General features: G+C 68.6%; 41 protein-coding genes, 3 pseudogenes and 1 CRISPR repeat array. Of the genes and pseudogenes, 33 read left to right on the forward strand and 11 right to left on the reverse strand.

Going from position 1 to position 51,892, the window contains the following annotated elements; all coding sequences use genetic code 11:
* Positions 1-129: 129 nt before the first annotated feature.
* The 5 genes and pseudogenes from JMF97_RS29840 to JMF97_RS29860 all read left to right on the forward strand — a co-directional run.
* Positions 130-423, forward strand: a pseudogene (locus tag JMF97_RS29840) (P-loop nucleotide/nucleoside kinase family protein); the annotation flags it as partial.
* Positions 424-548: 125 nt separating this feature from the next.
* Positions 549-1,331 carry a transposase family protein gene (locus JMF97_RS29845; RefSeq protein ID WP_203224599.1) on the forward strand — a complete coding sequence of 261 codons (783 nt, stop codon included), beginning with the start codon at positions 549-551 and terminating at the stop codon, positions 1,329-1,331.
* Positions 1,332-1,350: 19 nt separating this feature from the next.
* Positions 1,351-1,629, forward strand: a complete 279-nt coding sequence (locus JMF97_RS29850) for a hypothetical protein (RefSeq protein ID WP_203224570.1) — start codon at positions 1,351-1,353, stop codon at positions 1,627-1,629.
* 107 nt (positions 1,630-1,736) lie between these two features.
* Positions 1,737-2,540, forward strand: a complete 804-nt coding sequence (locus JMF97_RS29855; RefSeq protein ID WP_203224571.1) for an RHS repeat-associated core domain-containing protein — start codon at positions 1,737-1,739, stop codon at positions 2,538-2,540.
* Positions 2,541-2,622: 82 nt separating this feature from the next.
* A complete protein-coding gene (locus JMF97_RS29860) occupies positions 2,623-3,438 on the forward strand; it encodes a hypothetical protein (protein WP_203224572.1) in 816 nt (271 codons plus the stop codon).
* Between the two features lie 386 nt (positions 3,439-3,824).
* Here JMF97_RS29860 and JMF97_RS29865 read toward each other — a convergent pair whose 3' ends face one another.
* The 3 genes from JMF97_RS29865 to JMF97_RS29875 all read right to left on the reverse strand — a co-directional run bounded on the left by JMF97_RS29865 (position 3,825) and on the right by JMF97_RS29875 (position 5,906).
* Positions 3,825-4,532: an SDR family oxidoreductase gene (locus JMF97_RS29865; RefSeq protein ID WP_203224573.1), complete on the reverse strand. Its 708-nt coding sequence runs from the start codon at positions 4,530-4,532 to the stop codon at positions 3,825-3,827.
* On the reverse strand, positions 4,529-5,221 hold the full coding sequence (locus JMF97_RS29870) for an NsdA family TPR-like regulatory protein (protein ID WP_498043318.1): 693 nt from the start codon (positions 5,219-5,221) through the stop codon (positions 4,529-4,531). The genes JMF97_RS29865 and JMF97_RS29870 overlap by 4 nt, the downstream gene beginning before the upstream one ends.
* A protein-coding gene (locus JMF97_RS29875) for an IS5 family transposase (protein ID WP_203224600.1) occupies positions 5,107-5,906 on the reverse strand; the annotation gives its coding sequence in 2 pieces (ribosomal slippage) (positions 5,107-5,570 and positions 5,570-5,906; 801 coding nt in all). The genes JMF97_RS29870 and JMF97_RS29875 overlap by 115 nt, the downstream gene beginning before the upstream one ends.
* 453 nt (positions 5,907-6,359) lie before the next feature.
* Here JMF97_RS29875 and JMF97_RS29880 point away from each other — a divergent pair.
* A pseudogene (locus JMF97_RS29880) lies at positions 6,360-7,154 on the forward strand (IS110 family transposase); the annotation flags it as partial.
* A 32-nt stretch (positions 7,155-7,186) separates the two neighbouring features.
* Here JMF97_RS29880 and JMF97_RS32135 read toward each other — a convergent pair.
* Entirely contained in the window at positions 7,187-7,543 is a 357-nt protein-coding gene (locus JMF97_RS32135; protein ID WP_203224575.1) for an IS110 family transposase, read from the reverse strand.
* Between the two features lie 477 nt (positions 7,544-8,020).
* Here JMF97_RS32135 and JMF97_RS29890 point away from each other — a divergent pair, with 477 nt between their 5' ends.
* The 3 genes from JMF97_RS29890 (at position 8,021) to JMF97_RS29900 (ending at position 10,468) form a co-directional block, all read left to right on the forward strand.
* Positions 8,021-8,887 carry an NAD(P)H-binding protein gene (locus tag JMF97_RS29890; RefSeq protein ID WP_203224576.1) on the forward strand — a complete coding sequence of 289 codons (867 nt, stop codon included), beginning with the start codon at positions 8,021-8,023 and terminating at the stop codon, positions 8,885-8,887.
* Between the two features lie 382 nt (positions 8,888-9,269).
* Positions 9,270-9,572 (forward strand): transposase, encoded by a 303-nt coding sequence (locus JMF97_RS29895; RefSeq protein WP_158244936.1) that lies wholly within the window; start codon positions 9,270-9,272, stop codon positions 9,570-9,572.
* Complete coding sequence (locus JMF97_RS29900) at positions 9,569-10,468, forward strand: IS3 family transposase (RefSeq protein WP_203220148.1); 900 nt, start codon at positions 9,569-9,571, stop codon at positions 10,466-10,468. The genes JMF97_RS29895 and JMF97_RS29900 overlap by 4 nt, the downstream gene beginning before the upstream one ends.
* A 137-nt stretch (positions 10,469-10,605) precedes the next feature.
* Here the strand turns inward: JMF97_RS29900 and JMF97_RS29905 are convergent, their stop codons facing one another.
* Positions 10,606-10,740: an FxLD family lanthipeptide gene (locus JMF97_RS29905; RefSeq protein WP_102660018.1), complete on the reverse strand. Its 135-nt coding sequence runs from the start codon at positions 10,738-10,740 to the stop codon at positions 10,606-10,608.
* A 458-nt stretch (positions 10,741-11,198) separates the two neighbouring features.
* Between JMF97_RS29905 and JMF97_RS29910 the strand changes: the two genes are divergently transcribed.
* From JMF97_RS29910 to JMF97_RS29920, 3 genes are all read left to right on the forward strand, one after another.
* Positions 11,199-12,347, forward strand: a complete 1,149-nt coding sequence (locus tag JMF97_RS29910) for an NsdA family TPR-like regulatory protein (protein WP_203224577.1) — start codon at positions 11,199-11,201, stop codon at positions 12,345-12,347.
* Positions 12,347-13,231 (forward strand): bifunctional diaminohydroxyphosphoribosylaminopyrimidine deaminase/5-amino-6-(5-phosphoribosylamino)uracil reductase RibD, encoded by an 885-nt coding sequence (gene ribD, locus JMF97_RS29915; protein ID WP_203224578.1) that lies wholly within the window; start codon positions 12,347-12,349, stop codon positions 13,229-13,231. The genes JMF97_RS29910 and ribD overlap by 1 nt, the downstream gene beginning before the upstream one ends.
* Positions 13,232-13,396: 165 nt before the next feature.
* Positions 13,397-14,266 carry a phosphotransferase enzyme family protein gene (locus tag JMF97_RS29920; RefSeq protein WP_203224579.1) on the forward strand — a complete coding sequence of 290 codons (870 nt, stop codon included), beginning with the start codon at positions 13,397-13,399 and terminating at the stop codon, positions 14,264-14,266.
* Here the strand turns inward: JMF97_RS29920 and JMF97_RS29925 are convergent.
* Together JMF97_RS29925 and JMF97_RS31595 are read right to left on the reverse strand one after the other, a co-directional pair.
* Positions 14,263-15,639 (reverse strand): NsdA family TPR-like regulatory protein, encoded by a 1,377-nt coding sequence (locus JMF97_RS29925; protein WP_203224580.1) that lies wholly within the window; start codon positions 15,637-15,639, stop codon positions 14,263-14,265. The two genes, JMF97_RS29920 and JMF97_RS29925, sit on opposite strands and share 4 nt — an antisense overlap.
* Positions 15,640-15,865: 226 nt before the next feature.
* Positions 15,866-17,698 (reverse strand): S9 family peptidase, encoded by a 1,833-nt coding sequence (locus JMF97_RS31595; RefSeq protein WP_307817140.1) that lies wholly within the window; start codon positions 17,696-17,698, stop codon positions 15,866-15,868.
* A gap of 475 nt (positions 17,699-18,173) precedes the next feature.
* On the opposite strand from JMF97_RS31595, the pseudogene JMF97_RS29935 reads away from it, so the two are divergent.
* Positions 18,174-18,893, forward strand: a pseudogene (locus JMF97_RS29935) (transposase).
* Here JMF97_RS29935 and JMF97_RS29940 read toward each other — a convergent pair.
* Positions 18,859-19,758 (reverse strand): ribokinase, encoded by a 900-nt coding sequence (locus JMF97_RS29940; protein ID WP_203224581.1) that lies wholly within the window; start codon positions 19,756-19,758, stop codon positions 18,859-18,861. The pseudogene JMF97_RS29935 and the gene JMF97_RS29940 overlap by 35 nt on opposite strands.
* Positions 19,755-21,398 (reverse strand): NsdA family TPR-like regulatory protein, encoded by a 1,644-nt coding sequence (locus JMF97_RS29945; RefSeq protein ID WP_203224582.1) that lies wholly within the window; start codon positions 21,396-21,398, stop codon positions 19,755-19,757. Before JMF97_RS29945 ends, JMF97_RS29940 begins: the two co-directional genes overlap by 4 nt.
* Positions 21,399-21,961: 563 nt before the next feature.
* On the opposite strand from JMF97_RS29945, the gene JMF97_RS29950 reads away from it, so the two are divergent.
* The 11 genes from JMF97_RS29950 to JMF97_RS30000 all read left to right on the forward strand — a co-directional run bounded on the left by JMF97_RS29950 (position 21,962) and on the right by JMF97_RS30000 (position 32,563).
* Positions 21,962-23,158: an FAD-binding oxidoreductase gene (locus JMF97_RS29950; protein WP_203224583.1), complete on the forward strand. Its 1,197-nt coding sequence runs from the start codon at positions 21,962-21,964 to the stop codon at positions 23,156-23,158.
* Position 23,159: 1 nt separating this feature from the next.
* Entirely contained in the window at positions 23,160-23,873 is a 714-nt protein-coding gene (locus JMF97_RS29955; RefSeq protein WP_238360427.1) for an N-acetyltransferase, read from the forward strand.
* Between the two features lie 95 nt (positions 23,874-23,968).
* A complete protein-coding gene (locus JMF97_RS29960) occupies positions 23,969-24,355 on the forward strand; it encodes a hypothetical protein (RefSeq protein ID WP_203224584.1) in 387 nt (128 codons plus the stop codon).
* Positions 24,352-25,806 (forward strand): APC family permease, encoded by a 1,455-nt coding sequence (locus JMF97_RS29965; RefSeq protein WP_203224585.1) that lies wholly within the window; start codon positions 24,352-24,354, stop codon positions 25,804-25,806. Before JMF97_RS29960 ends, JMF97_RS29965 begins: the two co-directional genes overlap by 4 nt.
* Before the next feature lie 464 nt (positions 25,807-26,270).
* Positions 26,271-26,870, forward strand: coding sequence for a hypothetical protein (locus JMF97_RS29970; protein WP_238360428.1), 600 nt, complete (start codon positions 26,271-26,273; stop codon positions 26,868-26,870).
* Entirely contained in the window at positions 26,867-28,051 is a 1,185-nt protein-coding gene (locus JMF97_RS29975) for a histidine decarboxylase (RefSeq protein WP_307817141.1), read from the forward strand. Before JMF97_RS29970 ends, JMF97_RS29975 begins: the two co-directional genes overlap by 4 nt.
* A 4-nt stretch (positions 28,052-28,055) precedes the next feature.
* Positions 28,056-29,192: a class II histone deacetylase gene (locus JMF97_RS29980; protein WP_203224586.1), complete on the forward strand. Its 1,137-nt coding sequence runs from the start codon at positions 28,056-28,058 to the stop codon at positions 29,190-29,192.
* A gap of 70 nt (positions 29,193-29,262) precedes the next feature.
* Complete coding sequence (locus JMF97_RS29985) at positions 29,263-30,012, forward strand: class I SAM-dependent methyltransferase (protein WP_203224587.1); 750 nt, start codon at positions 29,263-29,265, stop codon at positions 30,010-30,012.
* Positions 30,013-30,041: 29 nt separating this feature from the next.
* Complete coding sequence (locus JMF97_RS29990; RefSeq protein ID WP_203224605.1) at positions 30,042-30,623, forward strand: lanthionine synthetase LanC family protein; 582 nt, start codon at positions 30,042-30,044, stop codon at positions 30,621-30,623.
* Positions 30,624-30,638: 15 nt separating this feature from the next.
* Complete coding sequence (locus JMF97_RS29995) at positions 30,639-31,490, forward strand: thiopeptide-type bacteriocin biosynthesis protein (protein WP_203224588.1); 852 nt, start codon at positions 30,639-30,641, stop codon at positions 31,488-31,490.
* An 89-nt stretch (positions 31,491-31,579) separates the two neighbouring features.
* Positions 31,580-32,563, forward strand: a complete 984-nt coding sequence (locus tag JMF97_RS30000) for a hypothetical protein (protein ID WP_203224589.1) — start codon at positions 31,580-31,582, stop codon at positions 32,561-32,563.
* Positions 32,564-32,641: 78 nt separating this feature from the next.
* Positions 32,642-36,639: a CRISPR direct-repeat array (repeat unit 29 nt; unit sequence GGGATCACCCCCGCGTGCGCGGGGAGCAG).
* 239 nt (positions 36,640-36,878) lie between these two features.
* On the opposite strand, the gene JMF97_RS30005 is transcribed toward JMF97_RS30000, so the two are convergent.
* Positions 36,879-38,969 (reverse strand): HsdM family class I SAM-dependent methyltransferase, encoded by a 2,091-nt coding sequence (locus tag JMF97_RS30005; protein ID WP_203224590.1) that lies wholly within the window; start codon positions 38,967-38,969, stop codon positions 36,879-36,881.
* Positions 38,970-39,282: 313 nt separating this feature from the next.
* Here JMF97_RS30005 and JMF97_RS30010 point away from each other — a divergent pair, with 313 nt between their 5' ends.
* Positions 39,283-39,993, forward strand: coding sequence for a hypothetical protein (locus JMF97_RS30010; protein ID WP_233196960.1), 711 nt, complete (start codon positions 39,283-39,285; stop codon positions 39,991-39,993).
* Here JMF97_RS30010 and JMF97_RS30015 read toward each other — a convergent pair.
* A complete protein-coding gene (locus JMF97_RS30015) occupies positions 39,929-41,224 on the reverse strand; it encodes a serine/threonine-protein kinase (protein WP_307817142.1) in 1,296 nt (431 codons plus the stop codon). The genes JMF97_RS30010 and JMF97_RS30015 overlap by 65 nt on opposite strands.
* Before the next feature lie 911 nt (positions 41,225-42,135).
* Between JMF97_RS30015 and JMF97_RS30020 the strand changes: the two genes are divergently transcribed.
* The 8 genes from JMF97_RS30020 to cas1e form a co-directional block, all read left to right on the forward strand.
* Complete coding sequence (locus tag JMF97_RS30020) at positions 42,136-43,581, forward strand: UvrD-helicase domain-containing protein (protein WP_203224591.1); 1,446 nt, start codon at positions 42,136-42,138, stop codon at positions 43,579-43,581.
* Positions 43,578-46,421, forward strand: coding sequence for a CRISPR-associated endonuclease Cas3'' (locus JMF97_RS30025; RefSeq protein WP_203224592.1), 2,844 nt, complete (start codon positions 43,578-43,580; stop codon positions 46,419-46,421). The genes JMF97_RS30020 and JMF97_RS30025 overlap by 4 nt, the downstream gene beginning before the upstream one ends.
* A gap of 31 nt (positions 46,422-46,452) precedes the next feature.
* Positions 46,453-48,114: a type I-E CRISPR-associated protein Cse1/CasA gene (gene casA, locus JMF97_RS30030; protein WP_203224593.1), complete on the forward strand. Its 1,662-nt coding sequence runs from the start codon at positions 46,453-46,455 to the stop codon at positions 48,112-48,114.
* Positions 48,111-48,785 (forward strand): type I-E CRISPR-associated protein Cse2/CasB, encoded by a 675-nt coding sequence (gene casB / locus JMF97_RS30035; RefSeq protein WP_203224594.1) that lies wholly within the window; start codon positions 48,111-48,113, stop codon positions 48,783-48,785. The genes casA and casB overlap by 4 nt, the downstream gene beginning before the upstream one ends.
* The gene (gene cas7e, locus JMF97_RS30040) at positions 48,782-49,906 is read left to right on the forward strand and encodes a type I-E CRISPR-associated protein Cas7/Cse4/CasC (RefSeq protein WP_203224595.1); all 1,125 of its coding nucleotides are present in this window, start codon (positions 48,782-48,784) and stop codon (positions 49,904-49,906) included. Before casB ends, cas7e begins: the two co-directional genes overlap by 4 nt.
* On the forward strand, positions 49,903-50,604 hold the full coding sequence (gene cas5e / locus JMF97_RS30045; RefSeq protein WP_203224596.1) for a type I-E CRISPR-associated protein Cas5/CasD: 702 nt from the start codon (positions 49,903-49,905) through the stop codon (positions 50,602-50,604). The genes cas7e and cas5e overlap by 4 nt, the downstream gene beginning before the upstream one ends.
* A gap of 2 nt (positions 50,605-50,606) precedes the next feature.
* Complete coding sequence (gene cas6e / locus JMF97_RS30050; RefSeq protein ID WP_203224597.1) at positions 50,607-51,284, forward strand: type I-E CRISPR-associated protein Cas6/Cse3/CasE; 678 nt, start codon at positions 50,607-50,609, stop codon at positions 51,282-51,284.
* The coding region (cas1e, locus tag JMF97_RS30055) for a type I-E CRISPR-associated endonuclease Cas1e (protein ID WP_203224598.1) at positions 51,281-51,892 on the forward strand (612 nt) is incomplete at its 3' end. The genes cas6e and cas1e, both read left to right, overlap by 4 nt.

Here is a 51,892-nt window from a genome sequence, read left to right on the forward strand (position 1 = left end):
GTGTTGGTGGCCAGTTGAGATTCCCCAGTGGCGGCCACTTGGCGGGGAGGTATCTGGCCGTAGGTGACTACTCAGAGCTGATCCCTACCCGACGCCGCGCGGTGGGCCCCGCCGAGCTATAACGACGTGATGGGAACAATCCCGACCCTTGTCATCGTCAGCGGACCGTCGGGGGCTGGAAAAACGACACTCGCGCACCTGCTCGCCCGGAGGATCGGCTGCCCAGCGATCTGCCGGGACGAGATCAAGGAGGGGATGGTCCACGCGGCCGGCGACTTCGTTGCCGCACCGAGCGACGAGCTGACCCTTCGGACCCTGCCCACGTTCTTCAAGGTGCTGCAGCTGCTCCTGACCGCAGGCGTCACCACGGTCGCCGAGGCAGCCTTCCAAGACCGCCTCTGGCGCCCCGGCCTGCAGCCATTGAGCCTTTTCCAACCTGATTTTGCAGGTCAGCGCGGGTAGGCCGGGGCCGCGGATCGATGAGGGCGAGGCTCCAGGTAAGACAGCAAATCGACCAAAACCCGATGCCCCAACCGGGAGCCTCGCCTGTGCTGTCTTACCCGTCCACGATCGCGTTGTCCAACCGGACCCTGAACTACCTCGCCGACCGCATCCGCAGCTACCGTAACCAGCGCCGATCCCGCTGGCGGCGCCTCAACCCGGGACGTCAGGCACTGCTCGCCCTGGCCCACCTGCGCAACGGCGACACCTACACCCGTCTTGCCGCCGGATTCGAGATCGGCGTCAGCACCGCCTGGCGGTACGTGCAGGAAGCAATGACCCTGCTCGCGGCAGCAGCCGACGACCTGGCCACCGCCATGCACCGGATCCGCAGGCTGGCGTACGCGATCCTGGACGGCACGCTGATCCCGATCGACCGAGTCGCCGACCAACGGCCCTACTACTCGGGCAAACATAAGCGGCATGGGGTGAATGTGCAGGTCATCGCCGATGCGGCTGGCCGGCTCGTCTGGGTTGCACCCGCGCTGCCGGGCGCGGTGCACGACCTGACCGCAGCCCGGGCCCACGGCATCATCGACGCGCTTACCAGCGCGGACGTGATGACCTTCGCCGACAAGGGCTATCAAGGTGCCCACGGCAGCGTGCGCACTCCGTTCAAGCGGCGCCGCTTCCGGCCGAAGCTGTCACGCCGGCAAAAGACGGTGAACCGGGCCCACGCGAAGATCCGCGCCCGCGGCGAACGCGCGATCGCCACCCTCAAGACCTGGAAGATCCTCGCCAAGCTGCGTTGTTGCCCGCGCCGGGCTACCACGATCGTGCAGGCCATCCTCGTGCTGCACCACGTCGAAGCCAACCGCTACACAGGATGAAAAAGGCTGATTGATCGGGATGGCCGACATTCGGGTCGTGCATTGCCAGGTCACCGCACAGACAGCCTTTGATCGCATCCAGCGACGGCAGGACGAGAACTCGATCCGGCGTGCCCACGCCGACGCATACCTCGGCGACCATCAGATCCATGCCGTCGGCCACCACGGCTTCCAGCTTGTCCGGCTCGGCGTGCCCGAGATCGAGGTAAACACCAGCGACGGCTATCGCCCTGGACTCGACGAGATCGTCGCCTTCGTGAACGCCGGACGATCAGCAACCCGTGGTTACCTTCCGTAGCTTCGGAACTGGCCGTCCACGGGGAAATCCGGCTGGCCGCCGACATTCCAGCATGGACACAGGTGGGGGCAAACGACTTCACGCGTCCGATAACCACCCTGAGTGGCATGTCCACAATCTGGAGCAGCGCCGACTCCACGCTCAACTGGCAGATCGCCAACCTGCACGGCGATATCGTCGCAACGATACACGGGAACGATTCGGGTCTGACCACCGTACGCGGATATGACGAGTATGGGGTGCCACATACGAGCACGGCCGGCGACGAGGGCTACGCATGGCTTGGCTCAACTGGGCGAGCAACCGATCCGTCCGCAGGCATGGTGCTGATGGGCGTGCGCCTCTACAACCCGACAACAGGGCGATTCCTTCAGGCTGACCGAATTTTTGGAGGAAACGCAAATGCGTACACCTACCCAGCTGATCCGATCAACAGTCTTGACATCGATGGCCAAGTAGCTATCGCCATCCCGGCTGCCGTCCTTGGAGGCGGCGCCATCGCGGCGGCCGCCGCAGTCATAGCATTCATGGCCGCATTCATCACGGTGTGCGCTGTCGTTGGCTGCACCGTAACCGTGCCGACGACCAAGGTTAAAGTTCCATGGCCCAGCAGTAATTCGAAGACCGCGAAGAAGAACAGGAACACCAAGTACAAGGTTTACAAGATATTCAACCTGCGAACAGGTTCGATCTGGAAGTACGGTATCACGAAGAACGGTGCGGGCAGGCCCAAGGAGCAGCTCGACAAATGTAGCAAGTATTACTCATCATACAGTGCGTGCGGCTACACTTGGGTCAAGGAAAATGTCAAGGGATACTTCCAGGATCGACTATGGGAAGCGGCGTTTGTTACCTTATACGTCTACAAACACAAGCATTGCCCGCCTGTTCAGCTCAAGAGCTGCAGCTAGATTGTAACGAAACGCCATGTGCTGCGGTGTCGGTGCCCATTCCAATGGCCCGGCACCGCAGCACGTATGGAAAGGATCTCTGATGGACCACAGCTCAACGAACCAGCCCGAGGTGGGCGGGGACCCCGCTGAGGTCTCGCTTCCCGGCAAGGCCGATCATCGAATCGAACTTGCGCGGGACGCCGCCACCAGCCAGGAAGCCATCAGGCTCCTCGCCGATGACAAGAACCCGAAAGTCAGGTGTGCCGTGGCTGGCCGACCCGATCTTCCGGAACATCTGCTTCACCGCCTTGCGGCTGATCCGAACAGCAAAGTCCGTCAAGCCCTAGCGGAAAACCCGAATTGTCCACCACCAGTCCTTGCCAGCCTAGTGGACGACCCAAGCTTCGACGTCCGCTACGCGGTCCTCACAAACCCAAGCGCTGACCGTTATGTACATGAGGCGATCTGTCGATCAAGCGACGAAGACATCCGCCGCCTCCTCGCCGAGTCCCAGTCAATCGACCAGGACCTTAAGAGCATTCTCGTCAGGGACCCCTCCGCCGCAGTCCGCGGTGGCATGGCAGAAACGACAGCTGACCCACATATCCTAGCCACTCTGGTAGAGGACCCTGATCCTAAAGTGCGTGCAAGAGCCGCAGTGAACCCATCAACCACCCAGCAACAACGACGACAGCTTGCTCGTGACAAGTCAGCTCCTGTCCGGTGGGCACTCGTGCAGACCGTGAGCCTCGAAGATGACACCCTCGAAGAGCTTGTGCGCGACCGATCCATAAACGTTCGATGGTGGCTAGCCACCGCACCTCAAACCCCACACCGATTCCTCCGGACCCTGGCAGAAGATAAAAACCCAGAGGTGAGGACGCAAGCGCGAATGAGGCTCGGCCTCAAGGAATAACCTTCCAATTTCTTTGGGTGACCGTCGAGCTGCATCACCAGGGTGTGCGGGTCAAGCGCAAACGCATCGAGCGGATCATGGGAGCAGCGGGAGATCGTGGGCCCGCACCTACGCCGCCGTAAACGCACCACCATCCCGGATCCGGCCACCCCGCCGGCACCCGACCTCATCGGCCGCGACTTCACCGCCACCGCCCCTGACCAGCGGTGGTGCGGTGACATCCCTACCTACGCGTCGGCGGCGGCAGGCTCTACCTGGCCACCGTCATCGACTGGATCTGGCCACGAACGCCAGCAGTCATCGGCGTACCTGGAGCGGCCTCCGAACCAGTACCACGACACGGGATCGCGCTGCTCGATGAACTGCCGCTACGTGCGGTGCCGGAACTACCAGTCGAGGGACCGTCGCTGGAAAAAGAGTCTCCCCGTGGGGCCGTCTGAGGGGAGCGTGGCAAGCCACACGAACGTGTCCGCAGCTTCCTCCGGCGTGGAGTTCGCCTTTCCGTAGGCCAGGCGAGTGTCGACCTTTCCGGGCGAAGCGGCGTTCACCAGGATGCCGTCGTCCTTGAGTTCAGCCGCAAGAATGCAGGTCAGAGCATTCACTCCGACTTTGGATACCCGGTAGGAGACACTGCCCGGTCCCAGTTCGCCGAAGGTGCCCATGTGGCTGGAGACGTTCACGATCCTGCCGTACTTGTTCTTCCTCATCTCGTGGATGGCTGCGGTGCAGCAACGCCAGGTTCCCATGATGTTGGTGTCCAGGGTGGCGCGTACCTTCTCCAGGTCGGCGCTGGCTGCCGCCTGGCCACGGTCGATGGCGATGCCGGCGTTGTTGACGAGGATGTCCAGGCGGCCGTACTGGTAGCCAACGTCGGCCATGGCGCGAGCGACGCTGGCTGGATCGGCGATGTCGAGTTGATGGCTGGATGCGGACAGCCCTTCCGCGCATAGCTCGTCGGCGGTCCGCACGGCGGCGTCCTCAGCCCGAGCCGTGACGACCACGTGAGCACCCGTCCGTGCTATGCCCCGAGCAATGGCCTTCCCGAGCCCACGGTTGGAGCCGGTGACGACAGCGACGCGCTTGGCCTCACTCATGCGAGCAGACTACGCACGCGCTCGTCCAGAGCATTGACGGCGGGGTGTCGATGGGCCATCAGGCGACCGTGGATGTCCAGTAGCCGGCGATGGTTGCGCACCGAATGCGTGCCGGCGACGTCAGGGGCGGCCTCGGCGACGAGGGCGCATGCATGGTCGACATCTCCGAGGTTCAGCACGGCGTCGGCGCGCCAGATCAGATAGGTTGCGCGATCTCGGCTGCGCTCGGCGGGTTGGAGAGCGAGCGTCTGCTGAAGCCATCTGTCGCTTGCCTGGTGACGTTCCAGGAGGAGGTAACAGGCGGCGACCTGGGCGGAGTACTCCGCGTGATCGAAGTAGCTGGCCCAGGCCGGGCTTGGTTCGTCGTCAGCGCGCGACATCTCGGTGTCGGCTTCTGCGAGCCGTCGTTCGCACGCGACCGCCTCACCGAGCACCGCGTGGGTACGAGCCAGGCGCGTGGTTAACATCGCGCGTACCCGTGCGGGCGCATCTTTCGCGCCAGCCCGCGCAGATTCGGCGAGGCGAAGCGCCTCGGTGGGCCGTTCTGTGTCGACTCGTTGCAGGCTAAGAACTCCTAACTCTTTGAGCGTTGGAGTCGGCGCCAGCAGATGATGGCGCAGGCGAGGGTGAGGAATGCTTCGTGGATGTCGTCTCGGATCTCCCAGCGGATCCGTAGGCGGCGGAACCAGTGCAGCAGGGCGATGGTCTGTTCCACGACCCAGCGTCGGGTGCCGAGTCCGGAGCCGTGTGGGACACCGCGTCGGGCGATGACGGAGGTGATGCCCTTGGCTCTCAGGTCTCGGCGGTAGCAGTCGTAGTCGTAGCCGCGGTCGGCGTAGATGCGGTCGGGTCGTTGCCGTGGTCTGCCTCGGATGCCCTTGATCCGGGGGATCTTGTCGACTAGGGGCAGTAGTTGGGTGACGTCGTGGCGGTTGCCGCCGGTCAGCGCCGTGGCGAGGGGGATGCCGGCCGCGTCGGTGATGACGTGGTGTTTCGAGCCTGGCTTGCGGCGGTCGACCGGGCTCGGACCGGTTTTGGGCCGCCCTTGAGCGCCCGGACGTGGGAGCCGTCGATCACCGCCCGCGACATGTCCAACTGCCCGGCGGCCCGGAGTCTGCCCAGCAGCACCTCATGCAGTTGTTGCCACACGCCGGCGTCGTTCCAGTCCCGCAACCGGCGCCAGCACGTCATTCCCGACCCGAACCCGAGTTCCTGGGGTAGGTACTCCCACGGGATCGCGGTGTAGAGCACGAACAAGATCCCGCACAACACCTTGCGATCATCGAGAGGCTTACGGCCCGGGAACCGACGACGCCGGGGCGGACGGGGCGGCAGCAGCGGCGCGATCTCGGCCCAGAGTTCGTCCGAGACGATCCACGGCGGCTGCTCACCCCTCCTCACGCTCAGACAGAACGATCCTCACGTCCCAAGGACACGCCCAACATCATTTCGTTAGGAGCTCTAAGTGATCTACGTGAGGTGGCGCTGTCACGTGGGTTCAGGGACGGTGATGGGTTGACCGGATACGGCGGCCGACTGGTGGGGCCGTGAACGTACCGGCAACGGTCAACGGTGCCCCCGTTTACCCCGTTACCTTTTTGATCGTCCCCAGTCGGGGACTGCTCGGTCGCCCGGCTCGGTATGACTTACTGCCCCTGTCGTACAGATGATCCGGGGGGTGTTGTCGCCGGGCCGGGTGGCGTCGGCGGACCGCTGATAGGGACCCGGCCGCCCCTGCTGGGGGTAGGTCTCTTCGTAACGTGGATGCCGGCAGTCCGGCGCCCGACCTGCGACCGAGCCACGAGGATCGCCGTGGGGAGGCAGGGCGTGCACGACGGGTTCGGCGTCTTTGTAGGACTCGACGTCGGTAAGGAAGGGCATCACGCGGTCGCGTTGAGCCGCGAGGGTAAGCGGCTGCATGACGCCACGCTGCCCAACACCGAGGCGGGGTTGCGCAGGCTGTTCGACAAGCTCGGCCGGCACGGCCTGATCCTGGTCGTGGTTGACCAGCCCGCCTCGATCGGCGCGCTGCCCGTGGCCGTGGCCCGTGGGTGCGGGCATCAGGTGGCCTACCTGCCGGGTCTGGTCATGCGTCGACTGGCTGACCTGCATCCGGGCACGGCCAAGACCGACGCCCGGGATGCGTACGTGATCGCGGATGCTGCCCGGACCCTGCCGCACACGCTGCGCCGGGTCGACACCGGCGACGAGGCCCTCGCTGAGCTGGAAGTCCTGGTCGGCTACGACGACGACCTCGCCGGCGAGGTCACCCGGGTCTCGAACCGGGTTCGTGGTCTGCTCACCCAGATCCACCCACCCCTGGAGCGGGTCCTGGGCCCGAACCTGCAGCATCCTGCTGTGCTGGAACTGCTGTCGCGGTGCGGCGGACCAGCTGGGCTGCGCAAAGCCGGCCGCGTGAAACTCCTCGAGATCGTCAAGACCCGCGCGCCACGCATGGGCGTCCGCCTGGTCGAGCAGATCCTCACCGCGCTCGACGCGCAGACCGTCGTCGTGCCCGGAACGACTGCGGCCGAGACCGTCCTGCCCCGACTGGCCAACAGCCTGCGTGACCTGCTGGACCAGCGTGACCAGGTCGCCGACCAGGTTGAGGGGATGATTGATGTGTCAATCCCCTGGAATCGTGGAGGGCTCCGTTATGCGTCCTGGGCCTCCAGGGCGCGGGTCTCTGATCGTTCGTAGTCGATGGGCGAGCGTCCGTCGCAGACGGAGTGGCAGCGGCGCCGGTTGTAGAAGTCGGTGATCCAGTTGGCGATCTTCAGCCGGGCTTCGGTACGGGTGCGGAAATGGTGACGGTGGACGTACTCGACCTTGATGGCCTTTGCCATAGCTGCCGGTGCCTCGACAACGACCAGGCGGACGTCACCATGGCTGCGCAGCCATTTCAGCAGGGCCCGGTAGCCGGCCCGAGTCGTCGAGAACGACCCGGTGTCCAACACTTGCCCGCTGGTGTCGATCACCGCGGCGATGTGCAGATCTTTGTGGGTGTCCACGCCGCCGATGACGACACGTGTCGGCGTACGGGTTCTGGTGCAGAGCCATGTACGCCAAACGTGCAGAGGCCTGGGCGAGTGGCGCTGGGGGACCTTGCGGCGCCGGTCGCCTCGGCGACGCACATAAGTTGCTCACGTTTAGTAACCGATGGGCGTGGGCTGGCGCCCGCGTCGCGGTATGAGCGCCTTTCGATCATGCTTACCGGCGCCGGCACGGCATCAGGCTCTGCGCGTTCGCGCACACCGCACTCGCTCGGGTGGCGGTGTGAAATGTGTCACATCTCAGCCCTGTTCGTGCATGTCGTTTGACCAGGTCACAGCGCAGACATGAACAAGGCACTCGGGTTTGCGCTGAGCCTGCGGTGTCGCGCGACGATGGCGCGGTCCCGCAAGCGCGGTGCCATAGCGTCGGGCATGCCGCAGTCCAGGCTTCCGACGATCGCCCGCCGTATCCAGCCGAGACAGAAGGAGAAGCAGATGACGATCCTGGTGACCGGCGCGACCGGCTCGGTGGGCCGGCTCGTGGTCGAACGGCTCGTCGCCGCCGGTGTACGGGTGCGGGCGTTGACACGTAGCCCGGACGCGGCGCGGCTGCCGGACGGCGTCGAGGTCGTCGCGGGCGATCTCGCCGACCCCTCGACGCTGGTGTCCGTGTTCGGTGGGGTACAGCGCATGTACCTGTTCCCAGTCCCGGCGACCGCACGCGGCGTCGTGGTGGGGGCGGTTGACGCCGGAGTGCGGCACATCGTCGTGCTGTCGTCCGGTGCCGTCACCGCTGGCTTCGACACCGACTTCCACTTACCGGTCGAGCAGGCTGTGGAGGCGTCAGGCGTGGCGTGGACACATGTGCGCCCGGGCGAGTTCATGCTCAACAAGCTCTCGCTGTGGGGGCCATCGATCCGGGCCGAGCGGGTGGTCCGGGAACCGTTCCCGGACACGGCGTGGTACCCGGTGCACGAGCACGACATCGCCGACGTCGCGGTCACCGCACTGCTGCACGCCGGCCACGCCGGCCGCGTGTACGACGTGAACGGCCCCCAACTCATCAGCAACCGGGACCAGGTGCGTGCCATTGCCGAGGCGATCGGCGAGGACATCCGGCTGGAGGTCGTGACCCCGGGCCAGGCCCGACAGCACTACCTCAGGCAGGGAGGATTCGCTGCCGCCAACGCCGACTTCCTCCTTGGCTTCGAGGACTACTCCGGCAACGACACCACCCCGACCCCCTCCGAAGCATTCGACCCGGCGTCGGCCGGACCGCTACCTACGGCTGAGCAGGTGACCGGACGCCCGGCAAGAACGTTCGCGGCGTGGGCGCACGATCACGCCGACGACTTCCGCTGAACCGCGCCCGTCAACCCAAACCGCAACACCCACACACTTACCGCGGCCATGAGAGTAAGCCGGCGGGTCGACCAACATGACTGACTGTAATTGCTTGTTGCAGAGCGAGCTCGGTTGCGAGCCGCAGCTTAATTCGCGAGTGTCGATAGCTGCCGTGTATCCGGTGGCGTACCCGGCTCTGCACTCGAAGCCGTACGCCGACAACACGGGACTGGGATGCGATGCTGGCCATACCGGCTCCTCCAGCTCAGCACGGGCGACAAGGAGTCGGCGCGCGCGTCACCGAAGCTGGCGGACAGGACATGGGCCTACCCCGTTTTGACGGACATCCAAGATCAGGGGACCTGGAGTCTCCGGGAGGATGTCCAGCATCATGGAGAGCGTGGGAAAGAAGCGATCGCGGCCGAGGCGGGCGTTCACGCCCGAGTTCAAGGCCGAGATCGTCGAGCTGTGTCAGCGTGGTGACCGCACCGTCGGGCAGGTGGCCAGGGACTTCGACCTGACCGAGACGGCTGTGCGAGCCTGGGTCAAACAGGCCGAGATCGACGCCGGGGCCCGCACGGACGGGCTCGCCTCCGACGAGCGGGCGGAACTGGCCCGGCTGCGGGCGGAGAACCGCCGGTTGCAGCAGGACGTCGACATCCTGAAACGGGCCACGGCTTTCTTCGCGAGGGAGACCCGGTGAACGTGTACCCGTTCATCGAGGCGGAGCAGGCCGGCAAGCACAACGTCAAGCGTGCGTGCGAGCTGCTGAAGGTCTCCCGGTCCGCCTTTTACCAGCACGCCCGCGGCGAGCAGTCCGCCCGCGACCGCGTCGATGCCGAACTCACCGAGCAGATCATCGCCGTGCACGCGGCATCGAACGGCACCTACGGGGCGCCGCGCATCCACGCCGAACTCGCTGCGGCCGGACGGCGCCACGGCCGTAAACGCATCGCCGCCCGGATGCGCGAGGCCGGCGTGCGCGGCAAGAGCCCACGCCGCTGGAAGGCGACCACGATCCCGGACCCGAACGCCGGGAACCGGCCGGACCTCGTCGAGCGGGACTTCACCGCCGACCCGGCGGCGGTCGACACCCGCTGGTGCGGCGACATCACCTACATCAACACGTGGGAAGGTTGGCTCTACCTGGCCACCGTCATCGACCTGGCCTCGCGCCGGGTCGTGGGCTGGGCCACGGCTGACCATCTCAAGACCGATCTGGTCGACGCCGCTCTGTCCGACGCCCTCGCCCGGCGCCGTCCCGCCGACGGCCTGGTCTTCCACTCCGACCGCGGCTGTCAATATACGAGCGCTCAGCACGCCCGCCTCGCGAAACGCCACGGTGTACGGCTGAGCGTGGGCCGGCGCGGGCAGTGCTGGGACAACGCGGTCGCCGAGTCGTTCTTCTCGACCCTGAAAACGGAACTGATCCACCGGCAGGCCTGGCCCACCCGCAAAGCCGCCCACCAGGCCACATTTGAGTACATCGAAGGCTGGTACAACACCCGCCGCCGGCACTCCAGCCTCGGCTACCTCAGCCCCGCCGCCTACGAAGACGGCACCGACATCAGCTTGGTGCCGGCGCTCAAGGTAGCCTGAAGATCAACTCATCGACCCTGTCCGTCGAAACGGGTCAAGCCCAAACACCATTCCCTTGCGAGGACTTGCCTTCGTGCGACGCCGGTTCCGGCGGGCGTACGGGGGACCGCCCGCCGGAACCGGCCAGAGTGCGGCGACTAGCAGTCACTGCCCCTCACGGTGTCGCAGCCGTCGTCCGTGTCCGCCAGCAACGCCGCGGCGACCGGACCCTCCGTGACGATCTCCACGTCGAGCTCGAACGGGTCACCGCTAACGGCGAGCAGGTTGTCCATGACTGGTCCTCCAACGAGACTTGCGATGGGTGGGCAGGCAGCCCCTGCGGCTACCAACCCGTCGGCCACTTCGCGTTCCTCTGTAGCCGGCGCCGAGCAACGGAAGCTGCCGCTGCCGGCCGCGCAGCGACGCATGCTCTCCGTGACCTCCGCAAACAGGCTCTGAAGCGGCCGGCTGCCGCCTAAAGCCTCACTGGCTACTCCTCACACGATCACTCATAGTGAACAGGGCGGGAATGCCGACTTGTGGTCCGACTTCATGGTGATCCGTGTCGCTACGAGGCGTGACAACGTCAGAGCTGGATGATCTAGACAACCGGTGGCATAGTCGGCAGGGGTCGGCATGCTGGGTAGAGGGGAAGTTGGTGCCTCGTCATCCGGACACCACGATCAGGCCGAACACCGCGCTCAGTGAGGCCCGGCGTCGACTGTCCTCGCCGATGCGTCCTGGCCAGTGCATGTCCCGCAGTGAGCTGGCCGATGCGGTCAACGCGGCGCTCGACCGGATTTATGTGGGCCGTGACGTCACCGCCCAGTACGTCGACTTCCGGTGGGTCGGCAAGCTGGAGCGTGGCGAGCATCGCTGGCCCAGCCAAGCGCGGCGAGCAGCGCTGCGTCAGGTACTTGGCGCCGCCACCGATGTCGATCTCGATCTCTACAGCCCTCGACGAAGCGATGGAACAGGCATCACCGCCGAGACGATCGAGCCCCGACCAGGCAGTTGGGACGAGACCATCCACCTGTTGCGCGAACAGTGGCATCTCCTGGTGCAGAACGACAAGGTGTTCGGCCCCGAGTACGCGCTGATGGGCGTCACCAGACAACTGACGACGATCGAGGACCTTCCGAACGAGGTGCCCCAGGCGCTTCGCCCCGCCGTCATCCGCCTCGCCGCCCAGTATGCCGAATCCGCGGCCTGGCTGCATCAATCCCTCAACGACCCCGCCGCAGGCCACCGCCGGACACGACAGGCTCTCGCCTGGGCAGGCCAGATCGCTGACCCGACCATGACCGCATGGGCCACCTACCGCAGCAGCCAACAATGGTTGACCAGCGGACACCCCGCCCATGCCGTCGAGCAGGCCGAAGCGGCGCTGCTCTACGACCAGAAGCTTCCCGGACCGATGCGGGCGGCGCTGCGTGTCCAGCACGCGCATTCCCTCGCCGCCACAGGCGAGCACCGCGCGGCGCTGCGCCTGCTGGACGCCGCGCATCGCTGGGCAGCGGACCGTCACCCGGGAAAGCCAGAGGGCGAGCACGGCTCCTACTGCACCAGCGGCTACATCGAAGTGTACCGCGGGGCGTGTCTTCGGCTGGCGCAGCGGCCACAGGAGGCAATCGGCGTCATCGACGAAGCTCTCCCTACGATTCCACGGCGGCACCGCCAGGACTTCGCCTCCGCCCTGCTGAACAAGGCGATGGCCCATGCCGCAGCGAACCAACCCGACCAGGCTGCGGCGACGGCACACCACGCCTTGCCGATCGCTCGCCGGGCGGGATCACGACGAATCCTGCATCAACTCGCGCACCTCGGCACCGCAGTCAACGTGCACCAGCAACTACCAGAAGTCCGCGCCTTCCTAGATGACCTCAAGAAGGGCACCTGATGGCATCCGCCGTCGAGTTGGCCGCGATGCGGCAAGCGATCACACTGTCGTCGTTCGGCTTGGGCACCACGAGCCCAAACCCGCCCGTCGGCTGCATCATCCTCGATCGCCATGGTGACGTTGTCGGCGCCGGCTATCACCGGCGCAAAGGAGAAGCCCACGCCGAAGTGAACGCGCTCAGCACAGCGGGCGCCGCAGCGCGAGGCGGCACCGCCGTCGTCACACTCGAACCCTGCAACCACATCGGCGTCACCCCGGCCTGCCGCCAGGAACTCATCAACGCCGGCATCACCCGAGTCGTCATCAGCGTCCTCGACCCGACCTCCCGAGGCGACGGCGGCGCCGCCATGCTCACCGCCCACGGCATTGAGGTCGAGACCAACGTGCTGCCCGACGAGACCCTCACCGTCCTCGGCCCTTGGCTCGCCGCCACCCGCCGCCGCCGTCCCTACTTGATCTGGACCTACGCCTACGACAATCAGGACAGCCAGCCTGTCAACGAGCAACTAACCGCGGAGCTGCGATGTAGGACAGACCTCGTGCTCAGCGACAAGACAATCGAGGAGGGCGTCCCCGGCGGTCACGCTCCCGAACACTTCACGCTGCCCGACGACCTGAGCACTGATCTCCGACCGTGGCTGTCAGCCTGCTACGCCACCGGCTCGCGAACCATCCTGGCCGTTGGAGCCGACCATTCCGGCACACTCCACGACAACAGTGACTGCGTCGATGAGATCCTGATCGCCGTCAAGAGAACCCCACCGACGGGGAGCCTCGCGGCAGCCACCGCAGACCTCACGCCGGCGGGTTTCGAGCTGGCTGAAATCTTGCCCGGTAGCACGGATGTGCGTGTTCGCCTTCGCCGCCCCAAGCCGTCTCCCTAACGAGTCGACATCGCACTGCCGGGTATGCGTTGATGCGCTGCTGCCGTAGCCGGGGTCGAGCGAGCGCTGCCTGCCATACGTAGAACGCATAAGCCTAGAAAGGCACGCCGAGGCCGGCCGGGGAGCCATCGAGCTGGTTCGGCCGCGCCGAGGGAGGATGGTCGGGTGCGTGCGGAAGAGGCGATCGACGCGGTGACGTCGGCAGCCACCCGAGCGGGCCTGTCGGCTGACGACGCCACCGTGGTGCGCGTCGGCGAGAACGGGGCGGTCCTGCTGCCGAGCGCTGGTGTGCTGGCGCGGGTGGCACCAAGGGCGGTCAAGTCCAGCAACCCCCGTCGGGAAATCGAGGTCGCTGTCTGGCTGGCCTCGCGACAGATCCCTGTCGTTCACCCCGCACGGCCGGAGCCAATCATCGTCGGGCAATACGTGGTGTCGCTGTGGGAGTATCTTCCCGATAGCCGGCCGGCCGACTTGGTTACTCTCGCCAGATGTCTGCGTAGGGTACACGCTGTTGCCGTTCCGACAGATCTTTTGCCCTACTTGTCGCCGTTTGACAAGTTCGAAGAGCGGCTAGAGGCGGGCGCTGGTCTCGAACTCCGTGACCGTCTATTTCTTCGCCAGTTACGTAATGACCTCTCGGTTCGATGGGCAACGACGAAATTCACACTTGGTGAAGCGGTGCTGCACGGCGATGCACATATGGAGAATCTCCTGGTGGCGGCCGACGGCCGAGAGGCATTCGTGGATCTGGAGACGGTGTGTATTGGACCGCCGGAATGGGATCTGACTCTGACGGCCCTCTACTACGAGTGCGGATGGTTCTCCGCAACACAGTACGTCGAGTTCGTCCATACGTATGGATTCGATGTCCGACTTAGCCCGTCGTGGCCGGTGCTGCGGCTGATTCGCATGCTGCGGATGACGTTATGGCTGGCTCAGTCAGCGGACAACGATCCGCAACGACAGCGTCAGCTGAGGCATCGCATCGCCACGTTGCGAGACGGAACCGCTCCCGTCGGCTGGACGGGCTACTAGACCTGCTGGCGCACAGTCTCGGCTACGTGCGCCCGCGCTGCCGCGAGCTCACCTGCAAGGCTCGGCTCCGGGTCGGAGTTTGCGAGGACGGACTCAAGTACGCGAAGGTCATCGCGCAGCCGGCTGGAGTGAACGCCCCGCGCGTCAGTCAAACCAGCCCGTACCGAGTTCAACCCGCTGGCGAAATTGCCGTTGCGTACCTGGAGGCAGGCAATCCTAATCATGGTGAGAGCCCGCGATCTGGCAGCTTCCATCGGATGATAGGAGTACGCCGACTGCAATCGACTGATAGCCATGGCCATCTGTTGGCGGTCATGGGTGGCCATGGCGATGTCGAACAGGGCATGGCCGGCGTCACCGAGAATCTGGCCGGCATCGGCGTAGTAGCTCCAAACCGGATCTTTTATCCCATCCAACCCACTGGCGGAGAACTCCTCATCGCATTGAGCGACCGCGCGGATGCACGCTCGCGAATCGTGGCTCTTTGCATAGGCGCGAGCCTCCACGATCCGAACCGCCGCACGTCCCAGTGAGGGAATCTCGCGCCAATCCGAGTGAACAAGGCCGATCACATCAAGAGCGTCCGAGACCTGCCCGACGTACGTGAGATGTCTGCCCAATGTGGTGGCGGTGTGTGCCCGTTGCTGCACGTCCTCGGCTTCGGTAGCAAACTGGATCGCCATAATGAGGTACCGCTGGGTGGTCGCGGGTTCATCGCCTGAATCGAAGCACGCCCATCCGGCAAGGTCAGCAAGTCGGGCTGCCGTCGATAGCCAGGTTCGGCGTACCGTCTCGGTGGCCGACGCCTGACGGGCGACCCGGCAGGCCCATTCGAGCTGGCCGGCCATCGCGGCGCGAGCGAGTCCGCCACCGTGCTGGTGGTCCCACTCTTCGAACAAGGTGATGCTGCGTTGAAGCGCCTCGACATGAGGCCACTCGATCCTGGCCGGTGCCTGCAACCCGAGTCCGGACGTCCACGGTCCCGGAAGCTGCGCAAGGTCACCTGGCAGCTTGCCGAACCATGCAGCCGTTACTTGCCGGCGATCGGGGATCGCGCGGCTTTCGGTGCGTCGCGGGCAGTAGAGGCCGAGTTCGGTGTCGGTGGTCACGCCGAGCACCTGGCGGAGGGCGGTGCGGCGTTCGCGGCTTGGCCAGCGGTGTTCTCCACGTTCGAGTTTGCCGACCCAGCGGGAGTCAACGTAGTGGGCGGCGAGGTTCCGGCCCGGGTGATGCCGATCCAGGGCGACGTTGACAGCATCGGCCAGCTCGGTCCGGGACATGCGCTGCCCAGGCCGCCGGGGCGATGGCAGACCGGCGCGTCTCTCGGCGAGGAGCGTGTTCGGTGTGATCAGCGTGTCCGGATGACGAGGCACTGACGCCTCCTCCCCGTGGGTCAGTCTGGACTCATAAAGGATGCGCGGGCGGGTCCGCCGGGAGGCACGAAACTAGGGCGGTAGCAGCATCGCGTCACCCGCTGCCGCTATCGTGCTGGCGGGCAGCGTCAGGGTCAAGTAAGCCCTGGGCGGCGCCACCTAGCCAGACGGCCGCGAGTCCGTCAAGCCCGACGGAGGTCCGTGAGTTCGGCGAGTACGTTCGTTCTCAGCTACCACTGGCCGCCGTATAGTCCCCGCGTTCGGCAGCCGCGGCCGTCATCACGAAACGGTAATGCGCGAGTTCCGCCTCCAGCGCCGTGCCGGCCCGGGCGGAGGTCGCCACGTAGTGGCCGACGTCGGGAAGGAGTAGCACGTCGTGGGGCACGCCGTGAGCTGTCAGTTGTTCAGCGAGCTCTCGCACATCCTCGACCACTGCCACGTCGTCGGCGGTGCCGTGAACGAGCAGCACCGGCCGCTGAAGGGTTGCGGCATCGACCCGCCCGGCACCGCCTCGCAGCCGTCTGGCATGCGCGCGCTGAAACCTAGGCACGGTTCCCACCCAACGGTCGGGATCCACGATCGCTGACACGGCCGTGGCGGCAGCGAACGGACCGCTCTGCGCCACCGCGTGCAAAGCTGTGTATCCGCCGGCGCTGGCTCCGCGAATGAAGACTTGACCCGGCACGGCTCGTCCTGTTGCGAGCAGATGGTCCGCCACCGCCATACAGTCATCAACGTCGTCGAGGCCCCACCGGCCGTACAGCGCTTCCCGGAAGGCCCGCCCATACCCGGTGCTGCCGACATAGTCGACGTCCACGACGGCGAATCCCCGACTGGTGAAGAACTGCGCCTGCCAGCCCAGACGCAGCAGGCACGAGGCGGTAGGCCCAGGATGCGCCCGCACGATCACCGGTGCCCGCCAGTTCGCCGCCGAGGCCGTCGGCGGATACACCAGGGCAAGTACCTCTCGATCACCCGCGACATGAACCCGCAGTTCCGTCGGCGTCGACACTTGCGCCCCGTCGAGTCTGGCGTGCTCCGACCGGGCAAGTACCTCCACCCGAGGATCGGCGGCCGTGAGATGCACGAGCGCGACCTGTGGGGCCGCGGTCGGCGATGACCCGATCAACGCCACCGTCGTCCCTTGAACGACCAGATAGGGCTTGATGGATGTATATGGAAGGTCGACCGGACGAATAGTGCCGTCAGGGCCGATGAGGACAAGGCGGTGCCGCGGCCCGTCCTGCACCGCTACAACGATCCGGCCGTCGTCAAGGAAGTCATACGACGCGTAGCCCAGCTCCCACGGCTCTGCGGCGCACTCACCTGCGATCGGTGCCACCGGTTTCACCTGGTGGCCGTCCCACCGGTAGAGGTTCCACCAGCCACTGCGGTCTGACACGAAGTACAACGCCCCGTCGGGACCCCACCTCGGCTCCACCGCCGACTCTTCCGCACTGCCGGCGAGCTTTACCGGGTTCTCGACCTGGCCGCGTGGCGAGTAGGAGGCGACCCATATCTCACACCTATCCCAGGGCATGTCGTGCTCGCTCCAGGTGGTCCAGGCCAACCTGCCTGGACCCGGCCGAGGTGCGCCGAGAAATCCCTGGGATACAGCGAGAGCCCGTATGTTCGGGACGCCTGTGAGGGACACCGCGATGAGGTCGTCACCATGCTCCGACTCCCGTACAGCCAGTAACTCGCCGTCGCCGATCGTCAGGTCGCCGAAGGATCCCAGACTGACCAACTCGAGTTCATCGCCGTAAAGACGGCTCCGGTAAAGGCCGTCTCCGCCGACGCACCACAACGTCCCTTCAGCGACAGCGAACGCCCCGCCGCCATACGCGTGAACGCCGCTGGTGACGTCGAAGCCCTCCGGACTGACGTCTCGCGCACCCTCGCCGGGTCGCCAACATGTAACCGTCGCGACCCCGCCGGCTTCGGGGCGGGTCTCCAACCAGTACAGCACGCCATCCCCGGCACGCAACTGGTCATAGCTCACAGAGGCGCGAACCGCGTCCTCCGCCGAGATCGCAACGATCCTGTCCGCCAGTCTCACGGGTCCTCCTCGAACAACTTCCGTGCGCAACCGGACGACAGTGATCCTTCGTCGACAGGCCTCCGGTGCGCTGGCGACGGCGCAGCAGAAGTTGTCGTGCCGCCGAGCCGAGCGAGTGCTCCTCAGACACGGCCGACTCTACGCGCAAGCACTTTGTCCTTGTTGCTGGACGCACGGCTCGAACTGCCGCGTCCCGCTCACCTTCGAGAGCGACAAATTCAATGCGGACAACATTCTTTGTCCGCATTTCCGGTATCGACGACTCCATTCGAATCGAGCGACCATTCGGAGCGCGAAGCAATTCGAGCGGCCCAACATTGGACGTTTTGCTGCCGCCGACACGAGCTCTTCGGAAGGGTGCAATGCAGCTACCAGATGAATTGACACGCTCCGGCTATCGTCAGGAGTTAGGGTGTGTCTCGGGTGGCGGTCGGGTGGCCTGGGATGGTAGGTCCCCTCTACTGTGGACGTGCGGTTGATCCGGCAGTTAGTGCCTGACGAGTTGTGGAACCTGGCCGGTCTGTTGTTGATCCCGCCACCGCCTCGACGTCGGCAGGGCGGAGGTACACCGCCGATCGACGCGCGGGCGGCGTTCGCCCACGATCGTGTACGTACTGACCACCGGTTGTGCGTGGCGGCACCTACCGCTCGGGTTCGGTGTGTCCAGAGCCACCGCGCATCGCCGCTTTACGGCGTGGACGGGCGCCGGCTTGTGGCGGCGGCTGCAGGTCGCCGCGTTGAACCAGCTCGGCGCGCAAGGGCTGGTCGACTGGTCCCCTGCCGCCGCCGCAAACGCGCGGGCGAAGGGGGTCACTCTGACCGGTCCAAAGCCATCCTCCCAACCGCTCCCGACGCGGCCCCCGCCGACGACGCCCGGACAAGCTGCACGCCGACAAAGGCTACGACTACCCCCACCCACGGCGCATGCTCCGCCAGCAGTGCATCTGACCCCCGCATCGCCCGACGCGGCATCGAATCCCCGAACCTTCTCGGCCGGCACCGCTGGGTCATCGAACGGACCTTCACCTGGTTCACCGGCTACCACCGGCTGACCATCCGCTTCGAGCGCTCGGCCAGCCTCTACTGCGCGTTCGTCACCCTCGCCGCCGCCCTCACCTGCCACAGGCGCTACCTCAAACTCACCACCCGGAGAGACGCTCTTATGAGGTCTCGCGAGCCGGTGTGTGGGCGCTGATGTGTTGGACGGTGTGAGAGCCGGTGCGGACGGCGGTGGTGATGGCGTCGTGTAGTGGGGTGTTGCGGGCAAGGTCGAGGGCGAGGCTGCCGAGGAAGGCGTCGCCGGCTCCGGTGGTGTCGATGGCTTGGACGGTGGGCGCGGGTACGGTGCCGGTTCCGTGGGGATGGGAGTAGGCGGCGCCGTGCTGGCCTACGGTGACGATGACGGCAGGAGGGCCGAGGCGTCGGAGTGCGACTGCGGCGTTCACGGGATCATCAGTGGTGGTTCGGAGGATGGCGGCGGCTTCGTGCTGGTTGACCACGAGGATGTCGAGGCGCTGTAGAAGAGCGGGGTCGAGGTGGGGGTGGGGAACGAGGTTGCCGATGAGGATCGGTGCGCGGCGGTGGCTCAGCAGCGTGGTTACGGGTTCGGGTGGCAGGTCGAGTTGGACGACCACTGCTTGCGTGGTGAGGCCGGCGGTGGCGTGGTTGATGTCGTCGGTGGTGAGCTCGGTGGCGGGTGAGAGGGCGAGGGTGATGTAGCTTTCGCCGTCGGGGGTGACCTCGATGATGGCCGCGCCGGTGCTGGCGCCGGGGATCAGTCGGATGTGGCGGGTGTCGACGCCAGCGCCGGACAGGGTTGTGGTGATGTGGTGGCCCCAGGCGTCGGCGCCGACGTTGGCGATCAGCGCGGCCTGTCCGCCGTGGCGGGCGGCGGCAATGGCCTGATTGAGGCTCTTGCCGCCGGCGCTGACGGTCAAGGGGGAGCCTTTGGCGGTGCGGCCTGGGCGGGCGCGGTGGGGAACCTGGATGGTCAGGTCGATGTTGGCCCGGCCGATGAAAGTGACGTCGACGCGGTGAGCGGGATTGCGGGTGTCGGTCATGCCGTCGGCGGGGATGTGGTCAGCGCGGCCTGGAAGCGTTGCACAGCGGGCTCGGTGGAGAAGGCCGTGAGCTGGTGGCTGACCGCCTTGATCTGACGGTGGGTTCGCGTCGACCCGGTGAGGCGGGCAAGGTTGAGCGCGGCGAGGGCAGCGTCGGCGGCCTGCTCGGGTTCATTGGCGGCGGCGTGGGCGGCGGCGGCACGTGCAAGGTAGCGGCCCCGCTCGCGTTGGTACGATTCCGGCCACTCTTTGAGGGCCCGGTTGAAGCAGCGGATGGCGGTACGGGGGTGGCCCAGCCGAAGCCAGCCGTCGCCTTCCTGCGCGCTGACGTACGCGGTGGTACAGAACGAGCCGAGGCCGTGGGCATCCGCACCTGTCGTGGCGGCGAGGTGTTGGGCATCGTCGACGGCGGTTCGGAAACCGGTGGTGTCGCCGTCGACAGCGTGGCCGTGTGCGCGTTGCACCGCTGCGAAAGCCCGAACCTGCTCCCGGCTGCTGCCGGCACGTTCGGCGGCGTGTGCGAGGCCGAGGACCCGGTCCTGGTCAGCGGCGTCGGCGGCCCGTTGCGCCATACGGGCGAACACGTAGGCGGTGAACTCGACGTCTCCGGCTTCCTGGGCCATCGCCAACGCTTGGGCGAGCCACCAGGCACCGGCGTCACGATCGCCTAGGTCGTCGCTGAGCCAGCCGGCGAACTCCGCCCACCGTGCTTCGGTGCTCAACAGCGCGTCATGCAAAGCGCCTCGGGCAGCTCGGCGGTAGCCGGCGATATGGTCAAGCTGTTGCCGGGCAGTCGGTAAGACGGCAGCCGCTCCCACCCGGTTGTCCGACTCCACCAGCACTGACCGCAGCACTGCGAAATGTTCCACGACGGCCGGATCTACCTCAGTCGATCGCGCAGCCACCCGATCGGCGCCCGTCAGTGACGCCACCACACCTGTGGGCAGCACCTGTAGGAGGACGCGGCGGCTGACGTGGCCATGCCGCTCTTGTCCGTCTGCCTCAGCCATCACGATATCCGCCTCGTTTGCGAATCTATCGCGCCTATCGGGATCCCGTGCAGCAGTATTCGCTGCGGTGAACGCGGTGGTGACCGCTGCCATGCTCCCGACTCGCAGATATCGCTGGTGATCGGAGGTCAGGCGACCGTCGGTGCGTCGTGGGTTGTAGAGACCGAGTCCGGCGTCGGTGTCGGCGCCGAGAACGTGCCGCAGGCCGGCCCGGCGTTGTTCGCTGGGCCAGCGGTGCTCCCCGCGTTCCAGTTTGCCGACCCAGCGGTGGTCGACGTAGTGAGCGGTGAGGTTCCGGCCCGGGTAGAGCTGGTCCAGGGCGGCGTTGACGGCGTCGGCCAACTCGGCGCGGGACATGCGCTGCCCAGGCCGCCGGGGCGACGGCAGCCCGGCGCGTCTCTCGGCGAGGACAGTGTTCGGCACGATCATCGTCTCGGGATGACGAGGCACGGGCACCCCCTCCCAGTCGACCAGACAGGACTCAGGGCGGCGTGTGGGCCGCGCCGCCGGCGCCAGCCGAAGCGCAACCTTGTTGCGTCGTCCATTGCTGCCATGGTGGTGGCGGGCAAACCGAAGGTCAAGAAATTCCGGTGCGGCGTGGCGTCTGCGGAGTAGTTGACGATCCCGCATGCCTCGACCATTCACGTCAGGGCGTGACGCTTGGAGTGCCTGTTCCACCCCTTCGCGTCGAACCAGCCAAAGGCGCACTACTTGCAAAACGAATCTCCAGGAAGGCGTGTCATGCACGGGGGGGTCCGCTGGCGCCGCCACGATTTCCAGGTCAGGTGCCGGTCGGACCGCAAGTCGGTGCGTGAGGTCGGACCGGAGGTCGGCATTCCCAGCTCCGCGGCGTTGCGTGATCGTTGACTTGCAGCGAGCTATTCGTCAATGCCGCAGGTATAGGAGGGGTGAATACGCCGGATGAAGTGGTTCCTCCCGGCCGACGACCGGCCGTTCAATCCTCTCGGCTTTCCGTTATCGGGCAGCACAGCCGTCGCGACGTCCCTCGGAGGTCGTGCGGACGGTCCGACACCGACCCACGCAACCCGCAGCATCGATCTCTTCGAGGTGCAGACCAGCGGCCCTACCGTGCCGGCCTTGCGCCCCGGTCGTCCGGCCTCCAGCTTCCTCGGCTGCCCGGCCCGCCCGGGCTCTGGCCGAAAGAGGCCGTCGTCGCAGGAGCCGACCGGCTGATGAACGATCCAGCACAGTCGCTTGCGGGGGCCCTCGCCGCACACGACCGCGCCGCCGATCAATTCTGGGCGTTCATGGAGGACCGGAGCGTGCGCTTCCTCCCGCACCAGGTTGCGCCGATGTTCTTCTCCACGCTGGGGCAGCTGGTTGCTGGCAGAGATGCTGCAGCCGGCCGGCGTGCGGGGTTGGCGGCGTTGGGTCGGATGCATCAGCGTTTCGGCCTGTACCCGTATCACGGCACAGTGGTGGCAGCGGCGATGGTGGACACGGTGCGCCGGTTCGCAGGTGACTGCTGGGAGCCGGAGCTGCACGGTGTCTGGGAGCGGGGCTGCCGCCGGATCCTCCGGTTGGCCGAGCGGGCGGCGGGCGTGTTGGGTGACGGCCCGCATGTCACGGTCGGCGAGGTCGAGGCCTGTGAGGCGGCGGCCGATGGCGTGGCGGTGTTGACGGTCCGCCCGGCACGGCGGCTGCGGTACCGACCCGGTCAAGCACTGCCGGTGTGTACGCCGCGTGTGCCGGGCGTATGGCGCTGGTACTCGCCGGCGAACGCCCCTCGTCCGGACGGGACGGTGGAGTTCCACGTCCGTGCGGTGGCGGGAGGTCCGGTGTCGCCGGTGCTGGTCGAGCGGGTCGCGCCGGGGGAGTTGGTGTGGTTGGGGCCGGCGTGTGATGTCGGGTTGTCGTTGGAGGCGTCCGGTGATGCTGACCTGTTGCTGGTAGCCGGCGGTACGGGTCTTGCCCCGTTGCGGGCGTTGGTGGAGCAGGTCGCGTCGGCGCCGGCCGCGCGGCTGGTGACGTTGGTGGTGGGGTCGCGCACGCTGCTGGACCTGTATGACGCGGTGGCGCTCGACAAGCTCGCTTCGGCGCATCGTGACTGGCTGACGGTGGTGTTGGCCTTCTCGCACGACCGTGATGTCGAGCCGGCTGCTCAGGGGGACGTGCTCACGGCGGCGTTGTCCCACTACCGGGCGGGTCAGGCGGTCTACGTCTGTGGCCCACCGCAGCTGATCGAGGCGGCGCGGCGTCGCCTGCCTGCGGCCGGGGTCGCTGTCGACAGCCTGCACGTGGCCGCCACCTTCCAGCGGACACCCGGTTCGGCGGCGTGGGGGAGTCGCCAGCGGTCCGCGCCGTCGTGTGGGTCGGAGCGGGACGACGACGCCGAGCGTGACGGCGTCAATCAAGTTTCGGGGAGCTGAGATGCGGCTGATGGAATCCGGTGTCCGTCGCGCGACCGGCGATGATGCGGCCGTCCTGTCCAGGGTGCTGGCGGACGCGCTGCTGAGTCAGCGGTTGGGTGCCTGGCTGGTACCGGATGCGGCCGAACGCCCGGCGGTGTTGCGGCGGTACGCGCGGTTCGTCGTGGCGCAGGGGTTGGCACACGGCCAGGTCGACACGACTGACGACCATGCCGCCGTCGCGATCTGGTACTCGCGGCCGGCGACACCACCGGCGTCCGCGGTGTGGATGTACGACCTGCATCGGCTGCTCGGCGCGCATGCGACCCGGATCGGTCTGCTGCACGCGTACGTCGACGCGGTGCACCCGCACACGGCGCATCACTACCTCGCGCATCTGGCGGTCGCCGCCGACCGTCGGCAGGCCGCGGTAGGGAGCGCGTTGTTGGCCGGCTACCACCGGTCCCTGGACGTGGTGGGGCTGCCGGCGTACGCGGAGGTGAGTACGGACCGTCCTCGGGATGGCCTGCTGGCCCGGCTCGGTTACGTGCCGCGGTCGCCGATCCTGCTGGAGCCCGGTGGTCCGGTGCTGTGGCGAATGTGGCGACCACCAGCCCGCGCCGGACGACCCGGCGACGCCACGGGTGACGAGTTGCCAGCTCGGGTCCGTGCCGAGCGCACGGCGATTCCGTTTCGCGGCGCGCTGCTGCTGACGGCGTCACCGCGTTCGCCCTGAGCGGCGCGGCTCTGACATCACGTTGATCACCTGCTGGCGTTTCGTCGGTCAGCAGGCCACCTCGTCATACCCAACTTCTGGAGGAGGACTTTCTCATGCTGACCACAGCCACCGATCCCGTCACCACAGCCGCCCCACGACGGCGCAACGTGGGGCAGTGGTTGGCCACACGGCTGGGCTTGGCGCGTCCCGCTGGTGCCGTCCCGGACGCGGGAGCCGGGACGTCGACCGAGTTCGTGTGGGGTTACGCGATCCGGCGCGAGTGGCGCAACGGCAGCCACGACCTGTTCGGGTTCACGCCCGACAAGGACGTGGCCGAACGGTGCCTCGCCCGCGACCAGAGCTACTGGCATTCCGGCCCGGTGCGGCCGGTGGCGGTGTACCTGGTGCCGGTCAACGCCGCCGCCGTGGATCGGCATCCGGTGGACGGCTGCCGCAGCTCGTCGTGCCCGGACGCCGCTGAGCGGGGTGAGGGGCGATGACGGCGGGGGTGCAGGTGGCGTTGGCGCGTCGCACGGTCACGCCGTTCGGGTTGTGGGTCTTCGGATCGCAGGCGTCGGCGCCGGTGGTGGTGCTGGTCGGTGGTATTCCGGCGATCTACGCGACCACCGGTGTGACGGCGTTGCCGTTGACGTACGTGCTGGTGGCGGCTGCGGTGGCGTTGCTGGCGGTGGGGTACACGGCGATGGCGCGTCAGGTCGGGCATCCGGCCGCCTACTACGGCATCCTCGCCCGTGGTCTGGGGCGTGGCTGGGGTGTGGCTGGCGGTTTCGTCGCTCTGGTGGCATACAACGCGATCGGGATCAGTCTGTACGGGCTGCTCGGTGCCACTGTGGCTGCCCATCTCGGTGGGGTGTGGTGGGTGTGGGCGGGTATCGCCCTCGCGGCCGTGGGTGCGTTCGGTCGCGCGCCGATCGTCCGGTCGACTGTGGTGCTGTCCGCTGTGCTGGTGGTGTCGTTGCTGATCGTGGCCGCGTTCGTGTTGGCCGCTCTGGGCCAGCCGCCGGCGGGTGGGGTGTCCTGGGATGGCTTCGACGCGTCGGGGTTGCTGGTTGGCGGCCTTGGTGGGGCGGTGGCCTTCTGCGTGGCATCGGTGATGGGCGTCGATGCTTCGGGCAGCTTTGTCGAGGAGGCTGTCGACCGGCGTTCGGTGGGCCGGGCCACGATCGGTGGGGTGCTCGTGCTCGGCGGGGTGTATGCGGTGGCGGCGTGGGCGATGGGCGTGGCGGTCGGTCCTGCGTTCGTGGGGGAGATGGCTGCGGCGGACGGCGATCTGCCGTTCACGATTCTGGGTCGGGTCGGTAGCTGGTTGGTGGTCGTCGCGGGGGTGACGCTGCTGTTCGGGATCGGCAGCTCGAAGCTGTCTTTCCATTCGGTGATCGCTCGGTACGTGTTCGCGATGGCGCGCGAGGGGGTGCTGCCGGCAAGGCTCGCGGGTGCCGAGGGTGGGGCGCGAGTCAGCGCGCCGCGCGGCGGGTCGCTGACGCAGACGGTCATCGCCGTGGTGGTGGTGGCCGGGTTCGCGGCGGCCGGCGCCGACCCGATTGGGCAGATGTTCACCTGGCTGTCGACGTTGGGTGCGATGGGGCTGTTGTGCCTGCTGCTGGCCGCGTCGCTGGCCGCGCTGCGCGCTCCGGCCGAGGTGCAGGGTGAGCGGGCCGGCGTGTGGGAGTGGAAGGTCGCGCCCGTGCTGGGTTTGCTCGCCGGAGCGGCGGTGCTTGCCGCGATGGTGTTCAACGTCGGGAGCTTGCTCGGTGCCGCGCCGGGATCGGTGGTCCCGCTGCTGCTGCCCGCGATCATTATCGCTGCTGCGGTCATCGGCGGGATGTGGGCCGGGCACCTGCGGCAGTCCCGGCCGGAGGTCTACGCCGCAATCGGCCGTGGTACCCCGCAGCCGAACGCTGTGCCCGACGCCATCAACGTCTCGATCTGACAAGGGCCGTGATGATGACGCATGCGCAACGATCCGCCGGCCGCCAGAACGGCCCTGTCGACCCTGTGCATCCCGGCTGGAGCCAGGGGCACATCGGGGTGCCCCGATCCGCCGAGCATCGACCGCCGCCCGGCTACGGGCCGGCACCCGGTTATGGGCCGCCGTCTGACTACGGGCCGCCGCCCGGCTATGGGCCACCACCCGAGCCCGGCTACGGACCTCCTGCTGGCGCCTACCGGCGTCTACCGGAGCCCCCGCCCGAGCCGCCCGCACCTGAGCCCGTCGCGTCGGCACCATCCGCAGCGGCCGGAGAGCCGGAGGTCGAGGCGCCTCGCCGCGACGATCGCTGGTGGGCGGATCTGCGTCAGCAGGTGGTGTACCGGTGCACGCGCTTCAACTCCGGCCACATCCATGCGGCCGACGAACGGTACGGGACGCGGGAAGCCCTCGGCCCACACGGGGTGATGCTGTTCTTCACCTCCGACGCGCCGACGGAACCCCAGGGCTTCCGGCTTCACACGGCGTTTCGGCTGTTCCTGGCGGCTCCCGAGTCGAACGATCTCCGCGCGCTGTTGGCGGACCTGGCCGGCATCGTCAAGGGCAACATCGCCCATGCGAAGGCGCTGCGGCGCTCGTGGCATCCGCTCGGTCCGGAGCGGTCGATGGTCAACGGCGGAGACATGACCCTCCCGCCGGACGCGACCTATGCCGGTGCGGGTGTGAGCACCCTGGACTCCGACGACGGCTCCTGGTACCAGCTCGCGCAAACCCTCCGCAATCCGTCCGGCGGCTACAGGAGGTCGGCCTTCGACCTCAAGGGCCGCTGCTACGTGCTGCTGACCGACGACACCGCCATACAGGTCGATCGGGACCCACACGCCCGCAGCGGCAACTCGGGCGTGCGCAGCAGCCGGCCCCTCGAACCGAACTGGAACCCGCACTGGCATAACCCGCACAAGAACCTCACCGAGCAGGGCGACTACGCCATCCGCGAGGTGTGGCGGCAGCTCGCCAGCCTGCACGGCGCCCTGAAGCATCATCTGTGCGAGGAGCCGGCGGCGTGACGCCCACCCCGATCCTCGACCTGGCCGTCGCCGCGGACCTCAGCCGCGAGGACATCGACGTCACCGCCGTCCTCGACCACCTCGTTCAGGACGCCGCTGCCACCGCGCCGACCAGCATCGGCTACCCCGGTGCCGTCGACCTCGACCACACCGCAGTCATGACCCGTCTCGGTAGCCGCCTGTGGAACAACATCGGCGACCCTTCCGACCGAGGCGGGGTGGCGCACACGCGGGTGCTGGAACAGGCCGTGATCGCCTGGGTCGCCGAGCTGCTCGCCATGCCCGCCGACGACCGGTGGGGCTACGTCACCACCGGCGGCACCGAAGGCAACCTCTCCGCACTGCTCGCCGCGTACCGGCGGTGGCCGACCGCGCGGATCTTCTTCTCCGAGGCCGCCCACTACTCGATCCCGAAGATCGTGGGCATGCTCGGCGCCTACCAGGCGGTCGTGCGGGCGCACCCGGACGGGGAGATGGACTACGACCACCTCGCCGAGCTGATCCGGAGGCGCCGGCGGTGGCCGGCGATCGTGGTCGCCACCGCCGGCACCACCATGACCGAGGCCGTGGACGACACCTCCCGCATCCGTGCGATCCTCGCCGAGCACGGCATGGTCGGGCACCTGCACGTCGACGCGGCGTTGTCGGGGATCCCGCTCGCTCTCGACGGGAAGCTGCGCCTCGATGATGCCGGCGGCATCGGCAGCATCGCCATCAGCGGCCACAAGTTCCTCGGTGTGCCGACCCCGTGCGGGGTGGTCCTCATCCGCGACAGCGTCCGCAACCCGGCCAAGCAGCCGATCGCCTACACCAACAGCGTCGACACCACCGTCACCGGCTCCCGCTGCGGCCTGGCCGCCGCCCTGCTCTGGCACGCCATCGCCACCCACGGCCGCGAAGGACACCGCTGGCGTGCCACCGAGGCCCGTCGCGTCGCCGCGTACGCCGTCGAGAAGATCCGCGCGGCCGGCTGGAGAGCGTGGCGGTACCCCCACGCCTTCACCGTCGTACTGCCCACCCCGCCCGAGCCGGTACGCGCGAGGTGGCTGCTGGCCACCGACGGACCGGTCAGCCACCTCATCTGCATGCCCGGCATCACCAAAGGCCAGATCGACGCCCTCGCCGCCGACCTGACAGGCGCTGTCAGGGCACCGATCCCTCGGCCCCGCTCACGGAGGTGAAACCATGCCCACCGGCTACGTCTACCACCCGCTGTTCGCATGGCACGACACCGGCACCAGCGCCGGCCTGCGTCCCGCGGACCCGTTAGCAGGCGTTCAACCCGGCAAGCACGTCGAAGCCGCCGACGCCAAACGACGCACCCACGAGCTGATCCACGCCTGCGGCCTGCTCCACAAACTCGTCGTCATCGAGCCCCGCGAAGCCACCATGACCGAACTTTTGCGGGTTCACACCGGCGACCACGTGCAGCGCATCAAGGAACAGAGCGAGCGCAGCGGCGGAGACGCCGGCGACGGCTTCAGCCCGGTAGGCCGCGGCAGCTACGACATCGCCCGACTTGCCGCCGGTGGCCTGGTCGAACTCGTCACCGCAGTCGCGAAAGGTGAGCTCACCCGGGGATACGCCCTGACACGGCCACCCGGCCACCACGCCACGGCGGACTCCGGCCAGGGTTTCTGCCTGTTCAACTCCCTCGCGGTCGCCGCCAGGCACGCCCAAGCCGAACTCGGCCTGCCGCGGATCGCGATCGTGGACTGGGACGCCCATCACGGCAACGGCACCCAGTCGATCTTCTACACCGATCCGACCGTGCTCACCATCTCCCTGCACCAAGCCTTGTCCTACCCGCCCAACTCGGGCTGGATCCACGAACACGGTGTACGCGACGGCACCGGGTACGCCCTCAACGTGCCACTACCCGCCGGCAGCGGGCACGCCGCCTACCTCAAGGCCATGCGCCAAGTCGTCATCCCGGCCCTCGACCGGTTCAAGCCCGACCTGATCCTGCTCGCGGCCGGCTTCGACGCGAACGCCTGGGACCCCATGGCCCGGCAGGTCCTCACCGCCGACAGCTACCGCACCATGACCCGACTCCTCGTCGACGCGGCCGACCGGCTCTGCCACGGACGCCTCGTCGCCACTCACGAGGGCGGCTACAACCCCTGGTACGTGCCGTTCTGCGTCCTGGCGTTCCTGGAAGAACTGTCCGGTCACACCACCGGAATCCCGGACCCCTACGCCGACGTCGCCGCCGAGTACGCCGCCGAACCCCTCCTGCACCACCAAGACGACGTGATCCAAGAGGCCACCGAGTTCCTCAAACTCATCCGCCCGCCCACCACCGCCACTACCAGCAACTGACAAGCACCTCAGACGCCACCGGCACCGATGCCGGCGGCATCACCAACACCGCCGACAGCAGGAGGAACGCATGACCACCACGCCGCTGCCCGCCCACACCGCGCCCCCACTCCTCGACCCGATCTTCCTCACCGACCTCGACCGGCTCGACATCAGAACCAACCAGCGGATCCTGGAAATCGGTGCCGGTACCGGCAATATCACCGCCCGCCTGGCCCAACTCGTCGGCCGCTACGGCTCAGTCACCGCAGTCGACACCGACACCAGCCAGCTCACTCCCACCAGCGTCATCGACCCCGCCGCACGGGACCTCGACCGAGAGATGCTGCCCGGCAAGCTGGACAGCTACGACCACATCATCGCCCGCTGGCCCCACCCACTACGTGACCCCATCGACGTGGTGGAGCAGATGATCGCCCGGCTGCGGCCGGGCGGCTGGCTCGTCCTCGCCGACTTCACACCCACCCCGCCGCGGATCCACCGAGCCCCCGACAACGAAGACGCCACCCTCATCCACGCCGTCATGCAGCAGCTCCACACCACCATCACCAACCGTGACGGCGGCACCTGGACGGCTGACCCCGAAACCCTCCTCCTGAACAACGGCATGGTGCAGTACTGCGTCCACACCACCACCGAAACCTGGACCGGAGGCGGCCCCGGAGGCCGCCTCGTCACCGGCGTCGTCACACACCGACGGCCCCACCTCACCGGCATCACCGACGCGGACGCCGACCGGTTCGCCGCGCTCATGGCCGACCCCACGGTGCTCCTGAGTTCCTACGAACGCCGGTTCATCCATGCCCGCAAGGGCAACTAAGACCAGGGCGGCATTGAGATGCCCACGGCATCAGCGCAGTCATCGCCCTGCTCGCCTACGCCATCCTCCACGGTTACGACACCCCCGCAGCCCGCACCGCCCTCACCGCCCTGTGCGACTGGACCGACAACCACCGCCACGACGACCCTGCCGGAACCTGGTGGCCCGGCTACGTCACCCCCGACGCCACCCCACGACGACACCGGCCCTCCTGGTGCTACGGAACCCCCGGCATCGCCCGCGCCCAACAACTCGCCGGTCTCGCCCTACATGACGAGGCCCGCCACGAGCAGGCGGAGACAGCGCTGCTCGCCGTACTGTCCGACGAAAGCCAGCGTGACCGGCTTCCTGACATCGGTCTGTGCCATAGCAAAGCCGGACTCCTCCAATCCGCCTACCGCATGGCCACCGGCAGCACCAACCCGCACCGCTCGGCCCAGCTCACCGCCCAGCTTCCCGGCCTCGCCACCGAGCTTTCCAGCCAGCTCGCCACCGACACCTGCGGCGATCCGGAGCTGATGAACGGTGCCGCCGGAGCCGCACTCGCCGTCCACACCGCCACCACCGGCAGGCCGGCCACCGGCTGGGACGCCTTCCTCGCCCTCACCTAACCGAGGAGAGCACTGATGACAGCACCCGAATGGCGACAAACCACGATCACCTTCCCTGACCCCCATGCCGCAGAACAGACAGCCAGCAGGCATCTCGCGCCGATCCTGGCCAAAGCCGAAGCCCGCCACCTCATCACCACCTGGTTCTACGTACGCAAAGACAACTGGCGGCTGCGCTACCTCCCCACCGACACCACGACCAACGCCGACCGCTACCTGACCAGCGAGCTGGAACGGCTCACGCACGACCGCCATATCCGCGCCGCCGTCCCCGGCATCTACGAACCCGAAACCCACGCCTTCGGCGGCCCTGAGGCTATGGACATCGCCCACCGGCTCTGGCACCACGACAGCCGCCGCCTACTTGCCCGTAGCACCGCCCAGCTAGCCGCCCACCAACGCGAGCTATCGATCATGCTCACCGCAGCGATGATGCGAGCGGCGGGCCTCGACTGGTACGAACAAGGCGACGTGTGGGCACGCGTCGCGGACCATCGGGCCTCACCCCCGCCCGCGCTCATCGACGCCCAGCAGCAGTCCTTACAGCGACTCTTCACCGTGGACCCGGCGAGCCTGACCCGCGAGGGGACGCCGATGGCCGCCGCCGGCACGTGGTTCGAGGCGCATACCGCCGCAGGCGACACCCTCAACCGGCTCAACCAAACCGGACGGTTGCGGCGCGGTCTCCGCGCGGTATTCGCTCACCATGTGATCTTCGCCTGGAACCGCCGCAGCATTCCCGGCCTCCATCAAGCGGCCCTCGCCCCTGTCGCCAAAACCATCATCTTCGGCCCGGACCCGGCACCGCGCGTTCCCACACCGGGTGGTGACTCATGGACCCGGCAGTTGCCGGCAGGTTCCCGTTGATCGCCCGGCCCCGGCCCGCCTGCACGCCCCTGGCCCGGCGCGTAGCCGATCTTCAAGAACGCGCCCACCTCGCCAGCAAGGACCGCGACGTGGCCGCAGCGACCGCAGTCTTCAACCTCGCCGCCCTCCTGGCCTCCGACTGCGGCCTGCCCGATCTGGCCCGCGCCTGGTGCCACCGGCTCGCCACCATCGCACTCGCCCACGACAGCGAGCCCCAACACGCACTCGAACCCATCGTGAACCTCGCCCGCCTCCACATCCGCGCAGGCGACGGCCCCGCCGCCTGGACCCTGCTCGAAACCCTCTTCCAGGCAATCGACACCCGCACCGACACTCTGATCGACAGCCTCACCATCCCCGCCGCCCGCCTCACCGACACACCCGGCGCCCACACCAAGACACGAACATGGCTATGGACCGTCCTACTCGGCACCGGCGCCCACGCCCTCGCCACCGCAGGCCAATGGGACGAAGCCGGCCACCGCCTGAGCCAGTACAAAGGAGTCGGCCAGCGCATGCTCGACGGCAGGCAGATAGCGGTCATCGCCCACGCCGTAGCAGGCCGCCACCGGCAGGCACGCGCGATGCTAGACGCCACCCAACGCGGCGAACCCTGGGAAGACGCCGTCACCGCCTGCCTGCTCCTACTGATGCCGAACTCCAACCTCGCAGACGACCAGGAGGCCAGGGCGCTGACCGCCTACCACGCCCTCGGACCCGCCAAGCCCGGACTTACTGTCTTCCACACCCGGCTCGGCCTCACCCTGTTGGACACCCTCGGCCAAGATCACCCAGCTGCCGAGCAGATTACCGTCGAACTGATCCACCACGCTGCGGGCGACGGGTACGCCGCACGCGATCTGCTGACTCGCCCCACCTGCCTCGCGGCCACCCGCCACCACCCGGCGAACCAGCTCAAGGCGCTTGTATCAGCATGCGGCTTGAACCACGGCACCATGCCGACGGCGCAGCTGAGAACTCTGCTCCGCGCGCTCGACCTCGCCGAATCGGTCATAGCGGGCTCTCGCGGGCGCTCTGCCAGCCGGCGGGCAGCTCCCGGCCTCACTGATTAGGCAACTCCTCGAAGGCGGGCTGTCGGCAGATTGAGATGATGGCCGGTCGGTCACCAGGAGGATGCGGGTAGTGCGCGTGGCCGCCACCCCGCGTGCGCGGGGAGCAGGTGGCCGAGAACACCGCGCAGCTCCGGCAGGCGGGATCACCCCCGCGTGCGCGGGGAGCAGTCGGTGCACGATCCGGATCTGGCGGGCCGCGAGGGATCACCCCCGCGTGCGCGGGGAGCAGGTCATCCCGCAGCACTTCCAGGCTGCGGGCCAGGGATCACCCCCGCGTGCGCGGGGAGCAGGATTGAAGCCGCGCGGCGCGCGAAGGCCACGGGGGATCACCCCCGCGTGCGCGGGGAGCAGCCGGAGCGCAGCCGCAGCACCTTGGCCGGGCAGGGATCACCCCCGCGTGCGCGGGGAGCAGGGAAGCTCGCCCGCCTGTGGGAGAAGACCCTCGGGATCACCCCCGCGTGCGCGGGGAGCAGGGAGGCACGGCGGTGGTCATCGTCCCCAAGGCGGGATCACCCCCGCGTGCGCGGGGAGCAGCGACACGCTGCCGACCGCGCCGTTCGAGGCGGGGGATCACCCCCGCGTGCGCGGGGAGCAGGGCTTCGGGGTCGCCGTTCACTCCGACGCCCTGGGATCACCCCCGCGTGCGCGGGGAGCAGTAGAGCGGAGAAAGCGGCGGAGGCGTCCCCCGGGGATCACCCCCGCGTGCGCGGGGAGCAGGATCGGCCGTTCCCGACCATCGGCTGGCGGAAGGGATCACCCCCGCGTGCGCGGGGAGCAGGGCATCGCCGGTAGCCCGCAGGACGCAGCGAGGGATCACCCCCGCGTGCGCGGGGAGCAGGGGGAGGAGCGGGTCCGGGAGCATCTGGACGCGGGATCACCCCCGCGTGCGCGGGGAGCAGAGCCCGGACGTAGACCTCAGGGTCCGCCGGGCTGGGATCACCCCCGCGTGCGCGGGGAGCAGCCCCAGAGGATCAGCAGCGCCTGCGCGCTGCTCGGATCACCCCCGCGTGCGCGTGGAGCAGCTTCACCAGTCCTCCTCAGGCTCACTTGCGGAGGGATCACCCCCGCGTGCGCGGGGAGCAGAAGTCCGGTTCGGCGGCGGTAGCTCCGGGAAGGGGATCACCCCCGCGTGCGCGGGGAGCAGCTGACGTCCGTCGGCCGTTGCATGACGGCAACGGGATCACCCCCGCGTGCGCGGGGAGCAGCTCACCCCCTACCGGTACCGCCGCAGCGTCTACGGATCACCCCCGCGTGCGCGGGGAGCAGGCCTGGTCGACATCCACGGCCTGTACCGGGCGGGGATCACCCCCGCGTGCGCGGGGAGCAGCTTCCGACCATGACCGGCTGTGCCTCCATCGGGGGATCACCCCCGCGTGCGCGGGGAGCAGAAGCTGCTCACCCAATCGGATCTGACGGTGCAGGGATCACCCCCGCGTGCGCGGGGAGCAGAGGAACGCGCCCCGGTCGACACCGGGCAGCACCGGATCACCCCCGCGTGCGCGGGGAGCAGGCCGCCGGGCGTATCGACGCGCAGGCACCCAAGGGATCACCCCCGCGTGCGCGGGGAGCAGGCCAGGTCACCGGCCCGCAGCTGGATGAGTAGGGGATCACCCCCGCGTGCGCGGGGAGCAGCAAGGTGGGAGCCCCCTGCGGCAGGAAAGCGTGGGATCACCCCCGCGTGCGCGGGGAGCAGTCTCCGCCCACCATGTACGTGCTGCGTAGCGCGGGATCACCCCCGCGTGCGCGGGGAGCAGGGCGCCTCGGCCGGCACGGCTTCAAGGTCGACGGGATCACCCCCGCGTGCGCGGGGAGCAGCAGCCCCTACCCGCGATCACAGGGTGGGGGCGGGGATCACCCCCGCGTGCGCGGGGAGCAGATTCGGGGGCGGCTGCTGCCGGAGTCACATCGGGGATCACCCCCGCGTGCGCGGGGAGCAGGGGCGGGTGCGCTGCGTGTACCAGCGCTCCCGGGGATCACCCCCGCGTGCGCGGGGAGCAGTCCCCGCCTGCATCCTCGATCTCCTCGCGCAGGGGATCACCCCCGCGTGCGCGGGGAGCAGATCACGTCGAACACCGGGTGGTTCGACACCTTGGGATCACCCCCGCGTGCGCGGGGAGCAGCTACGACCCCACCAGCGGGGACTGATCGTGCAGGGATCACCCCCGCGTGCGCGGGGAGCAGGCTCATGAGCACCACTACGTACTGCACGATCAGGGATCACCCCCGCGTGCGCGGGGAGCAGTGGTGGCGGATCCGGGCGGTCGGCAACCGCACGGGATCACCCCCGCGTGCGCGGGGAGCAGCCGGCCGTCGACTGGTTTACCGACGCGGGGTCGGGATCACCCCCGCGTGCGCGGGGAGCAGGCTCCGGGCGCGTGCTCAGCGTGATCCGGATGGGGATCACCCCCGCGTGCGCGGGGAGCAGTTGTTGATCTGCTCCGCGAAGCTGATCGCCATGGGATCACCCCCGCGTGCGCGGGGAGCAGCAACGGGTCACTTCGGGGAATCACTTCGGAGACGGATCACCCCCGCGTGCGCGGGGAGCAGGCGCCCACCCGGAATGGCTGGCCGCCGCGGAGGGGATCACCCCCGCGTGCGCGGGGAGCAGAGGACCTTCCGGACGCCCCACTGGAGGTCCATGGGATCACCCCCGCGTGCGCGGGGAGCAGCAATGGCGCTGGGGTCGCTTGTACGCGGCCACGGGATCACCCCCGCGTGCGCGGGGAGCAGGCACGGCCACGGAGTGAACGTGGACCATGTTGGGGATCACCCCCGCGTGCGCGGGGAGCAGGTACGTCGCCTCCATGCCGGACAGGCCGCCGCCGGATCACCCCCGCGTGCGCGGGGAGCAGCAGTACGGGCCGTACTTCTTCAACAGGGACGCCGGATCACCCCCGCGTGCGCGGGGAGCAGCCGGGCAGGTATGCGGAGACACGGTGAGTGCAGGGATCACCCCCGCGTGCGCGGGGAGCAGGCGGCCGGGGCTCCTTTTTCGTCCGCGAGTCAGTTGGATCACCCCCGCGTGCGCGGGGAGCAGGGTTACACCGGCCGGAGTACCCGCCTCTACCGCGGATCACCCCCGCGTGCGCGGGGAGCAGGTAGTCGCCTCCACCCAGGCGCGGTTGGATGAGGGATCACCCCCGCGTGCGCGGGGAGCAGGGCTACTGCGACGGCGGCCAGTGGTCGGCGGCGTGGATCACCCCCGCGTGCGCGGGGAGCAGGCCGCCAGCCGCACGTCCAGGTCGGCGGCCACGGGATCACCCCCGCGTGCGCGGGGAGCAGGTCGAGGAGATCGACCCCGACGTCGGCCGGACCGGATCACCCCCGCGTGCGCGGGGAGCAGTTCGTGGCCGCGCTGGTGTCCAGGTCGGACCAGGGATCACCCCCGCGTGCGCGGGGAGCAGCAGCCAGCCCGTGTCGCCGAACAGTTGCACCAGGGATCACCCCCGCGTGCGCGGGGAGCAGCAGCACGCCGTCACACCACCCAGCCCACACGAGGGATCACCCCCGCGTGCGCGGGGAGCAGCCCGGTTCACGTCGGTGACGGCCCCGTCTGTGGGGATCACCCCCGCGTGCGCGGGGAGCAGCGGACTGCGAAGCGTCGAGCAGTACCCGACGAGGGATCACCCCCGCGTGCGCGGGGAGCAGGCCCCCCGGAGTCTCCGGGGGGGCCGCTCCTTTGGGATCACCCCCGCGTGCGCGGGGAGCAGTCGACTGAGGTGAATGTCGCCTACGACAGCCAGGGATCACCCCCGCGTGCGCGGGGAGCAGTCCACCACACCAGGCGGGTTCTGCGGCGGAGGGGGATCACCCCCGCGTGCGCGGGGAGCAGAAAGAGGCGTGCCTGGTGATCGCGGCCGAGCTGGGATCACCCCCGCGTGCGCGGGGAGCAGTCACGGGAGATTGAGACGTGGTGTGACCGTCAGGGATCACCCCCGCGTGCGCGGGGAGCAGGTCGATACGGGCGGCGGTGGCGCGGGTGGGGTGGGATCACCCCCGCGTGCGCGGGGAGCAGACGATCACCGACTCCCCCGGCCGCAGAACCATGGGATCACCCCCGCGTGCGCGGGGAGCAGGCTTCTTGACCTGCGGCGTTATAGATCAACCACTCCGATTTCATTCACTTTGGTTCGCAAGATCGGCCCTTTCGACACTGGTGTTGCGAGGGCGGCGCGTGCCTGTTGATGTGCGGCTGGGAGCAGCGTACCGGGCGAATCGCGGGTGGTAGGGCCGCAGATTCGGGCGGCTCGATTCTGGACGACCAGTTTGGTCGTCGCTCCTGGCTGCCGAACTGCCCAGCTTCATCGGGGGTCGATCAGGATGTGAGGCCAAGGGTGCCTGATGTCAGCGCGTTGCTGATCTCGTGGGCGAGTGTGACTCCGGTCGCTGATGCTCGTTCCAGGGTGGTGCGGAATTCGATGAGTTGGCGGAAGGCGTGTCCGTACGCGTGCTGCTGTTCGAGCGCCACGACCGGGATGGACAGCCGCCGGACGTCGATGCGTATAGCCCCGTTGCCGGTGCTGGAGGCGCGTCCGGCGATTCGCCGGTTGTCGCTGCGGGAGATGACGCCGGCGATGAACCACGGGTCGAAGCGGGTGGTGTCGATGCGAATGAGTTGGATGCCGGGTCCGAGTTCGGCGCTGACCTGTTCCGGGGTGGCTACCCATGCGCTGATCCTGCGGCCGATGGCGGGGACGAGGATGTCGCCGTGGCGTACCTCAGGTCCCGGCTCGTCGCCTGCGGTGCGGGTCGCCGTGCCGGTGGCCGGGCCGCCGGAGATGACGTCGGCGGCGGTCAATACGATGCCGGTGACGGTGGCACCCGTCGACCGGCTGCGGGTGGGGGCGCGGTGCACGGTGATGCTGCCCGACCGAATAAGGTCGGCGACGTCGGCCTGCGGGGCGCCGCGTAGCGGTCCGTCTGGCGCCGGTTGTACCGCTGGCAGGCCGCGCCGCAGATGGTCGAGCAGGTGGTCGAATTCGCCGATTTTGGCGATGATCTGTGCCGGGTCGGTGGCGGGGTCGTTGGCGTGCGGAAGGTGGCGTTGTGGGGTGAGGTCGACCTGGTCGTCGAGGATGTCGATCAGGGGCACGGTGCGATGGACGCCAGGCAGTTCGGCGTATTCGTGTGACCGGTAGGCGCTCCAGGCGGCGCGTACGGTTTCGGTCAGCGGCCGGTCGGTGGTGGTGGTATCGACTACGAGGATGTCGCCGGGGGGTGGCTGGTCTGGGTCGGGTTGGGTGAGCACCCAGATGTGCAGCCCGATGGCGGTGGGCGGCATCAGTCCGGCGGGTAAGGCGACGACGGCTCGTAGCGCGCCGCGGCGGATAAGTTCGGTGCGGACGCGACGGCCGGCGGGGCGGGACGCGGCTGCTGGTGGCATGAGCACGACGGCGGTGCCGCTGGGTGCGAGGTGGGCGAGGGCATGTTGCACCCAGGCGAGTTCGGGTTCGGTGCGTGGGGGCAGACCGTAGGTCCAGCGGGGGTCGTAGGCGAGGCGGTCGTGTCCCCAGTCGTGGATGCCGAAGGGGAAGTTCGCCACGACGACGTCGGCGCGTAGGTCGGGCAGCGCGTCGGCGAGCAGGCTGTCGCCGACGCGCACGACCGGCGGCTCGGCGTTGTCCATGCTGCGTCGGGCGCGCAGGTGCAGCAGCCACAGCCGCAGCAGGGTGATCAGGGCGTACTGCGGGCTGATCTCCTGGGCGTAGCAGCGGGTGGCCGTACCTCGCGTCAAGGCCTTGTCGGCGGCAATCCGCAGGATCGACCCGGTGCCGCTCGTGAAGTCGAAGATGTTCGCGCCGCTTTCGGCGAGGGCCAGCATCACCTCGGCGACGGTGTCCGGTGTCCCGGCCAGGCCGGACATGGAATGGGCCGAGGAGACGTAGCGGTTGTGCAGGTATTCGAAGGCCGACTCGGCGCCCTGTTCCGCTGCGAGTTGGTCGACGGTGCCCAGCAGGGTGCTGAGCTGCGCGGTCCACTGCTTCGGCAGCAGGGCGTCGACCATCCGGGACAGGTCGGGGTCGAGGGTGCGTAGCTGGGCGACGAGCTGTCTTGGTGTCGGTAGGCCGGTGCCGGTGGCCGGGGCTTGGTCGGCGCGGACAAGCAGAAGTGCGCCGGCGATGCCGAGCACGTCGCTGATCTGCGCTGCTGGTTGGTAGCTCTCGACGTGCCGCCAGGCCCACTCGTCGGTGCTGGCCTGGTGCAGCCTGCCGTGTCGGCGCAGCCAGTCCTCGACCTCCCGTGCGTCGAAGAACGGGCTCGCGGGGCTACCACCGACGGGAGTCGGGAAGTCGGCGTAGCGGCGTCGCCAGTTGCTCACCGCAGCCCGGCCGACCTTGGCCAGTCGGGCGATGCCGCTGGCGGTCAAGGTGGTCTCGCTCGGGGCCAGCGTCGACTTTCTCGTCACGCGTGAACACTAACATGGCTAACTGCATTGTGTACGCGATTCACAGGCGATACAGTCTCGGTCGTTTGATTCACAATCCTTGGGAGGTTCCATGCCACGTCGTGGGCGCAGCACCACGGTCGGAAAGATCGCCCAGCTCTGTCAGGCACGTCGCGCCTCCGAAATCCGGATGCTCGGTGATCTGCTCCGTCGCGAGCAGTACATCGCTGCGCGTGCGGAGGCGCACTCGCCGTCGGTGGGGGAAGGAGCGACACCGCGCTGACCAGCACCGACTGATTCGATCCCGTCGATCTGAGGAGGACCATGAACACCCTTGTTCGAAGCAGCGCCGTCACCCGTTGCGTCCCCGTGCTTTCCGCCGGTCGCGCACGTCTGTCGCGGCGCGCGGCGCTACGCTTCCGGCGCCACCGGCACGGTTGCCTTCCATGCGTACGCGCGAGTGCGCCTTGACCCCGTTCTCGGCGCTGCGATCGCCGACGCGTACGTGGCGGCACCGCATCGTGACGAGCAGGCGTACGCCGCCTACGCGGCGTTCTGCCGGGAGACCGTCCAGCAGTATCACTTCCTGGTCGGGCGGGCAGAGTTCGGCGGCCTGGGCGTGACAGTGTGCATCGTTGACGAGGATCCGTATGCCGACGTCGAGTCGATGATCGATGACGTGCGGCAACGCCGGCTGAAGGTGTGGGCCAGCGCGGCGAGCGGCAACCCCCATCCGTACCTCAGCGACGGGGAGAATGACATGTTCCGCGCTGTCCACGACGTGTTCGGGCATGCGGCGAGCGGCCGGGGGTTCGACCGGCACGGCGAGGAGGCGGCCTGGCTAAAGCACAGCACGATGTACTCCCCACTGGCGGTGCGTGCGATGACGACCGAGACGCGTGGGCAGAACTGCGCCCAGATCTTCCGCTACGGGGGTCGCCGGTTCGCCGAGCAGAAGGCGGTGCTGCTACCCCGGTTATTCAGCGATCCGCGTCTGGTACGAATTGCTGCGGGAGCGCAGGCGCGCCGGCCGGCTCCGTGCTGAGCCGAGAGATCTCCTCGCGTAGCTCCCGCACGGCGGGATGCTCCGGCCCGTCGACCCGCTCCCGGTCCTGCAGCAGAGCCGTGAGTAGTCGTAACGCCCGGGGATGCTCGCCGAGCGCCACATGGGTACGCGCGGCGCGCAGTCGAAGGTCGAACACCTGCGGATCTTCGTCGCCGTGCTGTCGTGCCCGGTGCTCGGCGAGTCGCCGCCACTGCCGGGCGGCGGCGCGGAACTCGCCTGCGGCCTGCATCTGCTCCGCCTGTCGCACGGCCTGCCCCAGGTCGAGGGCGGACGGTGCGGCAGCGGGTGCGATGGTGGGGCCTGGTTGCGGCGGTATGCGTCCGACGATCGCGGCGTACGCCTGGACCGCGGTGACGGAATCGTCCAGTACGCCGGGAATCGGTGGCAGATTCTCAGCCAGCGGTGCCAGCACGCGGTAGACGTCGGCGGCGCTGTCCGGCCGGCTGTCGGGGGCGGACGCCAGCAGCGCGTGCACCAGGTCGTCGAGCACGGACGGGGTCTCCGGTCGCAGCGTGGCGGGCCGTGGTGGGGTGGCGCCCATCTGCTGCCGCACGGTGGTCATGGTCGTCAGGCCGTCGAAGGGCGCGGTGCCGGTGAGTAGGTCAAACAGGGTCGCTCCCAACCCGTACAGGTCGGCGCGGTGGTCGATCCGCTGGCCGAGGATCTGCTCCGGCGCCATGTAGCCGAATGTGCCGAGCGCCTGCCCGCTCTGGGTGATCCGCGAGTAGCGGTCGTCGTCGGGCGTGACGGCCAGCCCGAAGTCGAGCACCTTGACCGCGCCGCTCGGCTCCAGCATGGCGTTGCTGGGCTTGATGTCGCGGTGCACGAGCCCGAGTCGCTGGGCAGCGAGCAGGACGCTGCTGATCTGGGCTCCGATGGCGGCCACCCAGCCGATCGGGAGTGGACCGTGTTCAGCGACCAGGTCCGACAGGGCGATGCCGTTGATCTGCTGAAGGACCAGGTATGGGTGGCCGGCGTGCTCGCCGAGATCGTAGACGGCGGGCACGCCGGGATGGTCGAGGCGGGCGGTGAGCAGTGCCTCGCGGCGGAAGCGGCGTACCAGATCCAGTTCCGTGACAGCGACGAACTTTACGATGACGGGCCGGTCGAGCAGTGCGTCGTGCGCGGGCCAGACTTCACTCATCCCCTTGTGCGCCAACGGAGACCGGGCCAGCCGATAGCGGTCCTTGAGGCTCGTGCCGGGCACCACGCCGCCCAGCATAGCGGCCGTTTTGGTCACGGTCAGGAACACCCGACCGGCGCGCCGCAGCCGCTTCGGTGAACATCGACAACGGACGGATGCTTGCAAGCATGGTTCACAAGGTGCATGATGGGGCTCGATACGGAGCGGGAATCGTTCGTGCCCGCCGTCCATGCTGCGTGAATCAGACCGCCGGCCCTGTCCGGCGCGTGACAGTTCCGTCCGTCTCGCTCCTGGCTGCGCCCAGGTGCCCGTCATCGGGGGATGTATGGCTGAGTTGGCCATCGGCCGGGACTTCCTACCCACCTACGCCCGGCTGCAACGCCGGGTGCAGCGCGCCGTCGACGCCGCCATCGGCAAGTTCGCCGAACACACGCACGCGGGCCTACACCTGGAGAAGCTGACCGGCGCACGGGACCCGAACATCCGCACCATCCGGATCGACCAGTTCTACCGCGGCGTGGTGCTCGCTCTCGGAGAAGACAGGTACGCCCTGCTTGACGTCCTGCCCCACGACGACGCTATCGCCTTCGCGGTGAGCCGCCGTTTCACCGTCAACCAGGCCCTCGGTGTGCTGGAGATGCGGGACCAGGCCGGCATCGAGGAGTTCTCCCGTGCCGAAGCGCCACCGGCGAGCGCCGGACTGTTCACCCACGTCTCGGTCGCCGACTTCACCAGGCTCGGGGTGGATGAGGATCTGCTGCCGCTACTGCGCGTCATCGCCACCGACAAGCAACTCGAAAGCCTGGCCGGGCACCTACCGGAGAGCCAACTCGACGTGCTGCTGGGCCTGGCCAGCGGGCTGTCCGTGGAGGAGGTCTGGGCGGAACTGGCCGACCGGACGGTGTCCGGGGTGGACACCGGCGACCTGCTGACCGCCGCGACGCACCCCCGAGCGGATCGCTTTCGTCTCAGGCCCGGTGGAACTCGCGGCCATCCTCGCCCACCCGTTCGACGTGTGGCGCACCTTCCTGCACCCGACCCAGCGGGACGTCGCCTACCGCGACACCTACAGCGGACCCGCACTCGTCACCGGCAGCGCCGGCACCGGCAAGACCGTCACTGGCCTGCACCGGGCGGTGTTCCTCGCCGAGCGGCTGCCCGATGGCGAGAAGGTGCTGCTGACCACGTTCACTCGCGCTCTTGCTGAGGCTCTCGCTCGACAGCTCTACCGGCTCACCAGCGACCCGGCGGTGCGGGCGCGCATCGACGTGATCAGCGTCGACAAGCTCGCCTACGAGATCGTCACCCGAGGCAACGGCCGCGTCACCGTCGCCGACGGTGAGATCGTCGACCAGCTGTGGGAGTCCGCCGCGAAGGCAGGCCCGACTTACCTCAACCGCGCCGGCCAGGTCACCACCTACAGCCCCGCCTTCCTGCGGCACGAGTGGGAGCAGGTGGTGCTGGCCCAACAGCTGACCACCCGCGAGGCGTACCGCGAGGCCACCCGCCGGGGTCGCGGCGCCGGCCTGCGCGCCGCGCATCGCGACCAGGTGTGGACCGTGATCGAGACGGTGACCGGGGCGCTGGCCAAGCGGCGGCTACGCACCCACACCCAACTCGCCGACGACGCCGCCGCCATCGCCCGCCGCGTACCAGCACCGTATCGGCACGTCATCGTCGATGAAGGGCAGGATCTGCACCCGGCACAGTGGCGCCTGCTGCGGGCGTTGGTCGCACCCGGCCCCAACGACATGTTCCTGCTTGCCGATCCGTACCAGCGCATCTACGACAGCCACGTGTCACTGGCCCAACTCGGCATCGAGGTTCGGGGCCGCACCCGCCGGCTCAGCGTCAACTACCGCACCACCCACGAGATCCTCGACCTGTCGGTCAAGGTCCTCGGCGGTGACGCCACGGTCGGGCTCGACGGGCAGGACGACACGCTGCGGGGATACCGCTCGGTCACCCGGGGCGGGATACCCGAGCTGGCCGCGCACGTCAGCCGCGACGGCGAGTGCGAGGCGCTGATCGAACGGGTCGGCACCTGGCTGGACCAGGGCGTGGAACCGCACGCGGTCGGAGTGGCCGTCCGCACCGGTCAACTGGTCAAGGCCGTCGGTCGGATCCTCAACGATGCCCACATCCCCGTCGCCGACGACAAACGCGGCACCGACGGCGTGCGGGTAGCCACCATGCACCGGATGAAAGGACTGGAGTTCCAGTGCCTCGCGGTCGTCGGGCTCGACGCGGGCGTGCTCCCGGCACCACACGCGCTCACCTCGGCGGCCGAGGATCCACACGCACACCGGCAGGATCTCCAACGTGAGCGCTGCCTACTGTTCGTCGCGCTGACCCGGGCCCGGGACGTGCTCTACCTGTCCCACAGCGGCACCCCGAGCCCGCTGCTGCCGGTGGTCCGATGAACGCCCGTGTCAGCGCCGATGCCCCAACGCTGGGCGTGGCGGCACGCGCAGTCTGGGGTAAGACCGACCGCCGGGGAACCTCACCGGTGGGGTGGCTGCCGCTGTGGCGGCACCTGGCCGACACCGCCGACGTGGCCGGACAACTGTGGGATCACTGGCTGGGCCGCGCCGCCCGGCACCGCATCGCCGACGAGTTGCCCGGCGCAGAAGCCGACGCCCGCACCCTGCTCGTCTGGCTCGCCGGCATCCACGACATCGGCAAGGCCACCCCCGCCTTCGCCTATCAGGCGTACAACCTCGCGGAGCGGATGCGCGACCACGGCCTTGGCTACCAGCGGGATCTGATCAAGGCTGACCGCAGGTACGCCCCGCACGCCACCGCCGGGCACGTGCTGTTGGCCGACTGGCTGCACCAGCAGGACTGGACCGACCCGCACCCGTTCGCCGTCGTCGTCGGCGGACACCACGGCGTTCCGCCGACCGACATGGGCCTGCGTGACGTGCGGGTGCGTCCCCACCTGCTCGGCGGCCCCGCCTGGCAGCACGTGCAGCACGAACTGTTGACCTGGATGACGCAACGGTCCCGCGCCGGCGACCGACTCGCCGACTGGAACGGCGTCGCCCTGTCACAACCGGTGCAGGCTCTGCTCACCGGCCTGGTCATCGTCGCCGACTGGATCGCCAGCAACGAGAACTACTTCCCGTACCTGCTGACAGGCAGCGACGAGGATCGGCTACGAACCGGGTGGGAGTTGGTGGACCTGCCCGTGCCCTGGCGACCCACCGCTCCACCAGCCAACGTGGACGAGCTGTTCAGGGCACGATTCGCGCTGCCCACGGGAGCGACACCACGTCCGGTGCAGCGCACCGTCGTCGACCTGGCCGAGACCATGCCCACGCCCGGGATGATGATCGTCGAGGCGGCCATGGGGGAGGGCAAGACAGAGGCAGCCCTGGCTGCGGTGGAGATCCTGGCCCGGCGTACCGGCGCATCCGGCTGCTACCTGGCCCTGCCCACCCGAGCCACCAGCGACGCCATGTTCGGCCGGATGCTGTCCTGGCTGCGTCGGCTGCCCGACACACAGGTCGGCCGAGGCGACCGTGACGTGCGCCTGGCCCACGGCAAGGCCGCCCTCAACCCCGACTACGACCACCTGCGGACAACCTCGCTGCCCAGCGGCATCGGCGAGGACGCCGGAGGTGCCGACATCGGCGTGCACCGCTGGCTTGCCGGCACCAAACGGACGATGCTGTCCAGCTTCGTCGTCGGCACCATCGACCAACTGCTGTTCGCCGCGCTGCGCAGCAAGCACCTGGTGCTGCGGCACCTCGGCCTGGCCGGCAAGGTCGTCGTCATCGACGAGGCACACGCCTACGACGTCTACATGGGCCGGTTCCTCGACCGGGCACTGGAATGGCTCGGCGCCTACGGCGTACCCGTGGTGGTCCTCTCGGCGACGTTGCCGGCACACCGGCGGGCCGAGTTGATGAAGGCGTACGACGACGGTCGCCTCGGCCCCCCGCCGCCGCTGACCTGGCGCGACCGAGGCAGACCACAGGTCGACCCGTACGCTGCCCTGCGCAGCGACCTGCGATATCCCCTGGTCACCGTCTCCACGGACCAGCGTGGCGCCACCGCCATCAGCTGCGGCGACTCCGGTCGCGGGATCGACGTCACGCTGCGACGGCTGCCCGACGACCTGCCCGCACTTGTGGATCTGCTGCGGGACCGGCTCGCTGAGGGCGGCTGCGCCCTCGTCGTCCGCAACACCGTGGCCCGGGTCCAGGAGACCGCTGCCGTGCTCCGCGCGGCCCTCGGGCCGAACACACCCGTGTCGGTGGCGCACTCCCGCTTCATGGCCGTCGACCGCGCCGCCAAGGACCGCTGGCTGCGCGACACCTTCGGCCCACCGGGCAGCAACAACCGCCCTCACCGGCATGTGGTGGTGGCCAGCCAGGTCGCCGAGCAGTCCCTGGACATCGACTTCGACCTGCTCGTCACCGACCTGGCTCCGGTCGACCTGGTGTTGCAACGTATCGGACGGCTGCACCGCCACCCCCGCGCCGACCGACCCGCCCGGCTCACCGAGGCGACCTGCTGGATCACCGGTGCCGACTGGAGCGTCGAACCACCCCAGCCGGTCACCGGATCACGACGCGTGTACCAGCCGGCCACCCTGCTGCGCAGCGCCGCCGTGCTCCTGCCGCACTTGGACGGCACGCCGGTGCGGCTGCCGCACGACATCTCGCCGATCACCCAGACCGCCTACGGCGACGCGCCGGTCGGCCCCGAGTCCTGGCAGCCCAGCATCGTCGAAGCGGAGACGAAACAACGCGACGAGATCGCCAGCAAGGAGTCGAAGGCCGACAGCTTCCGCCTGGCCGGCGTCGCCGAACCAGGCGTACCCCTGATCGGCTGGCTCTCCGGCGGCGTCGGCGACGCCGAGGAGCGTGTGGCGCAGGGCCACGTTCGCGACACCGACGCCGATTCCCTCGAAGTCCTACTCCTGGTCCGCAGCCCGCAGGGCCTGATCCTCCCCCCGTGGATCGACGGGGGCGGGGTATCCGTGCCGACCAGCAGCCCTCCCCGACGGTCACTGCCTCGGATGATCGCGCGCTGCACCCTACCGTTGCCGCGGGCGATGACTGCCACCGACGTGGTCGACGAGGTCATCGCCGAGTTGGAACAGCGACACGACCTCCGGGCCTGGCAGGACAGTCCGTGGCTGGCCGGGGAACTGGTACTCGACATCAACACCGACGGGACCGCCTCGGTCGCCGGCTTCGACCTGCACTACGACCCGGACGAAGGGTTGCGCACCACCCACGCCACGCCCTGAATCCCATCGAATTCGAGAAGGAGGTGACACGGTGACCCCAGCCCCACAGCCCACCGGGTTCTCGCTGGTTGACCAGGCGTGGATTCCCGTGCTGGACGTCGCGGGCACGCGCCGCGAGGTGTCGCTGCTCGGCCTATTCGAGCAGGCCGGCGACCTGCGCATGATCGCGTGCGAGCTGCCCACGCAGAGCTTCGCGATCCTGCGACTCGCGTTGGCGGTCCTGCACCGCACCACGAACGGTCCTGCGGCGGAAGCCGCCTGGCGCACGCTGTGGCAGGCCCGTCGGCTGCCCAGCGACGACATCGCCGAATATCTCGACGTGTTCCGGGATCGGTTCGACCTGCTGCATCCGCAGCACCCGTTCTACCAGGTGGCCGACCTGCGGGCGGCGAAGGAGAACACGTACGGCCTGGAACGGTTGATCGCCGACGTACCGAACGGGATGCCGTTCCTGACCACCCGCGCCGGGCGCGGCATGGAGTCGATCAGCCCGGCGGAGGCGGCCCGCTGGTTGGTGCACTGCCAGGCGTACGACAGCTCCGGCATCAAGACCGGAGCGGTCGGTGACCCGCAGGCCAAGAACGGCAAGGGCTATCCGATCGGCGCGGGGTCCGTCGGATGGTTGGGTGGCATCCACCTCGAAGGCGCTGACCTGTGGGAGACCCTGCTGCTCAACCTGGTGCCTGTCGCGCCCGCCTGGCGGGAAGCCGACGATCGGGACCTGCCGGTGTGGGAGCGTGAGCCGCACACCGCAGCCGAGGAACCCGCCTCGACGCGTGGCCCGTACGGACTGCTCAGCCTCTACACCTGGCAGTCCCGCCGGATCCGGCTGTTCGGTGATGCCGACGGCATCACCGGAGCATTGATCGCCAACGGCGACCGGCTCGACTGGCAGGACCGGCACCTGCTGGAACCCATGAGTGTGTGGGGCCGCAGCGCACCCCGCGAACGCGAGCAGAAACGCACCCCGATCTACCTGCCCCGACCGCACGACCACGGCCGGGCCCTGTGGCGAGGGCTGCAAACCCTCCTGCCGGCGCCGCCACCGCCCGGCGGCGAGCCGCCGCAGCGGCTTGCGCCGATGGTGGTGCAGTGGCTGGCCCGGCTCACCGTCACCGGCGTCGTCGGCACGGACTTCCAGACCCGCACCCGTGCCGTGAGCATCACCTACGGCGCCAAGCAGTCGGTCGTCGACGAGGTGTTCAGCGACGCGCTGACCATGAACGTGCTGCTGCTGGTGGCAGACTCCGCCCTGCGCGCGACCGCCGTCGACGCGGCCGGCGACGCCGAGGCCGCGGTGACGGTGCTGCGCAGGCTCGCCGACAACCTGGCCCGCGCCGCCGGAAGCCGGGACACCGACAGCGGCGCCGCTGACCGCGCCGCCGAGCGCGCGTACGCCCTGCTGGACCGCCAGTTCCGCGACTGGCTGGCACGCCTGGGTCCGGACAGCGACCCAGCCGCCGAGCGGGGTCAGTGGCAGCGGCTGGTCTGGCGGGCCATCAGCCGGCTCGGCGCCGGGCTGGTGGAAGCGGCAGGCCCGACGGCCTGGGTCGGCCGCGCCGGCAAGGATCGCGCCGGCCGGGATGTCCACTACTCCAGCTCGCAGGCCGAGGCGTGGTTCCGCTCCGGTCTGGCCAAGGCGTTGCCGATGGGGGTCGAGTCCCCGCAGCAGAGACAGGAGCAACCAGCATGACCACCGCAGTGGAGGCCGATCCGGCGGGCCCGGCCCAGAAGACGCGGCACCGACGTCGCCGCGAACTCGGCGAACATGTCGCCAGGACCATCGGACGCCTCCAGGCGCGGGTGTTGAGCACCGTGCCGCAACCCGAGGCGGTCAGCGCCCTCGCGCGGCTGCGGCGCGGTATCGGCCGGACCCCCGGCTTCGACTTCAGCCTGGAGCGGTACGTGCAGGTCCCGGAGCATCTGCTGGGCCGCCGCCCGGCCGACGACACCGAGCCGACAGACGCCGAACAGGCCGCCCACGACGCGGTGACCCTGTACGCGTTGCACCAGCAGTCCCGCCGGGAACGGATGCACGCCGACGGACGCGGGCTGGGCCAGGCCATGGCCGAGCTGGTCCGCAGATCGACCGGACCGGACGGGGTACGGCGTCGGTTCGCCGCGCTCGGCACCGCCAGCACCTACCACGAAAGCATCTACCACCTGCGCAGCCTGATCACGATGCTGCGCGAGCACCAGATCCCACTCGACTACGGCCTGCTCGCCGACGATCTTCAGACCCTCCGCATCCCTGGCCGCCGCCCCACAATCCAGGCGATCTGGGGTCGGGAGTACTTCCGCAGCCGACCCAGCACCGACGCTGACGCTCCTGTCACCGACAACCCCGAGGAGGACCCGTCATGAGCCGCACCATCATCGACGTCTACGCCCTGCAGACCGTACCGCCGAGCAACCTCAACCGCGACGACACCGGCTCGCCGAAGACCGCCGTCTACGGAGGTGTGCGTCGGGCGCGGGTGTCCAGCCAGGCGTGGAAGCGGGCCATCCGGCTGGCCTTCGTCGACCTGCTCGATCGTTCTCAGCTGGGCGAGCGGACCAAGCGTGTGGGAGAGTCCCTCGCCGCGCGGATCCGGGCACTCGACCCGAGCATGTCCGAGGAGGCCGCGTCCACGCTAGCGGCCGACACCTTCGTGGCTGGTGGGCTGGCCAAGGTCGACAAGAAAAAGGGCGAGACGAAGGACGTCGAGTCCGGCTACCTGCTGTTCCTGAGCCACCGGCAGCTGGACAATCTCGCCGCCGCTGCACTGGAGGCAGCGCGGGCCGGGGGCACCCTCGACAAGGCCCGCTTCAAGGCGCTGGTCGCCTCCGAGCACTCCGTCGACATCGCGATGTTCGGCCGGATGGTCGCCGACATGACCGACATCAACGTCGACGCCGCCTGCCAGGTCTCCCACGCCATCAGCGTCCATGCCGTCGACAACGAGTTCGACTACTTCACCGCCGTCGACGACCGCAAGGCCGACGCCGCCGAAACGGGGGCCGGCATGATCGGCACCATCGAGTTCAACTCGTCCACCCTGTACCGGTACGCCACCATCGATGTCGACGCCCTGTACCGTACGCTCGGCGACGCCGCCGCCACCCGGGCGGCCGTCGAAGCGTTCCTGAGCGCGTTCACGCGCAGCATGCCGACCGGCAAGCAGAACACCTTCGCCCACCGCACCCTTCCGGACGCCGTGCTGGTGCGGCTGCGCGACACCCAGCCGATCAACCTCGTCGGCGCCTTCGAGACACCCATCCGGGAGACCCACGCCGCCGGACGCATCGAACTGGCCGCCGAGGCGCTGGCGAAGCACACCGTGGCGGTCGAAAGCGCCTACGGCGAGCGGCCCATCGGCAGCTGGGTCACCCAGGTCGGCGAGCGGACCGCGGTACTCACTGACCTGGGCAAGGCGGTCACCTTCAGCGAACTCGTCACCGGCGTGGGGGAGCAGGTCACCGTGGCACTCGGGCAGCCGGCGTGAGTGTGCTGCTGCTGAAACTGGCCGGCCCACTGCAATCCTGGGGCTCGTCCAGCCGCTTCGCCCGACGGGGCACCGAGGTCGCACCGACCAAGAGCGGCGTCATCGGACTGCTCGCCGCCGCCAAGGGCATGCGACGCACCGAACCGCTCACCGACCTGCTCGGCCTCCAATTCGGCGTACGCCTGGACCAGCCCGGCCAGATCCTGCGCGACTTCCAAACGGCCCGATCCCTCGACGGCCGCCGCAGCGCACCACTGACCTACCGCTTCTACCTCTCCGATGCGGTCTTCCTCGCCGCCGTCAGCGGCGACCGGACCCTCCTGACCGGCCTGGCCGAGGCACTGGACCGGCCCCAGTTCCCCCTCTACCTCGGCCGTCGATCCTGCCCACCGGTCGGCCCGATCAGCCTCGGCGTGCACGACGACACCCTCGACGACGCGCTGAGCCAATGGCCCTGGCTCGCCGCCGACTGGCACCGCAAGAAGGCAGCCCGCACCGTCCGGTTGGAGATCATCCGGGACGCGCGTCAAGGCGAGCCGGTCACCGAGACCGTTCCTGACGAGCCGGTCAGCTTCGACCCCGCGCATCGGCAGCACACCTGGCGGTCCGTGGTGCGCCGCCACGCCGACGTCACCAATGACCTCGCCGAGCGGGCCGGTGTCGCCGAGCACGACCCGCTGAGCCTGCTGGGAGGCTGACCATGTTCCTCACCCGGTTCCAGATCAACGCCGCCCGCCGCAACGCGCGCAAACTGGTCTCCTCGCCACACGCCATGCACGCGGCCGTCCGCGCCGCGTTCCCCGACGCCGCCGACTACGAGCGCCCCGGAGTTCGTACGCTGTGGCGCCTCGACACCCCGGCCACGGCCACCGTTCACCTCTACATAGCCAGTCCCGGACGACCCGACCTCACCCACCTGGTCGAGCAGGCCGGCTGGCCCACCAGCGAGGAAGCCTGGACGACCCGGGAGTACGACGGCTTGCTCGCCTCGCTACGAGCGGGCCAAGAGTGGGCGTTCCGGCTCACCGCCAACCCGACCCACAGCGGGCGAAAGACCGCCGAGGCGAAGGAGACGCAGCGCTTCGGCTACCTCCGCGAGCACGAACAAATCGCATGGCTGCTCGCCCGGGCCGAGCGACACGGCTTTACCTTGGCGACCCAACAGGACGGCCGCCCCAACCTTCGCCTGCACCGGCGCCAGACGCAGTCATTCAAACGTGGCATGGGAACCGTCACCCTCACCACGGCCACCTACGACGGCATCCTCCACGTCACCGACGCCCACACCTTGCGGCGTGCGTTGACCGGCGGAATCGGCCACGCCAAAGCGTACGGCTGCGGCCTTCTCACCCTCGCTCCCGTCCAAGGCAACCGGTGAAGATCCCCGGCGTCCCACCGGCGGAACTGGCCGATCTCAACCGCGTACAGGATCGGCTCAGCTTCATCTACCTCGAACGCTGCGTCATCCACCGCGACAGCAACGCGATCACCACAACCGACGACAAGGGCATCATCCACATCCCGGCCGCCACGGTCGGCGTGCTCCTGCTCGGACCGGGCACCAGCATCACCCAGCAGGCGATGATGCTGCTCGCCGACAACGGCGCCACCGTGGTCTGGGTCGGCGAACACGGCGTGCGCTACTACGCGCACGGACGTCCACTCGCCCGATCCAGCCGTCTCCTTGTCGCCCAGGCCACCGCCGTCACGCACCGCGATCGGCGGCTCCAGGTAGCCCGGGAGATGTATCGGATGCGCTTTCCGGGCGAAGACACCACCGCCCTCACCATGCAGCAGCTCCGCGGCAAAGAGGGAGCCCGAGTACGTCGCAGCTACCGCGAGCACGCCAAGCGGACCGGTGTGAACTGGAGCAACCGTGAGTACAACCCAGACGACTTTACCAGCAGCGACCCCGTCAACCAGGCACTGTCCGCCGCCCACGCCTGCCTGTACGGCGTGGTGCACGCCGTCATCGTCGCTGTTGGC

Origin of the sequence: Micromonospora fiedleri (assembly GCF_016774385.1) — a bacterium.
GTDB lineage: Bacteria > Actinomycetota > Actinomycetes > Mycobacteriales > Micromonosporaceae > Micromonospora > Micromonospora gifhornensis.

Coding starts and splice junctions, on each gene's coding strand:
- JMF97_RS29890 (WP_203224576.1), top strand. CDS start 8,021: ATGACGATCCTGGTGACCGGCGCGACCGGCTCGGTGGGCCGGCTCGTG.
- JMF97_RS29995 (WP_203224588.1), top strand. CDS start 30,639: ATGACAGCACCCGAATGGCGACAAACCACGATCACCTTCCCTGACCCC.
- JMF97_RS29955 (WP_238360427.1), top strand. CDS start 23,160: ATGCGGCTGATGGAATCCGGTGTCCGTCGCGCGACCGGCGATGATGCG.
- JMF97_RS29860 (WP_203224572.1), top strand. CDS start 2,623: ATGGACCACAGCTCAACGAACCAGCCCGAGGTGGGCGGGGACCCCGCT.
- ribD (WP_203224578.1), top strand. CDS start 12,347: ATGGCATCCGCCGTCGAGTTGGCCGCGATGCGGCAAGCGATCACACTG.
- casB (WP_203224594.1), top strand. CDS start 48,111: ATGACCACCGCAGTGGAGGCCGATCCGGCGGGCCCGGCCCAGAAGACG.
- cas7e (WP_203224595.1), top strand. CDS start 48,782: ATGAGCCGCACCATCATCGACGTCTACGCCCTGCAGACCGTACCGCCG.
- JMF97_RS29910 (WP_203224577.1), top strand. CDS start 11,199: ATGTCCCGCAGTGAGCTGGCCGATGCGGTCAACGCGGCGCTCGACCGG.
- JMF97_RS29960 (WP_203224584.1), top strand. CDS start 23,969: ATGCTGACCACAGCCACCGATCCCGTCACCACAGCCGCCCCACGACGG.
- JMF97_RS29985 (WP_203224587.1), top strand. CDS start 29,263: ATGACCACCACGCCGCTGCCCGCCCACACCGCGCCCCCACTCCTCGAC.
- JMF97_RS29940 (WP_203224581.1), bottom strand. CDS start 19,758: ATGACCGACACCCGCAATCCCGCTCACCGCGTCGACGTCACTTTCATC.
- JMF97_RS29950 (WP_203224583.1), top strand. CDS start 21,962: ATGAACGATCCAGCACAGTCGCTTGCGGGGGCCCTCGCCGCACACGAC.
- JMF97_RS29865 (WP_203224573.1), bottom strand. CDS start 4,532: ATGAGTGAGGCCAAGCGCGTCGCTGTCGTCACCGGCTCCAACCGTGGG.
- JMF97_RS29905 (WP_102660018.1), bottom strand. CDS start 10,740: ATGGACAACCTGCTCGCCGTTAGCGGTGACCCGTTCGAGCTCGACGTG.
- JMF97_RS29980 (WP_203224586.1), top strand. CDS start 28,056: ATGCCCACCGGCTACGTCTACCACCCGCTGTTCGCATGGCACGACACC.
- JMF97_RS29855 (WP_203224571.1), top strand. CDS start 1,737: ATGTCCACAATCTGGAGCAGCGCCGACTCCACGCTCAACTGGCAGATC.
- cas6e (WP_203224597.1), top strand. CDS start 50,607: ATGTTCCTCACCCGGTTCCAGATCAACGCCGCCCGCCGCAACGCGCGC.
- JMF97_RS29945 (WP_203224582.1), bottom strand. CDS start 21,398: ATGCGGGATCGTCAACTACTCCGCAGACGCCACGCCGCACCGGAATTT.
- JMF97_RS29970 (WP_238360428.1), top strand. CDS start 26,271: ATGCTGTTCTTCACCTCCGACGCGCCGACGGAACCCCAGGGCTTCCGG.
- JMF97_RS29850 (WP_203224570.1), top strand. CDS start 1,351: ATGGCCGACATTCGGGTCGTGCATTGCCAGGTCACCGCACAGACAGCC.
- JMF97_RS30025 (WP_203224592.1), top strand. CDS start 43,578: ATGAACGCCCGTGTCAGCGCCGATGCCCCAACGCTGGGCGTGGCGGCA.
- JMF97_RS29965 (WP_203224585.1), top strand. CDS start 24,352: ATGACGGCGGGGGTGCAGGTGGCGTTGGCGCGTCGCACGGTCACGCCG.